49 protein-coding genes and 1 pseudogene (1 of these 50 running past the window's edge) are annotated in these 57,671 nt (G+C 36.9%); 28 read left to right on the top strand and 22 right to left on the bottom strand.

Annotated elements, in window-relative coordinates:
- Both A8B79_RS05585 and A8B79_RS05580 read right to left on the bottom strand, forming a co-directional pair.
- Positions 1 to 859: the 5' portion of a glucose-1-phosphate adenylyltransferase gene (locus A8B79_RS05585; protein WP_066219216.1), read on the bottom strand. 413 nt of this gene lie to the left of the window's left edge; the window shows 859 of its 1,272 coding nt (coding positions 1-859); the start codon lies at positions 857 to 859; its stop codon lies off the left edge, out of view.
- The gene (locus A8B79_RS05580; protein WP_066219211.1) at positions 859 to 2,304 is read right to left on the bottom strand and encodes a glycogen synthase; all 1,446 of its coding nucleotides are present in this window, start codon (positions 2,302 to 2,304) and stop codon (positions 859 to 861) included. The genes A8B79_RS05585 and A8B79_RS05580 overlap by 1 nt, the downstream gene beginning before the upstream one ends.
- A 129-nt stretch (positions 2,305 to 2,433) precedes the next feature.
- On the opposite strand from A8B79_RS05580, the gene A8B79_RS05575 reads away from it, so the two are divergent.
- The 5 genes from A8B79_RS05575 (at position 2,434) to A8B79_RS05555 (ending at position 8,234) form a co-directional block, all read left to right on the top strand.
- Positions 2,434 to 3,363, top strand: coding sequence for an ABC transporter ATP-binding protein (locus A8B79_RS05575; RefSeq protein WP_082894073.1), 930 nt, complete (start codon positions 2,434 to 2,436; stop codon positions 3,361 to 3,363).
- On the top strand, positions 3,363 to 4,673 hold the full coding sequence (locus A8B79_RS05570; protein WP_066219207.1) for an ABC transporter permease: 1,311 nt from the start codon (positions 3,363 to 3,365) through the stop codon (positions 4,671 to 4,673). Before A8B79_RS05575 ends, A8B79_RS05570 begins: the two co-directional genes overlap by 1 nt.
- 493 nt (positions 4,674 to 5,166) lie before the next feature.
- Positions 5,167 to 5,412, top strand: a complete 246-nt coding sequence (locus A8B79_RS05565) for a hypothetical protein (RefSeq protein ID WP_066219204.1) — start codon at positions 5,167 to 5,169, stop codon at positions 5,410 to 5,412.
- 23 nt (positions 5,413 to 5,435) lie between these two features.
- A complete protein-coding gene (locus A8B79_RS05560; protein ID WP_066219202.1) occupies positions 5,436 to 7,547 on the top strand; it encodes an amino acid permease in 2,112 nt (703 codons plus the stop codon).
- A 279-nt stretch (positions 7,548 to 7,826) separates the two neighbouring features.
- On the top strand, positions 7,827 to 8,234 hold the full coding sequence (locus A8B79_RS05555) for a hypothetical protein (RefSeq protein ID WP_066219199.1): 408 nt from the start codon (positions 7,827 to 7,829) through the stop codon (positions 8,232 to 8,234).
- Positions 8,235 to 8,543: 309 nt separating this feature from the next.
- On the opposite strand, the gene A8B79_RS05550 is transcribed toward A8B79_RS05555, so the two are convergent.
- On the bottom strand, positions 8,544 to 10,829 hold the full coding sequence (locus tag A8B79_RS05550; RefSeq protein WP_066219196.1) for a M1 family metallopeptidase: 2,286 nt from the start codon (positions 10,827 to 10,829) through the stop codon (positions 8,544 to 8,546).
- Between the two features lie 158 nt (positions 10,830 to 10,987).
- Positions 10,988 to 11,758: a histidinol-phosphatase gene (gene hisN, locus A8B79_RS05545; protein WP_066219194.1), complete on the bottom strand. Its 771-nt coding sequence runs from the start codon at positions 11,756 to 11,758 to the stop codon at positions 10,988 to 10,990.
- 41 nt (positions 11,759 to 11,799) lie between these two features.
- Here hisN and A8B79_RS05540 point away from each other — a divergent pair, with 41 nt between their 5' ends.
- Positions 11,800 to 12,435 (top strand): YceI family protein, encoded by a 636-nt coding sequence (locus A8B79_RS05540; protein WP_066219191.1) that lies wholly within the window; start codon positions 11,800 to 11,802, stop codon positions 12,433 to 12,435.
- Between the two features lie 54 nt (positions 12,436 to 12,489).
- Here A8B79_RS05540 and A8B79_RS05535 read toward each other — a convergent pair whose 3' ends face one another.
- Positions 12,490 to 13,731 (bottom strand): hypothetical protein, encoded by a 1,242-nt coding sequence (locus tag A8B79_RS05535; protein WP_066219188.1) that lies wholly within the window; start codon positions 13,729 to 13,731, stop codon positions 12,490 to 12,492.
- 31 nt (positions 13,732 to 13,762) lie between these two features.
- The gene (locus tag A8B79_RS05530) at positions 13,763 to 14,329 is read right to left on the bottom strand and encodes a YceI family protein (RefSeq protein ID WP_066219185.1); all 567 of its coding nucleotides are present in this window, start codon (positions 14,327 to 14,329) and stop codon (positions 13,763 to 13,765) included.
- A 265-nt stretch (positions 14,330 to 14,594) separates the two neighbouring features.
- Between A8B79_RS05530 and A8B79_RS05525 the strand changes: the two genes are divergently transcribed.
- From A8B79_RS05525 to A8B79_RS05500, 6 genes are all read left to right on the top strand, one after another.
- Positions 14,595 to 16,754 carry a Tex family protein gene (locus A8B79_RS05525; protein WP_066219181.1) on the top strand — a complete coding sequence of 720 codons (2,160 nt, stop codon included), beginning with the start codon at positions 14,595 to 14,597 and terminating at the stop codon, positions 16,752 to 16,754.
- A 316-nt stretch (positions 16,755 to 17,070) separates the two neighbouring features.
- Entirely contained in the window at positions 17,071 to 18,489 is a 1,419-nt protein-coding gene (locus A8B79_RS05520; protein ID WP_201118471.1) for an SDR family NAD(P)-dependent oxidoreductase, read from the top strand.
- A gap of 140 nt (positions 18,490 to 18,629) precedes the next feature.
- Positions 18,630 to 19,019 carry a YybH family protein gene (locus A8B79_RS05515; protein ID WP_153038360.1) on the top strand — a complete coding sequence of 130 codons (390 nt, stop codon included), beginning with the start codon at positions 18,630 to 18,632 and terminating at the stop codon, positions 19,017 to 19,019.
- Positions 19,020 to 19,034: 15 nt separating this feature from the next.
- Entirely contained in the window at positions 19,035 to 19,661 is a 627-nt protein-coding gene (locus tag A8B79_RS15935) for a hypothetical protein (RefSeq protein WP_082894072.1), read from the top strand.
- A gap of 20 nt (positions 19,662 to 19,681) precedes the next feature.
- A complete protein-coding gene (locus tag A8B79_RS05505) occupies positions 19,682 to 20,851 on the top strand; it encodes an aspartate aminotransferase family protein (protein ID WP_066219172.1) in 1,170 nt (389 codons plus the stop codon).
- A gap of 54 nt (positions 20,852 to 20,905) precedes the next feature.
- On the top strand, positions 20,906 to 22,189 hold the full coding sequence (locus A8B79_RS05500) for a TlpA family protein disulfide reductase (RefSeq protein ID WP_066219168.1): 1,284 nt from the start codon (positions 20,906 to 20,908) through the stop codon (positions 22,187 to 22,189).
- Positions 22,190 to 22,193: 4 nt separating this feature from the next.
- Here the strand turns inward: A8B79_RS05500 and A8B79_RS05495 are convergent, their stop codons facing one another.
- Positions 22,194 to 22,661 carry a nuclear transport factor 2 family protein gene (locus A8B79_RS05495; protein WP_066219166.1) on the bottom strand — a complete coding sequence of 156 codons (468 nt, stop codon included), beginning with the start codon at positions 22,659 to 22,661 and terminating at the stop codon, positions 22,194 to 22,196.
- 110 nt (positions 22,662 to 22,771) lie between these two features.
- On the bottom strand, positions 22,772 to 23,272 hold the full coding sequence (locus tag A8B79_RS05490) for a hypothetical protein (RefSeq protein ID WP_066219163.1): 501 nt from the start codon (positions 23,270 to 23,272) through the stop codon (positions 22,772 to 22,774).
- Between the two features lie 93 nt (positions 23,273 to 23,365).
- On the opposite strand from A8B79_RS05490, the gene A8B79_RS05485 reads away from it, so the two are divergent.
- The 3 genes from A8B79_RS05485 to dut are packed head-to-tail and all read left to right on the top strand — an operon-like array spanning position 23,366 to position 24,987.
- Positions 23,366 to 23,728, top strand: coding sequence for an arsenate reductase family protein (locus tag A8B79_RS05485; RefSeq protein ID WP_066219158.1), 363 nt, complete (start codon positions 23,366 to 23,368; stop codon positions 23,726 to 23,728).
- 15 nt (positions 23,729 to 23,743) lie between these two features.
- Positions 23,744 to 24,544 carry a DUF3108 domain-containing protein gene (locus A8B79_RS05480; RefSeq protein WP_066219155.1) on the top strand — a complete coding sequence of 267 codons (801 nt, stop codon included), beginning with the start codon at positions 23,744 to 23,746 and terminating at the stop codon, positions 24,542 to 24,544.
- Positions 24,541 to 24,987 (top strand): dUTP diphosphatase, encoded by a 447-nt coding sequence (gene dut, locus A8B79_RS05475; protein ID WP_066219150.1) that lies wholly within the window; start codon positions 24,541 to 24,543, stop codon positions 24,985 to 24,987. The genes A8B79_RS05480 and dut overlap by 4 nt, the downstream gene beginning before the upstream one ends.
- Before the next feature lie 45 nt (positions 24,988 to 25,032).
- On the opposite strand, the gene A8B79_RS16210 is transcribed toward dut, so the two are convergent.
- The 3 genes from A8B79_RS16210 to A8B79_RS05465 all read right to left on the bottom strand — a co-directional run bounded on the left by A8B79_RS16210 (position 25,033) and on the right by A8B79_RS05465 (position 26,322).
- Positions 25,033 to 25,206, bottom strand: a complete 174-nt coding sequence (locus A8B79_RS16210) for a hypothetical protein (RefSeq protein ID WP_201118469.1) — start codon at positions 25,204 to 25,206, stop codon at positions 25,033 to 25,035.
- A 155-nt stretch (positions 25,207 to 25,361) separates the two neighbouring features.
- A complete protein-coding gene (locus A8B79_RS05470) occupies positions 25,362 to 25,919 on the bottom strand; it encodes a hypothetical protein (RefSeq protein ID WP_066219144.1) in 558 nt (185 codons plus the stop codon).
- Entirely contained in the window at positions 25,906 to 26,322 is a 417-nt protein-coding gene (locus A8B79_RS05465; RefSeq protein ID WP_066219139.1) for an OsmC family protein, read from the bottom strand. Before A8B79_RS05465 ends, A8B79_RS05470 begins: the two co-directional genes overlap by 14 nt.
- A 105-nt stretch (positions 26,323 to 26,427) precedes the next feature.
- Between A8B79_RS05465 and A8B79_RS05460 the strand changes: the two genes are divergently transcribed.
- On the top strand, positions 26,428 to 27,420 hold the full coding sequence (locus A8B79_RS05460; RefSeq protein WP_082894071.1) for an acetamidase/formamidase family protein: 993 nt from the start codon (positions 26,428 to 26,430) through the stop codon (positions 27,418 to 27,420).
- 1 nt (position 27,421) lies between these two features.
- Here the strand turns inward: A8B79_RS05460 and A8B79_RS05455 are convergent, their stop codons facing one another.
- On the bottom strand, positions 27,422 to 27,901 hold the full coding sequence (locus A8B79_RS05455; RefSeq protein WP_066219136.1) for a DUF6265 family protein: 480 nt from the start codon (positions 27,899 to 27,901) through the stop codon (positions 27,422 to 27,424).
- Between the two features lie 59 nt (positions 27,902 to 27,960).
- Here A8B79_RS05455 and mscL point away from each other — a divergent pair, with 59 nt between their 5' ends.
- Both mscL and A8B79_RS05445 read left to right on the top strand, forming a co-directional pair.
- On the top strand, positions 27,961 to 28,374 hold the full coding sequence (gene mscL, locus A8B79_RS05450; RefSeq protein WP_066219131.1) for a large-conductance mechanosensitive channel protein MscL: 414 nt from the start codon (positions 27,961 to 27,963) through the stop codon (positions 28,372 to 28,374).
- A gap of 15 nt (positions 28,375 to 28,389) precedes the next feature.
- Positions 28,390 to 28,749 carry a VOC family protein gene (locus tag A8B79_RS05445; RefSeq protein WP_082894070.1) on the top strand — a complete coding sequence of 120 codons (360 nt, stop codon included), beginning with the start codon at positions 28,390 to 28,392 and terminating at the stop codon, positions 28,747 to 28,749.
- A gap of 154 nt (positions 28,750 to 28,903) precedes the next feature.
- Here A8B79_RS05445 and hisE read toward each other — a convergent pair whose 3' ends face one another.
- Entirely contained in the window at positions 28,904 to 29,242 is a 339-nt protein-coding gene (hisE, locus tag A8B79_RS05440; protein ID WP_066219124.1) for a phosphoribosyl-ATP diphosphatase, read from the bottom strand.
- Positions 29,243 to 29,420: 178 nt separating this feature from the next.
- Between hisE and A8B79_RS05435 the strand changes: the two genes are divergently transcribed.
- Both A8B79_RS05435 and A8B79_RS05430 read left to right on the top strand, forming a co-directional pair.
- The gene (locus A8B79_RS05435; protein WP_066219122.1) at positions 29,421 to 29,933 is read left to right on the top strand and encodes an RNA polymerase sigma factor; all 513 of its coding nucleotides are present in this window, start codon (positions 29,421 to 29,423) and stop codon (positions 29,931 to 29,933) included.
- Complete coding sequence (locus tag A8B79_RS05430) at positions 29,923 to 30,501, top strand: hypothetical protein (RefSeq protein WP_066219117.1); 579 nt, start codon at positions 29,923 to 29,925, stop codon at positions 30,499 to 30,501. The genes A8B79_RS05435 and A8B79_RS05430 overlap by 11 nt, the downstream gene beginning before the upstream one ends.
- Before the next feature lie 9 nt (positions 30,502 to 30,510).
- On the opposite strand, the gene gltB is transcribed toward A8B79_RS05430, so the two are convergent.
- Both gltB and hisF read right to left on the bottom strand, forming a co-directional pair.
- Entirely contained in the window at positions 30,511 to 34,935 is a 4,425-nt protein-coding gene (gltB, locus tag A8B79_RS05425; protein WP_066219115.1) for a glutamate synthase large subunit, read from the bottom strand.
- 268 nt (positions 34,936 to 35,203) lie between these two features.
- The gene (hisF, locus tag A8B79_RS05420) at positions 35,204 to 35,962 is read right to left on the bottom strand and encodes an imidazole glycerol phosphate synthase subunit HisF (RefSeq protein ID WP_066219112.1); all 759 of its coding nucleotides are present in this window, start codon (positions 35,960 to 35,962) and stop codon (positions 35,204 to 35,206) included.
- 81 nt (positions 35,963 to 36,043) lie between these two features.
- On the opposite strand from hisF, the gene A8B79_RS05415 reads away from it, so the two are divergent.
- Positions 36,044 to 36,775 carry an acyl-[acyl-carrier-protein] thioesterase gene (locus A8B79_RS05415; protein ID WP_066219109.1) on the top strand — a complete coding sequence of 244 codons (732 nt, stop codon included), beginning with the start codon at positions 36,044 to 36,046 and terminating at the stop codon, positions 36,773 to 36,775.
- 7 nt (positions 36,776 to 36,782) lie between these two features.
- On the opposite strand, the gene A8B79_RS05410 is transcribed toward A8B79_RS05415, so the two are convergent.
- From A8B79_RS05410 to A8B79_RS05390, 5 genes are all read right to left on the bottom strand, one after another.
- Positions 36,783 to 37,607, bottom strand: a complete 825-nt coding sequence (locus A8B79_RS05410) for an aldo/keto reductase (protein WP_066219106.1) — start codon at positions 37,605 to 37,607, stop codon at positions 36,783 to 36,785.
- Between the two features lie 39 nt (positions 37,608 to 37,646).
- Positions 37,647 to 40,379: a T9SS type A sorting domain-containing protein gene (locus A8B79_RS05405; protein ID WP_066219103.1), complete on the bottom strand. Its 2,733-nt coding sequence runs from the start codon at positions 40,377 to 40,379 to the stop codon at positions 37,647 to 37,649.
- A gap of 93 nt (positions 40,380 to 40,472) precedes the next feature.
- The gene (locus A8B79_RS05400) at positions 40,473 to 41,774 is read right to left on the bottom strand and encodes a dicarboxylate/amino acid:cation symporter (protein ID WP_066219100.1); all 1,302 of its coding nucleotides are present in this window, start codon (positions 41,772 to 41,774) and stop codon (positions 40,473 to 40,475) included.
- A gap of 1 nt (position 41,775) precedes the next feature.
- Entirely contained in the window at positions 41,776 to 42,594 is an 819-nt protein-coding gene (locus A8B79_RS05395; protein WP_066219095.1) for a DUF92 domain-containing protein, read from the bottom strand.
- Position 42,595: 1 nt separating this feature from the next.
- Entirely contained in the window at positions 42,596 to 42,847 is a 252-nt protein-coding gene (locus tag A8B79_RS05390; RefSeq protein WP_082894068.1) for a hypothetical protein, read from the bottom strand.
- A gap of 93 nt (positions 42,848 to 42,940) precedes the next feature.
- Here A8B79_RS05390 and A8B79_RS05385 point away from each other — a divergent pair, with 93 nt between their 5' ends.
- The 5 genes from A8B79_RS05385 (at position 42,941) to A8B79_RS05365 (ending at position 48,927) form a co-directional block, all read left to right on the top strand.
- The gene (locus tag A8B79_RS05385; protein WP_066219092.1) at positions 42,941 to 43,546 is read left to right on the top strand and encodes a Maf family protein; all 606 of its coding nucleotides are present in this window, start codon (positions 42,941 to 42,943) and stop codon (positions 43,544 to 43,546) included.
- A 44-nt stretch (positions 43,547 to 43,590) separates the two neighbouring features.
- Positions 43,591 to 45,420, top strand: coding sequence for a tetratricopeptide repeat protein (locus A8B79_RS05380; protein ID WP_153038359.1), 1,830 nt, complete (start codon positions 43,591 to 43,593; stop codon positions 45,418 to 45,420).
- Between the two features lies 1 nt (position 45,421).
- The gene (locus A8B79_RS05375; RefSeq protein ID WP_066219867.1) at positions 45,422 to 46,690 is read left to right on the top strand and encodes an asparagine synthetase B; all 1,269 of its coding nucleotides are present in this window, start codon (positions 45,422 to 45,424) and stop codon (positions 46,688 to 46,690) included.
- Between the two features lie 71 nt (positions 46,691 to 46,761).
- Positions 46,762 to 47,520 (top strand): nucleoside triphosphate pyrophosphohydrolase, encoded by a 759-nt coding sequence (gene mazG / locus A8B79_RS05370; RefSeq protein WP_066219084.1) that lies wholly within the window; start codon positions 46,762 to 46,764, stop codon positions 47,518 to 47,520.
- A gap of 237 nt (positions 47,521 to 47,757) precedes the next feature.
- On the top strand, positions 47,758 to 48,927 hold the full coding sequence (locus A8B79_RS05365) for a citrate/2-methylcitrate synthase (RefSeq protein WP_066219080.1): 1,170 nt from the start codon (positions 47,758 to 47,760) through the stop codon (positions 48,925 to 48,927).
- Positions 48,928 to 48,935: 8 nt separating this feature from the next.
- Here the strand turns inward: A8B79_RS05365 and A8B79_RS05360 are convergent, their stop codons facing one another.
- Entirely contained in the window at positions 48,936 to 51,890 is a 2,955-nt protein-coding gene (locus A8B79_RS05360) for a response regulator (RefSeq protein WP_066219077.1), read from the bottom strand.
- 98 nt (positions 51,891 to 51,988) lie between these two features.
- On the bottom strand, positions 51,989 to 54,526 hold the full coding sequence (leuS, locus tag A8B79_RS05355; protein ID WP_066219074.1) for a leucine--tRNA ligase: 2,538 nt from the start codon (positions 54,524 to 54,526) through the stop codon (positions 51,989 to 51,991).
- Between the two features lie 85 nt (positions 54,527 to 54,611).
- On the opposite strand from leuS, the gene A8B79_RS05350 reads away from it, so the two are divergent.
- Both A8B79_RS05350 and A8B79_RS05345 read left to right on the top strand, forming a co-directional pair.
- Positions 54,612 to 56,000 (top strand): DUF5683 domain-containing protein, encoded by a 1,389-nt coding sequence (locus A8B79_RS05350; protein WP_066219072.1) that lies wholly within the window; start codon positions 54,612 to 54,614, stop codon positions 55,998 to 56,000.
- Between the two features lie 76 nt (positions 56,001 to 56,076).
- Positions 56,077 to 57,671: pseudogene (locus tag A8B79_RS05345) on the top strand (fibronectin type III domain-containing protein); the annotation flags it as partial.

The following is a 57,671-nucleotide window of genomic DNA, read 5'->3' as shown; positions in this document are numbered from 1 at the left end:
AAATGAAATTTTCGTTGTCGTATAAATTAAATTCAGGAACCGTATCTGCTAGGGATAAATTGGCATCGAAAAAAGATTTAATTGTTCCGATATCTGTCCAATACCCTCCGAATTCATAACTACTTACTCGCAATCCTTCTTTGAGCGCTTTTGGTATAATTTCTTTTCCAAAATCGGTAGCATCCGGGTTCTCATCAAATAATCGCTTCAGCGTATCTTTGTTAAAGATATAGATCCCCATCGACGCTAAATACTCTTTGTTCTGCTTTTTGTATTGATCCGGTACATCCGATTTCCATTCTCCCAAAACATCCGCATCCGGCTTTTCTATAAAACTGTCTATCAATCCCTCTTTATTGGTTTTCATGATACCGAAACCTGTCGCGTCTTCAGCATTCACCGGAATTGTGGCGATTGTTAGATCAGAATTATTCTCTTTATGCCTTTGGAGCAGTTTACGATAATCCATTTGATATAACTGATCACCGGATAATATCAGAACATGCTCATGGTCATGATTGGTCATGTGGTGAAGAGATTGCCGGACCGCATCTGCGGTTCCCTGAAACCAATCAGGATTGGAAGCCGTTTGCTCTGCCGCAAGAATATCTACGAAACCACTACTGAATACATCAAAGTTGTATGTATTTTTGATGTGACGATTCAGTGAGGCTGAATTAAATTGTGTGAGCACATAAATTCTTCTGATATCAGAATTCAAACAATTTGAGATCGGAATATCAACCAATCGATATTTACCTCCAATTGGAACGGCCGGTTTAGAACGCTGATCCGTTAGTGGAAATAAACGCGTTCCCCGTCCACCACCTAAAATTACTGCCATTACTGAACTTTTCATCAACCTACCTTCTTGATTAGTTTTCTATAAACATCAATGTATTCTTTAGCAGATCTGTTCCATGAAAAATCCAGTTTCATGACCTTTGATCTTACCTGATTAAATAAGCTCTGATTTTCGAATAAATCAATAGCCCGATTAATTCCATACTCTGCATTTTCCAGATTAAACTCGTCAAAGCAAATTCCGTATCCGTCTTGCTCACTAATGTCCTTCACAGAATCTTTTAGCCCTCCGGTAGCTCTTACTATCGGAATAGTTCCGTAACGCATGGCAAACATCTGATTCAGTCCACAAGGCTCCACTCTGGACGGCATCAGAATAAAATCTGAACCTGCATATATTTGATGAGCCAGCTTCTCGTTGTATTCCAAAGTAGCATCAAAAAATCCAACATGGTCGCTCGACATCCTTTCGAAAATATCATGGAGTTGGGGATCGCCTGTTCCTAATAATACAAAATTTACTTCCTTCTTTTTTTCCATGAAATGAGCGATCAGATCGGGAAGAAGATCCGCTCCTTTTTCTCTTACCAACCTGCCGATAAATGCTATGGTCGGGAGATCCGGATTGATACCAAACTCATCACAAAGCACTTTCTTATTTTTTGCTTTACCGGATTTTCGGTTTCGGAAAGAAAAATTATGAGCAAGCAACTCATCCTTGGCCGGATCCCAAACTTCGGTGTCGATTCCATTTATAATACCTATGGATTTTGCGGCTTCATTTTTAAACAGATCTTCCAATCCTTTGCTTTCTGTTCTCAATTCAGTCATATAATTTTTGGAAACGGTCGTGATCTGCCAGGCTGTTTTTAGTCCTGCCGCCAATGAGTTCATGGCTCCGTCCCATTCCAGCAAGCCAACATTATCAAAACTAAAGGCTGGTAATAATTTATAGCTCTCCTTATCAAATCTACCCTGATACTCCGCATTATGAACGGTAATTACAGTTGGTATCTGGGATAGTTCTCTGTATCGATTACACTGAGAAGTCATAAATGGGATCAATCCGGTATGATGATCATGACAATGAATAATATCGGGTTTCTCTGATCTGTTTGATATCCACTCAAGTGCAGCGATCTGAAAACTTACGAACCGTTCTTTTTCATCCCAATAAGGTTTGCTGCTCCAGGGATCAATATAAATTCCCGGTCGATCGAATCTTCCCGGAATGCTGATCATATAGATCGGAACACCGAATTCATTATCCTTCAAACGCTCTATTGAAAATTCAGTTACTTCTCCCCAATAGTTAAAAGAGCCGGAATAAATTTCTTCAAACTCATGATCTGATACCCAATTATTTTCATATTTCGGCATGACCACTTCCGCACACTCCCCTTCCTCATTTAAATACTTTGGTAGTGAACCAACAACATCAGCCAGTCCTCCGACTTTTGCAATTGGGTAGCATTCTGCACTAATATGAATAATGTTCATTTTTCTGAAACTGATTTGTAATAAATGCGTACTTGCTTGCGACTAACAAAACAAGAATCTTTGAGCGCAAGGTAATCAAGAATTACCACACTAAGATTTACATAAGGTTAAAATTTAAATTTAGGGATAATGACGATAATTCATGTTGAAAACATCAGGAAATCGTTTGGCAAAAACAAAGCGGTTGATGATGTCAGTTTCGATGTAGAAAAAGGGCGTATTTTTGGGTTACTTGGACCAAACGGAGCCGGTAAAACAACTACCATTCGGATGATCAATAATATTCTTGGACCTGATGAAGGTTCCATTACTATTAATGGTCAGATAGCAAGTCCTCTTACTCAAAAGATGATCGGATATATGCCGGAAGAGCGCGGGTTGTACAAGAAAATGAAGGTTGGAGAACAGCTTTTGTATCTCACCCAGCTTAAAGGGATGAAAACCAAAGAGGCCAAAGAAGCCATTCATTATTGGTTGGATCGTTTTGATGCTTCTGACTGGACTAAAAAAGAAGTTGGTGAGTTATCCAAAGGGATGTCACAAAAAATTCAGTTCATCGCTACTATTGCTCATGATCCTGACATTTATATTTTTGATGAACCGTTCAGTGGCCTGGATCCCATCAACAGCGACATGTTGAAAGACATTATCATTGAACTCAAGAATAATGGTAAAACCATATTATTCTCAACGCACAGAATGGAACAAGTTGAACAAATGTGCGATGATATTTGCCTTTTTAATAAAGGAAAAGCCGTTCTTCAAGGGAAGCTTCGTGAAGTAAAAGCATCTTTCGGTAAAAACACTATCAATCTGGAATTTGATGGCGATGGATCTTTCTTAGACAAACTGGAAGGTGTTCGTCTGAATAACCGTTCTACTAATTTTGCTGAGATCAGAGTCTTAAACGGACAAAACATGCAGGACATTTTAAAACTGGCTATGGAACACGCTGAAATTCATAAATTTGAACGCATTGAACCCTCTCTTAATGAGATCTTCATCTCAACGGTAGGTGAAGATAATCTAAAAGCTCAACGATTAGAGGAGGCTCAATAATGGATTTTTCAAAAATATTTTTAGTACTCAAGCGAGAATACCTTACCCGAGCTAAATCAAAGTCATTTATTCTTTCCACTGTATTAACTCCGATTGTGCTTATCGCATTTTTTGGATTTTTAGCATGGATTATGACTAGTGAAACCGAAACTGATAAAAGTGTTGGTGTTTACGATCAGACAGGTGTATTAGTAGAAAATCTGATCGCTCTTGATAGTGTTCGATATTCAAATGTTTCTGATCTACCGATAGATACTGTAAAGGCGATGGTTCTTCGCCAAGATCTGGACGCTTATCTTCTTCTGGAAGAAAAGCATATCGAAACCAATGAAAATGCCCAATTAATATATAAAGAAAGCGGCGGGTTAGCTTTTACCGGAAGTGTAAGAAGTGACGTTCGAGAAGTAATTCAGGAAGAACGGCTTTCCAGAGCTAACGTTTCAGATGAAGTAAAAGAGCTCTTTGCTCGACGACCAAATATAGACTCTCAGAAGCTTACTGCTGAAGGAGAGTCTGAAGACGACAAAGCCGGATTTATGTCAGGCGTTGGGTTTGTACTCGGCTTGCTGATCTTTATTGGACTGTTTGGATATGGCGCCGTTTTAATGCGTAGCGTTATTGAAGAGAAAACCAATCGAATTGTGGAAGTTATAACTTCATCACTGAAGCCTATAGAACTGTTGATTGGAAAAGTTGCGGGTGTATGTCTACTTGGGTTTACTCAATTCACCATTTGGGCTGTGATGTATATCGGCATTTCGATGGCAGCAGTGCCTATCGCCGGTGCATTGATGCAGGATCAGATTTCTGAAATGGCAGACACTCAGGATATTGAGCAAGTGGCAGCTGAAGCCGGTTTTGATCCCGCTTCACTGGAAGTGTTGTCAATTGATCCAATGATCTTTGTGTACTTCTTTCTATTCTTTGTACTGGGCTTTTTCATGTATGCTTCTATTTTTGCAGCTGTAGGTTCTGCAGTGGATTCAGAACAGGATACTCAGCAATTTATGCCTATTTTGATGATCCCATTGATGGGAGCTTATATTCTAAATACCCGAATTATGGTTGACCCGGATTCAACATTAGCCGTTGTAGCTTCCATGTTTCCATTGACCTCACCAATAAATATGATTACCAGAATAGCTACAACAGACGTTCCTATTTGGCAGATAGGAGCAAGTTTGGCATTGCTGGTTGTAAGCTTCTTTGGAGTAATGTGGGTGAGTGCAAAAATATACCGTGTTGGTATTTTGATGTACGGGAAAAAAGCATCCTTTGGTGATTTTGCTAAATGGATTAAACAATCTTAGTAAAAACAGTCTAGGAGGATGGTCATCCGCCACTAAGACTTGATTAAATTAAAAGGCTCCGTTGTAAAACAATGGAGCCTTTTTTGTTGTACTTATAGATTTGGAATACTATTTAGATAAATCTGTTTTACACTTTTTAACAATTATAGATCTTAAAAAAACTATATTTCAAAGTACTAATTAAAGGGTGTTTCATGATAATTCTTTAAATGGTTAAGCGTCATTTTGAAACGTCCCCTTCTATTTAGCTAAACTGCAATTAACAATTAACAGCCTCTAGCTATGATACATAAAAACTCCTCCCCTTTATTCAACTTACGACGCTTTTTATTTTGGAATCATCACAAGTTTCCATCCACTCCAAAATAATTTCAACTACTTGATTAGACTATTTTTCCGTTAAAAATAGTAGCGCTTTAAGCCATACTTATTTCAAGGGCTAACTGTATTCGATCACTATTTAAAGTCTAACGCTTCATGGCAGAGGTTTATCATGAAACCATATATCAAAAATGTTATCACATTACTTTTAAAGCTTTTACTGGCAACTGTAATTGCATCCATTCTAGAATATTTGATCATCACCTTTTTGAGTTCAAAACCAATTTTAACTTTTAAAGCACAAATGATATTAGCGGTAGTATATATCGCTTTTGTTTTACATATCGGATATAAAGTATGGTGTCTCTTCGACTTAGAAAATCTTCTTTCCAATAATGGAAAAAATTCACAGAAATAATTTAACCCAGCAATAAACATCAAATGAAATATAAAAAATTAAAAAAAGAACTCGGACTTTGGGATGTATATGCTATCGCCACAGGTGCAATGTTTAGCTCCGGCTTCTTTCTTTTACCCGGCCTTGCAGCAGCTGAAACCGGCCCCTCTGTATTCCTGGCCTATTTTATTTCGGGACTTATCGTACTTCCCACTATGTTCAGCGTAGCAGAATTAGCTACAGCTATGCCCAAAGCCGGAGGTACATATTACATCATTGATCGAAGTTTGGGGCCTATTATTGGAACTATCGGAGGTTATGGTTCATGGCTTGCATTGGTATTAAAAAGTGCCTTCGCTTTAATTGGGATGGGTGCATACCTGGCCATTTATTTTGACATTTCAATTGTGCCCGTTGCTATAATTCTGACTCTAGTTTTTGGTGTACTAAATGTAGTTGGGGCAAAAGAAACAACAACACTCCAAAAAATCCTAGTTGCTACATTAATTTCAATTATGATTTTCTATATAACACAGGGTGTATTTGCTGTTCTTTCGCTTGATTTTTTTGAAGTTACTAATCAACAATTTACGCCCTTTTTTACAAATGGAGCTGAAGGTTTTTTTGCTACAGTGGGTATGGTTTTTGTTTCCTATGCAGGACTTACAAAAGTAGCCAGCATTGCTGAAGAGGTTAAAAACCCGGATAGAAATATTCCTTACGGTATGTTTTTGTCTATAATTACTGCAATTATTGTATATGTAGCCGGTGTATATATCATGGTAGCTTTGTTAGAGCCTTCAGCATTTCGCGAAGACTTAACCCCTGTGGCTTCAGCCGGTAAAGTATTTATGGACTGGCTACCAAATGACCTAGGTTTACTTTTGGTTGTTGTTGCAGCGGTTGCAGCTTTTGCATCAACAGGAAATGCAGGAATCATGTCTGCTTCCCGATATCCGCTTGCCATGGCCAGAGATCACTTGATCACCAAAAGGTTTTCGAAAATTGGTAAAACCGGCACTCCTTTTTGGGCTATTGTTGCTACTGTTTTTTTGATGATACTTTTCCTGGTCTCATTCAATGTAGCTGAAGTAGCAAAGCTTGCAAGTGCTTTCCAGTTATTACTTTTTGCATTACTTAATTTATGTGTGATTGTCATGAGAGAAAGTAGAATCGAAGGGTATGATCCGGGCTTTAATTCTCCTTGGTATCCCTGGGTTCAAATTTTAGGAATAATATTATCCATTGTTCTGATTCTCGAAATGGGTTTCCTGTCAATATTATTCACTCTGGCCGTTTCATTTTTTGCGTTAATCTGGTACTTCTTTTACGCTTCTGACAAGATAAAACGACATGGTGCTATTTTTCACATTCATGAACGGTTGGGTCGAAGAAAAGACTACGGATTAGAGCGCGAAATGAAAGGCATATTACGTGAAAAAGGATTGCGAAAAGAAGATCCTTATGAAAGAATAATAAGCAGATCCGTTGTGTTGGACATATCAGATTCTGAAATCAGCTACAGAGATATTATTAAAAAGGCTTCCGGAAATTTTGCGACTTCTTTTAATATGGATGAAAAACAAATATTCGACTTATTTTGGGAAAGTCAGGATATAGACACTATTCCGTTCGCTCCATCTATCGCTTTCAATCATATTAAACTAAAAGGAGATATTTCTTCTGAAATTATATTAGCACGCATTCCAGACTCAGTATTTTTAAAATCGGATGGCTTTGAATCATTGAGCAAGAATAAACAAAACGAAATTGGTAATCTTCGTGCTATAATCTTTCTGATTAGTTCATCTGAAAAACCCCGTCAACATTTACGGATTCTCGCACATTTAGCTGAAATATTTGACGATAATAGATTTATAAAAAGATGGAAAAAAGCCAAAAATGAAGATGAAATAAGGGAAATTCTATTACGAGACGACCGGTTCATCAAACTCACTATTACAGCTGATAACCCCATGGCAGGTAAGCAGATTAAGGAAATAGATCTACCGGGCGAATGCTTGATCGCAATTATCAATCGAAACGGAAAAACTAAAATACCTCATGGTGACACCATTATTCAGGTTAATGATGAACTCGCTTTTATTGGAGAAGAGGAAGACATTCTGTTTCTTAGAAATGAGTACAATGAATAGTGATCTACGATAAGGCTAGAGGATTAATAAAAAAGGCATATGTAAATCCTCCTTCAAAGGAGGTGTCTGCCGACTTGCGGACGGAGGATGTTGTGAAGTTTACCAGCTCAGAAACTACATAACATCCTTCTGATCTCACACAATTGCTCGATCGGTCTCCCTTAAAATGGAGATTTAGTTTTGTCATAACTATCCAATTCCTATACATTCAATTAATTTTTAAACCCATTTCTAATGTTCAAAAAATCTTGCATCCTATTTACATTAACACTTTTACCAATGTTGGGTTATTCGCAAGCTGATTGTATTGTTTTATATCAATTCACAGGTGTTTTAGAAAGAGTTGAAATTTCTGATTCTTCTAAAGTGATAATAAAAGTACCTCATACCTATAATTTAGCGGGTTATGAAGCTGAAGAAATAATTCATTCAAAAATTGAAATAGATGCCTATCAAAATAATTTTAAAAAAAAGTTCAAATCTCACCTGAGTTCAATATTTTGCTTAAGTGTAGAAAAAATAATAAATGATTTTTTTATTGGAGAAAATAAAAGCTATAAATTTGTTTTAATTTCGGAAGGTTCTACAAGAAAATTTAAACTTGCTGTAAATAAGGATAATTTTCAAGCGAAATCTGACTCGAATTTCGATTACATCGAAATTAATATTGGAACATTAGAATGGTAAATACCCAGTAAAATATATAGCTGACACCCCTAAAAACCGAATATCCTTCTAATCTGATTTAAAAGTTAATCCGTATTTTCTGATATTGAGAGTTTAAACGGATTGAATTCTACTTTGATAAACTTGTCAGGAATGTTGCCGGAACTCAGATTAGAATCAAGTACACTAGAAAGGGATTTATCCCGCGTTAAAACAGCCGCTCTTTTAGTCACACCCTTCAGATCTCACACATGTGTCCAAGGAATTAAAATTAAGAATAGGAAGTAAAGCAAACTACTTATTCCCATTCTTAATTTTGAATTCTTAACTCTATAATTCCTCACCGCTCATCAAAATCCTTAGATCAAATTCCGAAATCATCACAGCATCTACAATATTTTCAGCATCTGTTTCAGATAAAAACTCCAAACCTTCTAGTACTTTTAATCTTATTCTTGGATCGAAATCACTTGAAAGCTCTACGATCTTACTCCCCCAGTAATCGCCATCTTCAACATGTTCAAGCAATAAATTCAATGCTCCGATTCGCGTAGAGTATGGAAACTCAGTCGAAATCAGTTCTTCAGCAATTTGCTGTGACTGATTTGTTGTATCTGTAGAAATAATCTCCTTAAGCAATGACAACGAACGAGCACCGGTCGTATCAATTCGGATCATTCTCCTTGTTGCTGATATCTTTCTCGGATGATCCGCAACTTCCAAAAAGCTTGTTTTCGCCACTGTAAATACTTCATCAGATGATGTTCGCTCCATTTTTTGCTGAATCACTCCGGGTACATTTTCATCTTCTATATAGTTTGAAAGTGCTTCTAAAGCGGCTATCTGAATTTCTTCATGATCACTGTTTACTTCCTGCATAAACTGGATCTCGGTTCCCGTAGCACCGGCTGTGAACGCTCCTAAGGTGCTTAATAGATTCGCTTTAGTTTGCACATCAGTTTCTGCATTGAGTGCATCTTTCAAGGCTAATTGCAGATCGGGATTATCTGTATGATAGCTTAATAAACCAGCTGCTACTCTTCTGTCTTCAACATTGCTACTTCTCAATTGTGCCAACAAAAACATAACCGGAAATCTTCCGAATCCTATTTCCGCAATATCTGTACTTCCCGAGCCGAATCTGACATACTCAACCGTTGCAGGCACTGCTATTTTCACAGAATCTCTTTCTCCGGTGAAAGTAACTTCTGAAGTAGTGCTGTCATCAAAAGTAAGTACTGTCATATCCAGGCTTTGCAGATCTTCCCCACTTCCTGATAAATTTGTAAAGTAGGCAGTAACTGTGGAGTTGATCTCATCGAATTCTAAATCTAATCCATAAACCGGTTTTTGGTTGTCAGGTATTTCTGATTCTTTATAAGCTTCGAAATCGATCAGGTGAAATGGAATACCTGTTTGTTCATACCAATAGTCTTTATAGAACGATCCGGAAACAACACCTGACTCTTTCCTGATCAATCCGGCAAGTGACTGCTCTATATTATTCTTTAGAAAAGGATCTTCAATTTCACAGCATTTGATTAGTTCGTTCCATATTGATAAGCTAAACAAACTATCACTATTCCCAATTTCTTTAGATTCGAAACCGGAAATATTAAACGCTGACTTTCGGATGAGCTCAAAAACCTCATATTGAGAAGTTACATTCTCAGTGCGCTGATATTGACCAAACCATTGAGCAACGAGTCCTCGTTGAAGTTGAGTTTTTAAAGCTCCTCTGTTTTTAGCCAGATAGATCACTCCGGCTGCATCAGTTTTTTCATCCCAAAAATTATCTTCCAAAACAACGACGTTCAAAGCTTCCCAAGGGTATTCAAACGACAGCTCATTTTCCAGAACTCGTTTACTTCGAATCGCTTCAGATAATATTTCCTGAATTTCTTCAGCAGTAACAACTCCTGTTTCACCAAAAACTCTCACTTTATTGATCCCGGATTGTGCTTCAGAAGATTCGAACTTCCCAACTGCAAAATTAAGTCCTGTAGCCGGAATAGCAGTATCTACCTTCCAGCTTACTGTTTTGGTATCTGCAGATGTTACTTGATCGGAGACTAAGTTTCCATTAAAAACCACATCTAAATTTGCAGGAATGGTAATATCGGCATCCACAGAAAATGCGACTCTCGGATGATCGAATACCGGTAGCCAATGCCTTTGTGTTTTAGGATTCAAACTTGACCACATCGTACCAAAACGATCTTTATGCGTTCCGTAGATTGATCTTCCTTGCCAGGTAATTGCCAATTCAGACTCGTTTGTCATGCTTAAAGTGTCAGCCAGATCAATGATCAGCGAACCTCCTGAGACTAAAAACTCCTTCTCAGTACCATCAAATGTAACTGCATCTATTTCCAGGGCAGCAGCATGTAGTATCACTTCTGTTTGTGCAGGGATTTTAGCGCTGATGCTGTAAATTGCTACTCCTTTTACCGTTTCGTTCACAGGATCAATGGTCATATCCAGATCCAGATGATTGAAATCATAAGTGAGCTTCGGATTTTGTTCATAATCCCACACTTCAACTGTGCAATCCTGTGCACCTGTGATGAGGAGAATAACTAGGCTTAGATAAGAACTAAGTTTTATTGATTTCATTTAATAATGCTGTTTAAAAAATATTCTAAAATCTACGTCATCCCGAATTTATTTCGGGATCTTTGTAGAGGTATTTCTCTTAAAATTATTTCGATTTTTATCAAAGCTTCAAATCGAATCGTAAGATCCTGAAACAAGTTCAGGATGACCAATTGTATCTAACTACATCCTTCAAAAATTTCTTTTACTAACGGATATAAATGCTTGTTGGTAGAAAATCCGTTTCCGGTATGGATGGTTTCCTTGCCGTCAAAATCACTGAACATACCTCCTGCTTCTTTCATAACCGGAAGCAATGCCGCTGCATCCCAGATACTTAAAATTGGGTCGATCATAATTTCTGCTCGTCCGGTTGCCACCATCATATGCCCGTAAGCATCGCCCCAGGTACGATGTATCTTGGTTTTATCTAAAAGTTCCTGAAACTGTGTCTGCATTCCCATTCTGTTAAAGCGATTGATCTCGGTTACCAACACAGTTGCATCTTCCAGAGATCGTGTTTCTCTCATTTTGCACGGTTCACCATTAAAAAATACGCCTTCACCAATTCCTGCTGCACATAGTTCATTTAACGCCGGACAATTGATCACCCCAACAACAGGTTCGTTGTCGATCATCACTCCAACGAGTGTTGTGTAAAATGGGATTCCGTGAATGAAAGATTTGGTTCCGTCGATTGGATCTAAAACCCATTGAATATTGCTTTCTTCATTTGTTTTACCGAATTCCTCACCAATGATTCCGTGACCAGGAAACCGTTTTTGGATCTCAGCTCTCATAAGCTGTTCTGTTTCTCTGTCAGCAATGGTAACCGGAGAATCATCTTCTTTACTAATTACATCAAAATCCTTCTTAAAATATTTGAGCGTATGTTCACCGCCAAGCCTTGCAATTTCTATTGCCGCTTCTAGTAGAAAATTAATATTCATTTGAGTTGAAGTTCTGTTAATTGAGTGAGTACTTTTATCTTATGAATGAAGATTTTAAAAATGTGATCCAAAGATCTATTCCGACTAAACTTATAAAGTATATAATTCTGTTTTTTTACCTTGCTTGTTCATTTTCAGGGGAAATAAATGCTCAGGAAATTGTTGCGATCAAGTCAACAATTATGAATGAAAGTAAGTTAAGCATTCTTGGGACTTCTAATGTAACTGATTTTGAATGTTTATATGACAATGATTTTCGAATTGATACACTTTCACATTACCTGACTTTAGATCAAGGAATAATAAAAGTATCAGGTGATACACTTAAATTAAAAATAGAAAATTTTGACTGTGGCAAAAGAGGTATCAATAAAGACTTTCGTAGTTCTTTAAAAAGTGATGAATATCCATCCATAGATATAAGCCTGATTAGTTTTAAGCAGTCTAATAGGCTTTTAAAAGAAGTAAATGTACTCATCTCTTTAGCTGGCTCAGAAAAGATCTTCGAATTAGAATTCACATCTTCTTATTTAGAAAATGGGCTCATTAAAATTGAAGGAGAACAAAAGTTAACAATGTCAGACTTTAATATTACCCCACCAAGAGCACTACTAGGATTAATAAAAGTTCGGGATGAATTAACCATTAAATTCGAATTGCTTTTAAAAACCATATAAAAAAAGGTGAGTGTTTCACGACTCACCTTTTTTGATCTCTTTATCTGTCATTACTTAGAAGCTAATCACTGCTTCAACCATAATTCCGCTAAATTCAGCACCTTGATAGAGTGACCCGTTATAGCCATCACCATCATAACTTTGTTTCACATATTCTAATTTTGTAAGAACATTTTCGGTTAAAAACCAGCCGCCGCCAAAATTGATTCTTGATATTTCAATTTCTGAAGCTGCATCAGTTTGTTCTCCTGTAACCGTATTATATCTACCTCCCAAATAGACGTTCTCGTCAGCTCCGAATCGGTAAATTAACTCTCCACCCAGTTGAGTGAACCCACCACCTGCATCGGCACCATTATTAACTTGTTCTATTAAGCCAAAGAACTCAAGACCTTGATACTTAACAAATGGGTTAATTTGGAATGCGGTTTGGTAAGCATATCTGGGGTTGAATCTGCCTGAGAAGTCACTTCCTTCAGCAACGGCATAGTATCGGGAACCTGCTCGGTCTCCGCCGTAGATGTAATCTCTGGTTCCCTTATCTGAACTATTATAAAGTGAACCTGTTAATCGAAGTCTGAGATCTTCTTGTGGCTGAATATCAAATCCTAGTTTACCGAAGACTACAAAACCATCATCAGTTGAGGCTACACTTTGGTTCAATCTACCGTTAGTTGCACCTATTACTCCAATGAAGCCTGAATTTAGCACAGTGACTTCCATGAATGGTTCTGTGGTGAAAGAATCCATAATATAGTTTCCTACAAATGGATTATATAATGCTGATGCATTGTCGCTTCTTCTGAACTGAGCATCACCGTAATTGATCTGATCCATACCAACTTTAATACGAACACTTTCCATCAACTCTGATAGTAAGCCTTCTTGAATAAAATCAAGATTGTCTATCTGCATATAACCTCCTTTCACATACGCTTCGGTATGATGACGAGATGATAAGTAGGTTCTCAAATGCATTCTCAACCCTTTTTCAAGTTGTACATCTATATTTAGATTGGCAGTTGGCAAGTTAAAATTAGAACTGATATCTGCTAAAGAATCCCCTGAGTTGGTTTGGGTTAACCCTTGGAATTGAAGAGCGAAATCACCTCCAACCCAAACATAAAGACCATCAAACTCAGTGTTTGGAGTCTTCGGAGCTTCAAATACATTGATTCCAGATTTATCAACACTTCTAAAGTTTTGAAGGTTTTTCTTTGCTTGCCCCATTACGCTAACTCCTGCGAAAAGAGACATTACAATTACAAATGTTGTGTTTTTGGTTAAAGCTTTCATGGCTGTGAAATTAGATTTTGTTATGGTTTGATTAGTTTTTACTGAGGATTACATTGAATACTATTTCTACTTCATCTCCGGTTTTCAAGGTTCCAAGCATGGCTTTTGGAGGCTTGACGCCAAAGTCCGTCATTAGTAGTTTTTTAGTTCCGCTAATTATTAAACTCTGGTCGATAGCGATTGAGTAGCTTGCCTTTAAAACGATCTCTCGATCTTTTCCGGCAATATTTAATATTCCCTTTGCAGATATAGAGTCTTCAGACATAGTGGTAATTTCTGCTAAATTGAAAAGTATTTGTGGATGTTTATCTTCATCCAAAGCTGAATAAATTTTCTTATCCATCACTCCTTTTCCACTATTGATGGATTTTACATCTACTTTAAAAATGAGATCATTAATAGAAACGATCGGGTTTTCTTCATTTAACTGTGTAGTCAATTTAGCTTCAAAAGCTTCGGCGTTAGCCTCCCAATCATGCAAGGATGAAGTTCCTTTGATTAGAATAGTGCTACTCTCTGTATCAAGAGTGTACGCTGATTGAGCTTTTACAGAAAAGCTGGTTAAAAACCCGATTAGTATTATGGCTAAAATCTTCATGAGTAACTCCTTTTGGGTTAAAGGTTTTCATTATTGAAAAACGTCACATTGAAGATTGATCAATCTATCTAAGTGCTTACCTAAAATTAGATTTCGAATATGAAGATTATGTGAATAAAGTGATTAAAAACATTAATTCTAATATTCATATTCTAATATCTGTATTAGATTAATGATTATTTCAGAATTAAGCAATAAGAATTCGAATATTAGATGAAAAACTTCCTATTTTTGGAATTTAATCAACCAAAAAGTTTTCTAAAGAATGACCAATACCCAAATTTTTGCACGAATTTCTGAAGACCTCAAAATCTCAGCTAAACAAATTAGCACGGTAGCCGGTTTTATCGATGAAGGAGCAACTATTCCTTTTCTTGCGCGCTATCGTAAAGAAGCCACCGGAGGCTTGGATGAAGAACAACTCAGAGATGTACGTGATGCATTGGAATTTCAGAAAACACTGGCTTCAAGAAAAGAAACCATTCTTAAATCCATTAAAGAACAGGAAAAACTCACTCCTGAACTGGAAGCTCAAATAAAAGCTTGTACTGATCTTACGGTATTGGAAGACTTGTATCTACCGTACAAGCAAAAGCGTAAAACCCGTGGCGACAAAGCTAAAGAAAAAGGATTGGAGCCATTGGCTCAACTTATTTGGGATCAGGAAATCGAAGCCGGAAATCCTGATGATTATGCCAAAGAGTACATCAACAAAGAAAAAGAAGTAGAAACTCCGGAAGATGTGTGGCAGGGAGCAAACGATATTGTTGCAGAGTGGATCAACGAACACCTTGAAGTGAGAGAAAAACTGCGTGATATTTTTATGAAGCACGCTACTATCAAGACAAAGAAAAATCCTACGGTAAAAGAGCGTACCAACTTTGAAGATTATTATGAATTCGCTGCCAAAGTAGATCGTTTAAAACCCTATCAGATTCTGGCAATAAATCGTGGTGAAAGAGAAAATGTATTATTCGTGAGCACAGAGGTTTGGGAAGAACGCACACTCGAAACCATGGACGACATAGTGATCACCAATGATATGAGTATTTTTACGGAACGCATTCAGGATGCTGTTGAAGATGCTTTTAAAAGATTGCTCTCTCCTTCTTTAGAGCGGGAATTGAGAAACGCACTTACAGATCAAGCTGACGAACATGCTATTGAAACGTTTGCAACCAATCTTGGAAACCTGTTAATGCAACCGCCTTTGGAAAAGAAGATCGTTCTTGGATTAGATCCTGCTTACAGATCAGGGTGTAAATTGGCAGTAGTTGACGGAACCGGAAAATATCTGGACGGAACCACCATCTACCCTACTCCTCCACAAAATAAGATCGCTGAATCTGAGATTGTTCTGGGAAAGTTGATCGAAAAACATAATGTCGAACTCATTGCGATTGGCAATGGAACCGGAAGTCGTGAGGCTGAACAATTTGTAGCAGATTACATCCAAAAAAGTGGCGCTGATGTCAGTTATTTGATCGTGAATGAAGCCGGAGCTTCAGTGTACTCTGCTTCCAAAATCGCCAGAGATGAATTTCCTGATCTGGATGCCGCACAACGTGGAAATATTTCCATCGCCCGAAGGGTTCAGGATCCTTTGGCAGAATTGGTGAAGATCGACCCGAAATCAATTGGTGTAGGTTTATATCAGCATGATGTAAACCAGAATCAACTTTCAGGGAAACTGGACGATGTAGTTGAAAGTTGTGTGAATGAAGTGGGGGTAAATCTTAATACCGCTAGTGCTCCACTCCTAACTCATATTTCCGGTTTGGGAAAGCGAGTTGCTGAAGCAATAGTTAAACAGCGAGAAACTTCTGGAATCTTTACATCCAGAAACGAAATCAAAGAAATTGAAGGTGTGGGAGAATTTCGTTTTCAACAGGCAGCAGGATTTATGCGTATTCCGGAGTCAAAGAATCCGTTGGATAATACCGCCATTCACCCTGAAAGTTATGAAGCCGCTGAAAAGCTCTGTAATCTGTTTGGTATAGATCTGGAGAATTTGTCTTCACAAAAAGATAAGATCGCGTCAAAGCTTGGGAATTTGAACACCAAACAAGTTGCTGAACAACTGGGAATTGGCGAACCTACTCTGGAACTCATCATCGAGAATCTTCAGAAGCCGGGACGTGATCCAAGAGAATCCCTTCAAAAACCAATTTTACGAACCGATGTTGTAAAGATGGAAGACCTCAAAGAAGGACAGAAATTACAAGGAACCGTACGCAATGTAGTTGATTTCGGTGCTTTTGTGGATATCGGTGTAAAACAAGATGGATTGCTTCATATTTCAAGCATGAGCAAAACCAAGAAAGTCGAAGATCCTCATGATGTTGTTGGAGTCGGTGATATCATCAATGTAGAAATCACAAAACTGGATCTGGAACGCGGAAGAATTGGGTTGGAGTTGGTTTAAGAAGTGACAAAGTGTTTTTAGTGACAGAGCTTCAAAGTTGGTTTCTTGACTACTTTGCAACTCTGTCACTATGTAACTTTCACCACTTTGATACTTCAATAAATTTAGACAAGAATATTAGAATCAATTACTCCACTCTCTTAACTATTCCGTACCTTTGTTTTTAATATAAATTTGGAAGGAAGAAACCCACATCGAAGAAGAAAAAAAATTAAGTCAGGAAGAGATCGATCTGTGTATTTCCGTTCTGGAAACATTAACTGAGGATCCGAATCAAATCTTTGAAATTGAAAAGGATAAAAGGCTTGAACTTATCATGGCGGCTGGGAAATTATCCCGACCAAGTAGAGAGGAATTCAGAAAGAGGAAGAAAGATGCTAAGCGAGCAAATAAGAGAAAACTAAAAGAGAAAGATCGCCACGCTCGAAATTCCACAGGAATTAGAAGTGCCCGAGAAGCTGTAGTTTTTGAAGCTCCCAAAATGATTGGTCTAACTGGGAAGGAAACGGAGAAAGAAATTCCGTTAGAATCTCCGCGTAACTGCTATGTTTGTAAAGAAATCTTTCACAATCTGCATCATTTTTATGATACGATGTGTAAAGGCTGTGGCGATTTCAATTACGCCAAAAGGTTCCAATCTGCTGATCTAACTGATCAGGTTGCTCTTGTAACAGGCTCGCGACTCAAAATCGGCTACCACATTACTTTGATGATGCTACGCGCCGGAGCGACCGTAATTGCAACGACTCGCTTTCCAGTAGATTCAGCACTTCGGTATGCTAAAGAAGATGATTTTCAGAAATGGGGACATCGCCTCAAAATTCATGGGCTGGATCTTCGTCATATTCCAAGTGTGGTGATCTTCTGCAATTTCATCGAACAGGAATACGATCGGCTGGATGTGCTTATCAATAATGCTGCACAAACGGTTCGACGTCCGGCAGGTTTCTACCAACATTTAATGCCAAACGAAGAACGCTCGTTTTCCGAACTTCCTCCGCTTGCTCAGGAATTGCTCTCTGATCATGATGCATGTTTGAAAGAATTACAATCATTGAGCTCCAGATTTGAAGACGGACAGAATAAAAACCTCCCGGTAACCTGGCATGGAAAACAACTGGGAATTGGACTTCGGGCATCTGCTAAACTCTCTCAAATTCCGTACAGCATAGACAATTCTTTAACAGCTGAAGAGGTATTTCCTCAGGGAAAACTGGATGCAGATTTACAGCAAGTGGATCTTCGCAAAACCAACAGCTGGAGATTAAAACTGGGTGAAATTCATACTAACGAAATGTTAGAAGTTCAGCTGGTCAATTCAGTTGCGCCGTTTGTGTTGTGTAATCGTTTATCATCTTTGATGAAAAAAGAAGACACAGGTCAGAAACATATCATCAATGTTTCTGCAATGGAAGGAAAATTCCATCGCTGGCATAAAGAAGACCGCCATCCCCATACCAACATGGCAAAAGCGGCTCTAAATATGATGACCCATACTTCAGCTTCTGATTTCGCTAAATACGGCATTTACATGAATGCAGTTGATACCGGCTGGGTAACAGATGAGGATCCGGCTGAGTTAGCAAAACGAAAAGAAGAAGTCCATGACTTTCAGCCGCCACTTGATATCGTTGATGGTGCGGCCAGAGTGTTAGATCCTCTGTTTAATGGAATTAACACAGGCAAACATTGGTGTGGTAAATTCTTAAAAGATTACAGACCTATTGATTGGTAAATTTTTAATTACTTAAATAAATAATCAGTCAATTAAACCATTGTTGGACTAACGAATATTGATTAGATTCGGTTTTATAAAACGAATCTGATCATATGAAGTATCATCGAATTCTAACTTTGTGTTTAGCTTTAATCATTATGTCTGTTGCATCGGTTCAAGCTCAAACCATTCAGGAAATTGAACTCCCAGCCGAATTAAAAGTGGTTCTCACCAACTACGAAACGCATTGGAAAAACAGTGACGCAAAAGCATTGGCTTCTCTTTTTACTGAAGATGGATTTATTCTACGTCCGGGCTACGATCTTGTGAAAGGCAGAGAAAATATCCAAACTTCTTACGAAAATGCGGGTGGTGGAGATCTTGTCCTGAGGGCTTATGATTATTCTGTTCAGGGAAATTTAGCTTATATCATTGGTGGATATACTTATGGTTCCAGAGTTAAAGATATGGGCAAATACACACTGACTCTGAAAAATATTGATGGGAAATGGCTTATTCATTCGGATATGGATAATGGCAATAACTGATCTTTTAATAATCTTATGAAACAAATTACTCCTTTCAACTCTACCCAGGAGGCTCTTACTGTTTTAGATAATGGTGGCAGGTTTTATAACCTGATTACCAAAGCTAACGATGGAGAAATTAATTCTGCTGAACTTGGAAAAGTAGCCGGGATTATGTCTGACAAGCAAAAAATGGTTCTCTATTTAGAATTATCACTAGCAAATCTTACGGAGCTTTCAAGAAAAGAAATACTTAAAACCTTGTCTTCTGATTTAAAGTCTGCTATTAAGAAATACTCCGCTCAGTATTTGTTACCATCAGAAGCGACAAAAAAAGGAGTTCTTTCTCAAAATGCGATTTTAGAAGGAATTCCGAAGTTTTTAGAATCAAAGTCAGATTTCAATGGTTTTATTATGATCCCGATCATGACCGGAAAAGTTACCACCTTCACTATGATCCCCATTATTGACCATTATAACGTGTATGAATTAAGAGATGAAAATTCTTCGGAAACTTTTTTAATCGCTCACTCCAGAGATGCTGAAATACTTCCTGAAAAAAGAATAACCATTGGCGGAATTTTAAAAGAGTTAAAAAAGGACAAGAAAGATGTATCTCCTGCAACTAAATTCTTAGAAGCTCATTATTATACCGCATCTTAACTTCTATTTAAAAAATCTACATGAATCACGCTCAAGAACTCGAGAAGAAGCACCATTTTCAGGTATATAGCAGATATCCTATCACTATTGATCGTGGCTTGGGAACCAAAGTGTGGGATACAGAAGGGAATGCATATCTGGATATTTTAGGTGGAATTGCGGTAAATAATCTTGGGCATTGTCATCCTGCTATAGTCTCAGCTATTAAAGATCAAGCTGAAAAATTACTTCATGTTTCTAATTTCTATTATACAGAACCACAAAGTGAGTTTATAGAACGATTGGCTTATTTATCCGGATTGGATCGAGTATTCCTCTGTAATAGCGGAATGGAAGCGATGGAAGCTTGTATTAAACTTGCTCGTAAATGGGGTAAGAAAAATGGAAAATCAGGAAATATAATTTCGTTAAGTGATGGCTTTCACGGTCGGTCAGTAACTACCATCACCATGAGTAAGCCGGTTTATCAGGAAGATTTTGAGCCGTTACCTCCGGGATTTATTCAATCACCATACAACGATTTTGAAGCTCTTGAAAATGCAGTAGATGATCAAACCATTGCTATTGCTTTTGAATTGATTCAGGGAAATAGTGGCGTCCATGTAATTGATGGAGAGTTTCTGAAGAAAGTCCGACAACTTTGTGATGACAAGAACATCCTGCTCATTATCGATGAAGTTCAGACCGGCGTTGGTCGAACAGGGAAGTTCTTCTGTTATCAGCATTTTGATGTCAAACCGGATGTGGTTGCTTCTGCTAAGGCTCTGGCTGGTGGAATTCCAATTGGAGCGGTAATGGCGAAAGAAGGAGTTGCCTCTGCCCTTTCCTTTGGAAACCATGGAACTACTTTTGGTGGCAACCCTTTTGCTTGTGCCGTTGGCAATGCCTGCCTTAAAACCATAGAAATGGATAATATCTGTGAACATGCTGCTGAAAAAGGTGAATACATGATGAATCTCATCAGAAAGAAAACTGCTCATTTGAATTCTGTAGTAGATGTCCGCGGACTTGGATTGATGATCGGTGTAGAACTCAATCAACCTGCCAGACCGGTAGTAGAAAAAATGTTTGAACATCGGGTTCTTTCAAATGCAGCCGGTGGAAATGTGATACGAATTGTACCTCCTCTTGTGATCACAAAAGAGGAGATCGACCAGGTTGTGGATGTATTGGTCAAGAGCTTGAGCTGAAGTTTTTGCTTCTTTATTTATAAGTACTTATTTAGATATAAAATAAGCCAAGTGTTGAATAAATATATTCTCTTAATAGTTCTCCCTTTTTTCTTTTCATGTGCTGATGATATTGAAAAAGAATTTTATAAAGTTATTGAACTACCACTGGAAGCTAAGGAAGGCTATGGCGCATTTAATCCCTTATCAAGTGTAATTTCTTTAGAGCCAAGAAGTCAGAATAATCCATGGAGAAAAACCAAAAAAGAGCTTTCAGGAGTGCCTGAGGAATGGAATAAATCTATTGTAAAACAAATTTGGTTTGATGCTCGTCAGTTTGCTTATCAAAATTTTATAGCAGGCAACATCGATTCGTTAATGTTTGCCGGATTAAAAGAGAGCTGGGATTTTAATCCTGATGATAAATCGTTTTCGAGCAAGCCAATAAAATCATTTACTCATATTGCTTTATCAGAAACTCCGGATGGTAACATTTACTACCGCTTAGATACTGATAATGATCTTGACTTCAGTGATGAAGAAACCTTTCAAACGAAAAATGAAACCGGAATATTTGGATCCGGGAAAACACACTCTGTTAAATTAGAAGTATACCGGAATGGAAAAATTGAGCAGCAGGAAACAAAGCTTAAAATATCTCACCTCCCTTTTGGATTGATCTATAATTTCCCTGTTCATTATACTGCTTCAATGAATGATCACATCATTCAGATAAGCAATGGCTTTGAAAGTACTGATTTCAGAGATATAACTTCACTTATCATCGATCCTGATGATTCTGTTCTTGTATACACCCCAATTGAATTAAACGAATACTTAAGGGTTGATAACAGAGTTTTTCAGAATCTGGGCGTAGATGCTAATAAAATGGTATTACGGCTTAAGGAGTTTCCTGAAGATAGTGTGCTGTTTTCAACTCAAGTAGGTTTCCCGGCAAAGCCAATCACAGGAAATGAATTTACAACAGGACAAGAGATCAGCTTGAATGACTACAAAGGAAAGTTTGTATTTCTGGATTTTTGGGGAAGTTGGTGTGCTCCCTGTATTGATGAACTTCCCATGCATATTGAAACATATAATGCTATTGATAAATCAAAAATCGAGTTTTTAGGAATAGCAGGTAACGATAATAAGGAAAGGCTTTCAAAGACCATCAAAGAGTTTAATGTTCAGTGGAATCAAATTCTTTCTAATGAAATTCCTGATCAATATGGAATAACCGGATATCCGACTTCTTTCCTTATTGATCCGGATGGAATTATAGTTGCCAAAAATTTACGAGGTCCCGGCTTTCCGGATAGTTTAGATCATTATTTGAAATACTATTTTCAGGAATGAATGATCAGGGAGTTTCATGTTGATGATACACCTTAGCTACCACTTTCCAATCATCTTCGAATTTTAAAAGAGACAAATAATCAGTGTAAACAAGCTTGCCATTTCGATGAAGCTCTAATTCTACATGAGCTGCTTTTCCGGAAACATCTACTCTCTTAAATGTATGCTCCCACTTATTTTCTGCGGGATCGAAATTCGGATCAGCCTTTCTCTTCTTTGTTCCTTCTACCCAGTTTGCAATCGGATATCGATTTATTTTTCCTTCTCTTCCGGGCGAGAATATTGCAAAGTCTTCATGGAAAGTTTTGGTCATGGCTTCGGGGTTCAATTCATTAAAAGCTCCATGAACATACCCAGTTTCAAGAACTTCTTTAATTGCATCTTCATCATGATGTATTTTTACGGTTGTGTTGATAGCGAATACTGCTACCAAAACCAGCGCTAAACTGAGTGTAGTAATTCGAGATTTCATAGTAAAAAGAATTAGTTGATTGTGGGAACAGAAACTAAATACTAATACTATCTAAATAGTAAAAGCGCACTTAAATTATTTTACATTTGAAATAGCAGAATTTCTTCGCTTTAATCTACTCGAATATCCCCATAAGAAATCAATCGTTGATTGAAATCAAAAAAGAAAACTCGGTGTAAGCCTCGCGCTAATGCGTCCGAATTATCAGGACTTAAAGATTTTGAGTCTAATCGAAAACTATCTACCCCATTAGGTAAAGGATTGTTGGAACTCATATAAATTTGATTTGAAAGTTGCCCATTCACATCCCGGATAACTACTTGTAGACCATTAACCGGTTGTACACTTGAAACATAATATTCGAACTCTATAACTCCCCCCAGTTCAATGGGGTTAGGATAAGCTGGTTTCACTTCTATTACCCCTTGAAAAAAAGGTGACGTTCTCCAATCATCAGGATCTATACTTAAAACCTCACCTTGTGAAGATACTTGCGTTATTCCTGAAGGATCACGGAAAGCTTCCGATTCAAACTCACGCTGTGCGTCGTTACTTGTGCAACTCAGAAACAGAAAAATAGTTATTAGTAAAAAAGTTGGAATGATTTTCATTTTAAGCTTGTGTGAAAACAGGATTGGGGTTCATTATTGGCGATGCAAACCTTATCTTTAACTGAAAATACAAAACTTAATTGTTGAAATGCTATGTTGCATGTAATTGGTATAAAAAACTGTGATACCATAAAAAAAACCAGAAAATGGTTAACCGAAAATGAGATCGAATTTGAATTCATCGATCTTAAAAAAGAGCCGCTTACAATTGATGAGATAAAAGAACTGGAATATAAGGTTGGGTTGGATGTTCTTGTAAATAAAAGAGGCACCACATACAGAAATCTGGGTTTAAAAGACAAGAACCTTTCTGATCAGGACATGATCCAAACCCTTCAGGAAAATCAATCTATGATCAAACGACCTGTTTTGGTTTTCGATGAAGCAGTTCTTGTTGGATACGATGAAGAGGCTTTTAAAAATTTCGTCGGACTGGAAGACTCAACTGAAAGCTAGATCGTTTAATTCTACATGAAATATATCTCACTTCTCTTTCTAGGTTGGTTTTTCCTAAGTTCTAATGCGTCCGGTCAGCACTCTTACCCGAATAATTCTGCTGACCAACCTACAATGGAAGACCTGTTTTCTGTTAAGGAAACATTTAGGTATGAAGTAAAATACGGTTTCCTAAAGCTTGGATGGGTTGAAGTAGAGTTGCTTTCAGACACTCTTTATAACGGAACACTGAATAAGCATTTGGTCACTACAATAAGATCTAACTCCAGGATCCCTTTGGTTGGCAAAGAACTGGACTTATTTCATTCTTTATTTTTTGTTAATGAAAGTGGCATACCTGTTTCTTCCTACTACTGGAAAGACAATGTTGATGAAGAAAAATTCAAAGAGATCGTGTACGAGTTCGATCGTACTGAAAATGTAGTGCGTTACAAAGAGGAAGATGATACTCGTGATACTCTTGATTTGGTTGAACCCGCTACTTCAGGACAGGAAATTTTCTATTTTTCCAGATTATTTGCCGGGAGTGATCGAAATTCCCGCTTGCCTGTTTATGTAACAAAAAAACTCGGCTATATTAACATGACCAACTCATCTAATATTGAAATGAGGAACTACGCACCTTTTGATGGAGAAGTTGAAACTTACCTAAGTCAGGGTTCTACTGAAAATATTGACGGACCATTTGGATTTTCAGGTGATTTCAGAACTTGGTTTTTAGCCGATGACCTCAGAATACCTCTTGAAGCGAGAGTAAAAGTTCTTTTTGGCAATACTATTGTACGATTAATTGAATATTCACGTAAAGATTTATGAACTCGATCCTGTTTAAAAAACTTCCCCACGCTAAAGACCTTCCACTTCCTGAATACGAAAGTAAATCAGCAGCAGGCATGGATATCAGAGCCGCATTAGAGACCCCTGTTACTCTTAAACCCGGTGAAAGGACTTTGATACCAACAGGTCTCCAGATGTCTATTCCGGATGGTTTTGAAGCACAGATCCGCCCCAGAAGTGGTTTAGCTATCCGTAATGGAATTACTATGCTGAATTCCCCTGGAACTATTGACGCTGACTATAGAGGTGAAGTTAAAGTAATCGCAATTAACCACGGCAATGAGGATTTTACTGTTGAACACGGAGATCGCATAGCGCAAATGGTTATTGCACCGGTTACACAATTTCCGGTAAAAGAAGTTAATGATCTCAGCTCAACCGACCGAGGAGAAGGCGGATTCGGTAGCACAGGAGTTAAGTAATCCCCCTCCTGTTACTCAAATAATCAGACCCTGTTTTTTATAACTTTAGTAGAATTTTCTTAGGTAACTGGTACACTCTTTACAATCCTTACCGTCTTTTCTTGCTTCTTCTTCAGTTTCAAAACCCTGTGTAGAATGCGCTTCTATATCCCCGTTCTTTGCAACTCTTCTCCATCTCCATTCTTCTTTAACGTCTTGGTATAACTCGCATTTAGCCATATATAAGTATCTGTTTTATTGAACTTTATAATCCCCAATGTACTAAATATGACACCTAGTGGCAAAAACCATCCCATCACTTTCAAAAAATCTATACCCATTCAACTACTTCTGAATGACTCGTATCTCTAAGACAGACTTAACTGTTACGTTGGTTATTTAGATTTAGAATAGTTTAAAACGGCAACTCCATATTTTATTTCACAAGAACTACAGATCGATTCCTCACTTAGAGAAATTTCTAAATTAAACTCTTTATCTATATCATCGAGCATTAAAATATGGTAACTCCACCATCCATTATTTGAATTATCTGTTTCCTGTGGAAGGCTATGACTCGTGTATAAACCAGTAGTTCCTTTTCCAGAAACTGCAAGTAATACTACTCTATGTTTACTTTCAGGATATGACATCCTCCAATCAAATCTTCCATTAATAATATCATCCCAGACATCCCGACTATATGTGAGTATCTTTTTTTCATTTGGTCTTATCGTATCAAGAACTTCAGGGTTTGTGATCATAGTTAAATCAAAAGTACGATCATATTCCTCAGAATACTTCTTCTCTATATATTCAATGAGACTGTCGAATCTCTTATTTATATCTTGGGCAAATGTTTGTTGATACGGAATCAAATTTATTATCAGAATAACAATACATGCTGAAGCAACTTTTAAAAAAGTAGTATTTACAGTTCTAAACGATTTCATAATCATAACTAATTTCAGAGCCCTTTTCTAAAGCCTTGGATACAGAACAATATTTGGTGATTGATAACTCTAAAGCACGTTCTACTTTTTTTACATCCAGATCTCCGGAAAGCTTAAAATGAAGGTGGATTTCTTTGAACTCTGAATATCCTTCTTTCAATTTTACTTTTTCTGAATCTACCTCAACCGTTAGGCTTTTGAGATCTTGTTTTTGCTTTTCGAGTATAGAGATCACATCTATTGCGCTGCACCCACCCACTCCGGCAAGTAGTAATTGCATCGGACTCATTCCACCTTCCAAGCCTCCGATTTGAGTATTCCCGTCAATACGGATCTTTCCGCCCTCTTCATTTCCCGCTTCCATGTGAAAATCTGTTTGTAGCCAGTTTACTGTAATATTCATGTATAATTTTTTTTATTAACTGATTTCGATCTTACGACAAATATATAACTTAGAGGAACATATTGTTGAAATACCGAGATCTTTGTTATAATTAAAATAAACGCTATGAAAATTTACCTCGCAATTCTTGTTTTGGCAACATTGTTTTCCTGTACTAAAAACAATGAGACTTACTCTGATTATCCAACTCCTCAGTTTTATTTAAACCAGGACCAAACTCATAATCTTTGGAGTAATTCAATAGAACCCATTATCTCCGTGCCGTCCGGTTCAGTAATTGAAGTAGCAACAGAGGAAGCGTCCGATCAACAACTCAGCACCAACTCTGACGTTAATGATCTTAATAATCTCAGCTTTGACCCCATCCACCCTTTAACAGGACCTGTATATGTGCAAAACGCACAACCGGGCGATGTACTGAAAGTCACTCTTCATAAAATAGAAATGGGAGACTGGGGTTGGACAGCTATCGTACCGGGCTTTGGCTTTCTTGCAGATGAATTTACCGATCCGTACTTAAAAACCTTCGATTTTTCGAAGGATAAATCTGCAGCTAAGTTTAGTGACAATATCTCCATTCCTCTAAAACCATTTCCGGGAGTGATGGGAGTCGCTCCTGCCACTTCAGATTCTTTATCAACCATACCTCCCAGAGCAAATGGTGGGAACATGGACGATCCGAATATTGTGGAAGGAACCGTTGTGTATTTTCCTGTATTTGTAGAAGGTGCTTTATTTTCAATTGGAGATACTCATGCTGCTCAGGGTCTGGGTGAAGTTTGCGGAACAGCTATAGAAGCACCAATGAAAATTGTTTATGAAGTTGAGGTAATTAAAAACGGCAGGTCCATTGAGGAACCCCAGTATGAAACTGATGAGTATTATGCGGTAACCGGTTTTGGAGAAACCATTGATGAAGCAGCTAAAAAAGCAACCCGATATATGATAGATTATCTGGTGGATGAGCATGGATTATCCAGAGAAGACGCCTATGCACTTTGCTCACTAGCCGGCGACCTTAAAATAGCTGAAGTAGTGGACGTACCTCACATGCTCGTTACAATGCACATGCCTAAGAATATATTCATGGGGAATTAAGTTATTCTTGGCGTAACATTGTAAATACTTCTGTTTCTACTTTGCCGTTTCTGTTCAACTTTAATCTTATTTCCATCAGGTTATCGGTTTTCTTTTCAAAGATCAGACCCTTCATTTCTATTTTAGTGGGGGAGTAATCGATCATTTCAAAGAATGTAGTTTCATCTTTTTCTTCCCATCCTTTTAAATCGGGATGAAAATGTTTTAGTCTCAATCCTGTTTTATCCAGGATCAGAAACTCATAGAACACAAGTTTATCGTCTTTCAGATGTCTGTACATTCCCATCATAACTCCGTTTTCAGGCTTAGACCAAATTTCTTCAGAAATACCTCCGAACCCATCTCCCTTCCAAGAGCCAACAAGCCAGGAGTAATCATTGATATCAAATAGGCGAATCTGTTTTTCTGCCTGACTGGTTTCTAATCCCTGAAAGGAATTCAGTTTTAAAAAAAGGATTAATAAAAATAATGAATGTTTCATAACGGTATATCAGTTGTTTTGTATATAACAGTTATTATCAAATTAAAGGGACAGGCAAGATGAAAAACTTAATTCAGGAATTTAAAAAATTTGTATCCAAAGGAAACGTAATAGAATTAGCCGTAGGTTTAATACTTGCTACTTACTTTGGAGCTATCGTAAAATCATTTGTGAATGATATCATAATGCCGCCCGTCGGATATTTGATTGCCGGAGTTGATTTCAGTGAGCTTACAGTTACTGTTTCTGAAAAGATTTTAGCAGATGGCACGGTTGAAACTGTTACAATTAATTACGGTGCTTTTATTAATACCATTATTACATTCTTCATTGTAGCCGTAGCAATTTTTAGTCTGGTAAAAGTCTATAATAACTTCATGAAAAAAGAAGAGAAAAAGCCAGATCCCAAACCGGTTGAGCCTTCTAAAGAAGAAGTTTTATTAGCAGAAATAAGGGATTTGTTAAAGAAATAATTTAAAGCAACAATTATGAAATTGAATAAAACAAGACATGTTCTAGCTGTTCCTGACCTGAAAATTTCATCTGCTTTTTATAAAACCCAACTTGGCTTTTCAGTTGATTGGGAAGATGAAAACTGGTGCTTTTTGTACAGAGATAATTTTTATGTGATGCTGGGAGAATGTAAAGATGCTATCCCTCCCCATGAACTTGGAGATCACCAGTACTTTGCATACGTGGATGTAGAAGATATAGACGAGTTATATAATGAATTTTCATCCAAAGAAATAGAAATCACATCCCAACTTGCTGACAAACCATGGGGACAACGGGAGTTTGGTATCAAAACCATAGACGGACACCGAATCATGTTTGGGAAAGAAATCTGAATCGGCACATTAATACACGGAACTTATTGAGTCACACCATGTTCAAGACTAGAAATGAACTTGATGAAGATATTACACTAGAAGCGAATAGCTGATAAGCTATATGTGTGATAGAGAGAGAAAGCCCGATTCTTAATTGAATCGGGCTTTTATTTTATTCTCCAATATGTTTATGATCGCCTTTACTGTGACGTTTGCGAAGCAATTTTATCACTTTGTGCATAGGAATTTCTTTTTCTGCCAGTAATAACATTAAGTGAAACATCAGATCTGCAGCTTCGGCAATAGTTTCTCCATCGCCTTCATTTTTTGAAGCTATTACAGTTTCCACCGCTTCTTCTCCTACTTTTTGAGCGATCTTATCTAACCCTTTTTTATACATGGAAGTAGTATATGAGCCTTTTGGCATATCTTCCTTCCGTTCGTATAAAAGTTCTTCTAATTCGATCAAAAACTTATAATCTTTCTTTGTTAACTTTTTAGAAACGCCCATTTAGTTTTCTTATACATTTTAAATTTCTGAAACAAAGGTCTGCATTTTAGAAACGCTAATCAAAGTTTCGAAAAAATTTAATATTAGCATATTTAGAAAGTTCAGTTCCTCTGAAAAAGTTCAATATTGTTGTAAGAAATAAGTTAGCCCGGGGTACTAATTACCTGGATACCCTTTTATGAGAAATAAAACACAATTAGACATATTTGATCGTTGGATCACAGAATTTAAGCCTCTTCTTTTTAAAGTGGTTCGTGCCTATGCATTTACACATGAGGATCAAAATGATCTGTTTCAAGAGGTTTCAATTCAAATATGGCGGTCTATTCCAAATTTTAAAGAAAGATCAAAAGTAAGTACCTGGCTTTATCGTATTGCTCTAAATGTGGCATTGAACTGGACCAGAAACAACAGAAAGCATACAGATGGAAAGCAGAATATTGAAAGTGTGACACATATTCTGGAACAAGTAAATGAGCCTGTTGATGAACGACTAGATTGGTTGTACAAAGAGATAGAAAAACTGGATAAAGTTGATCGCTCTATTACCCTGCTTATGTTAGACGGCTTCAGTTATAAAGAAATGGCAGAAATACTTGGGATCTCAGAAAGTAATATCGGTGTAAAGATTCATAGGATCAAAAAACACCTGACTAATCAATCAGAAATAGAGGAGCACCATGAAATTTAATGACCTTCAAAAAATATGGGACTCTCAAAACAATAAACCTATGTATGTGATAAGGGAAGAAGTTCTTCATCAAAAAGTTCTCGCTAAAGCCCGAAAAGCAGGTCGAACTGCAAATACTACGGAATGGATATTAATTTTAACCGGATTAATAGCTGCCGGAATACTTGTTTATTTCGACTTTATAAAAGATGAAGGCAATACCTTTTCATTTATTTCTGTTGTGCTATTCTCGTTAATTACTGTATATGGATTGATCAACAGAATTCTTAGAAAGAATAAAACTGAAAATTTTGACCGGTCAGTTCTCGGTGATCTAGAACATGCCTTATCTATTTCTGAATACCAGGTTAGTTTATCTAAAGGTATGTTGTACGGATTTTGGCCGGCTGTTTTTTTTATATCACTTCTCAGCCTGATTATGAGCGATAAACCTATATGGTACTCAATAATTTTCGGACTTCTTTTTATAGGAGTAAGCTTTTTATCACGATGGGAACATAGGTGCTACGTTCGTAGAAGAAATGAGCTTGCTACTCTAAAAAAGAAATTAACTGAAGAGCCCATTTAAACAATCGATCTAATTAGCAGGTTCTGCTTTTGATATATTATTCTTTTCGACCATTGAATGAGGTATAAATTTGCTAAAATTACCAGATACTTTTTCCCAATCTGATAATATATATCCTGCTTTGGAAGAATTAGTCTCTTCGAAATAATCTTCTATTATTTTTCTAAGCTTCTCATTATCTGATTTAGATATTTCAGCTTTTACTATATAATCGGTATTGACCCGGGTTTTAGGATCTTCATAAAGAAATAGTTCACCTCCGGTCATCCCCGCTCCTACATTATCTGAAGTATGTCCAAGAATAACAACTTTACCATTTGTCATATATTCACAGGCATGCATCCCTGTGCCTTCTACAACAGCTGTAGCTCCACTATTTCGAACTGCAAACCTATCACCGGCCTGACCATATACATAGAATTTTCCATTAGTAGCTCCATACAATGCACAATTCCCGATTATTGCGTTGTCTTCAGGTTTATACTTTACATTTTCAGGAGGAACAATTACCGTTTTTCCACCACTCATTGACTTACAAACTGAATCGTTAGCTTCACCAATTAATCGAATGTTGACTCCATCGGTTTGAAAAACACCAAAACTCTGTCCTGCACTACCTCTGAAAACTAAATTGATCTTTTTACTATATGGTTGAACTGTAGTGTCGGCTTCTTTTATGGATGCCAATCTGCTTTTACTTTCTTTATCTGCCAGAAGCCCGATGAGTGTAGCTAAAGCAGAACGATCTGTGTTAAAAATCTTGTATTCTGCATCAATAGATTCATTCTTGCTTATTTTTTCTTCCAGTTGATGAATGATCTTAGAATTAAATGGACTTACTGCATCTGATAATGATCTCAGACTTTCTGTTTTTCTATATTTTGGAGCGGAGGTAAAGAAACTCAGATCTAATCCCAGCTCATTAATGAGTGGTTGGTGCTTATCATCAATTGACAATAAGCCGGTATCTCCCATAATCTCCTGAAGAGATTCTATTCCGATATTTGCCAGCTCTCTTCGTACATCTTCTGCTAAATAGGTTAGCGTATCTACAATATGATCTTTATTTCCTTTGTATTTGGCTTTGAATTTGGGATCATGGGTTGCAATACCTGTCGGACATGTGTTTTTTTCACAAATTCTCGCCATTACACAACCTTCAGCAATCAAAAGTAACTTACCGAAATCGAATTCTTCTGCTCCAAGAATAGAAGCTAAAATAATATCCTTTCCGCTTGAGAGCCCGCCATCAGTTCTTAAGATCACATGATCTCTTAAGTCATTCTCTATCAATGATTGATGCACTTCCAGCAAGCCTATTTCCCAAGGCAGACCTGCATGTTTCATCGAGCTTAGGGAAGCCGCTCCTGTCCCTCCTTCCCCACCGGAAACTTGTATAATGTCAGCACCTGCTTTTGCTACTCCAACTGCTATAGTTCCGATATTGACTCCTGAAACTAATTTAACACTCACTTTTCCCTCAGGATGCAGTTGCTTTAGATCGTGAATTAATTGCTTCAGGTCTTCTATGCTGTAAATATCATGCAAAGGAGGAGGAGAAATCAAATCAAAACCGGGATTTGCGTATCGGGCTCTGGCTATATCTTCATTTACTTTTAAGCCCATAAGTTGCCCCCCCTCACCGGGTTTAGCTCCCTGACATACTTTTATCTGGATCTCTTCTCCTGAAACCAGATACTCCGCTGTAACACCAAACCTTCCTGAAGCAATTTGTTTTACTGAAGCAGAAATCCCCTCAGTGAAGTAATATGGGTTTTCTCCTCCTTCACCACTGTTACAACGCCCACCTATTTCTTTCATCGCAAGGAATATATCTCTCTGAGCTTCAGCACTTATTGCTCCAAAAGACATCGCACCTGACCCAAACTTATTAAGGATGTGAGATACCGGACGTACTTTATCCAGCGGTAACTTTTGGGAAGAATATTTAGGTTTAAAAAGATGTCTTAATGCAACAGGTTCATCATTTAGTCCAAGTTTAAGATATTCATCAAATAATGACATATCTGTTAGATCGAGCTTCTTATCCCGAACTAATTCGTGAATAATTTTAGATCGTGAATTGGTCATTGAATGCTTCTCACCCATTTTACCACGCGCATGCTCTTTATATTGATAGCTCTTGATGGGTTTATATCTTTCCTGTTCTTTTGATGATCTATCCTCTGTTCTTGCCAACACTCTTTCAGCAATCTGATTGATTTCCAGTCCACCAATCGGGCTTTGAACCTGAGGGAAATACTCGTTCACAACTTTAGGCCCTAATCCTAATATCGAATACAGCTTCGCACTTTGATAACTTCTAACAACCGATATCCCGGACTTTGCCATTATTTTCAGTAATCCGGTATCAAACGCTTTAAGCAGATTTCTTTCCTTAGTATCTGAATCCAGATCTTTGAGAGAACGATGATCTACATTCCTTGCAACATCCAAAGCTAAATAAGGACATACTGCCTGGGCTCCGAAACCAATTAAAGCAGAAGCATGATGTGTACTTTTCACTTCTCCTGTGTCTATTACCACCGACGCATTCAATTTCAGACCTTCGTCATTAAGAGCATTAACAACTCTCCTTAAAGTTAATAGTGAAGGGATAGCCGGGTTATCATAATCTGATTTTCTGTCGCTCAAAATTATAATAGAATAGCCACTTCTTACTGCTCTTATTGCTTCTTTTCCAATGGCTTTAAGTCTGGATTTAAAACCAACCGATCCATGACTTCTTTTGAAGGTTGTTTCGATTTCGAATGGAACAACACGATCTGATGGAGCATATTTAATGATCAAATCTCTTAAAAATTCCATCTGTGCTAAACTCAAGAAAGGACTCTTTAATTCGTATGCAGGCGCTGCAGGAATAAGTTCTTTCGGCTCAAAAATATTAGGCTTTTTTCCTAAGTGAACTGTCAGATCGGTTACAATCTTTTCTCTTATATAATCCAAAGGAGGATTAGTTACCTGTGAAAAATTTTGGTAAAAAAAATCAAAAAAGGATCTTGGTTCAGTTGACAGAACCGCCAAACGAGCTGTATCTCCCATCGATCCGATTGGCTCTTTACCCGTTTCAGCCATTGGATATATTACTTTAGAAAGCTCTTCATCGGTATAGCTAAAAGTAGCTAATTTTTCGTCATACCGTGCCTCAATATCACTAATGGTTTTGGGAATAGGTTTTAATCGGGAATCAAAATTAGCATCATGGTTATCTTTCGAATGGCTTGGATCTCTGAATAACACTTCGCCGGAACTAAGATCCACTGTAACTCCTCTTCCTGCATAAAGAGTTCCCTTGCCTTCTATTTCATCTTCCTTGATATGAAAGGTTCCCGCTTCTGATGAAAGATAAAAATGATCTTTAGTACGAACCCATCTACATGGACGAAAACCATTTCTGTCAAGCCGTGCCCCAATAGTATAACCGTTCGCATATGTAATAAAAGCAGGACCATCCCATGGTTCCATAGCTCTGCTCCAAAATGTATAAAACTGATTCGCTTCTGTAGCAGGAGGCATCATTATTGCCAAAATATCTTCTACATTAGGAATGCTGCTACGATATCGCAAAGCCTCCACCATTTCGTTTAAGCTACCTGAATCACTAATATTGGATCTTGTAAGTATTTCATTTCGCTCTGCGCCAATCATTTTTTCTCTTGATTTAGCCCATGATCGGTTACCGGCTATTGTATTGATCTCTCCATTATGCCCTATAAGTCTTAGTGGCTGAATTTTGTCCCAAGATGTTTTCGTATTTGTACTAAACCGCCTGTGGAAAAGACAAAAACGTGTTGTAAATTTTTCGTTTTTCAGATCTGGATAGAACTCGTCTAATGCTTCCGCCTTTGTTAATGCTTTATAAACGATCGTTTGAGCTGATAGCGACGCAAAATGTAAACTTTGAATTAACGAATCAGCTGAAAGTTTTGACCTGGTTAATTGTTTTGCATTGTACAACCTCTTATCAAACGAAAAATTGGTTTTACTTCTTTCAGGTCGCTTTATAATTGCCTGCTTAATTACCGGAACATTAACTGAAGCATCTTTACCCAATACAGAATGATTTACAGGAACATCTCTATAGTTCAAAATATCCAACCCAAAAAAGCTGAATGTATTTTCAAAAATATGTAACGCTTTTCTCTGCTTATCCTGATCGTTTGTCAAAAATAATGTTGCAACGGCTACAGTATCTTTTTCATAACCAAGCATATCAAAAGGAATATCGGTCATTATTCCGGCTCCGTCACCGGTAATTCCATCCGCTGAACAAGCTCCCCGGTGTTCCACGCATCTTAATGCATGCAAACCTTCTGTTAAATGTAGATGTGAATACTCTTTCTTTCTACTTGTGATAAAACCTACGCCACAAGCCGAATGCTCTTCAGAACAGTAATTAAATTTATTAGACATTTTACAGATAGCACTAATTGTTTTTAAGAATGGACAAGCACAAAAAAGACGATTTTTTTGCACTATTTCAAATATTCCGAAAATGAAGAGACAGAGCACTTACTTAAAAAATTAGGCTAATAGAGCATTAGGAAGCTTTTTTGTCATGAATTAACAGCGGTCTATTTTGCTCAGTATTTTAGAAAAGCGCTTCCGTTGATTTATCGGAATTTAATTTATTTAGGCAAATAAATAATTATGCGTAATAAAATAAATTTTAATTAATTTTTTAACTTGGTCTGATTGGGATTCCTTCAGCCCCTAAAACTCGCTTGAGTTCTGAAATTTCAATTTCTTTAAAGTGAAAGATGCTTGCTGCGAGAACTGCATCTACATTTGCCACTTTGATTGCATCAATACAGTGCTGAATAGTTCCTGCTCCACCGCTTGCTATTACCGGGATGCTTACACATTTATTAACTTGCGATAACAGCTCCAGATCGAACCCGTTTTTAGTGCCGTCCCTGTCCATACTTGTAAGCATAATTTCGCCTGCATCTCTTTCTTCCACTTCTGTCATCCACTTCAAGGCATCTTTACCGGTATTCTCTGTTCCACCTTTTATAAATACATCCCAATGATCATCTACCTTCTTTGCATCAACCGCAGCTACTATCGCTTGAGCTCCAAAAGCTTCTGAAGCTCTGTTTATCAATTCAGGATCTTTTACTATACTGCTGTTCAGAGATACTTTATCAGCTCCCGCTTTTAGTAGCTCTTCAATTTCTTCTACTGATCTTATTCCGCCACCAACCGTAAATGGAATATTGATCTCAGTCGAAATTCTCTTTACTAGCTCTATCAGAGTTTTTCTTTTTTCCAAGGTCGCAGTAATATCCAGAAAAACCAGCTCATCAGCTCCTTCGTCAGAATATCTTCGGGCCAGTTCAACAGGATCACCTGCATCCCTCAACCCTTCGAAGTTTACTCCTTTAACTGTTCTGCCTTCTTTTATATCCAGACAAGGGATAATCCTTTTTGTTAACATGCTTTAAGTTAAGGTTTCTTTTTTTATGAGGGAACTTGTATTCACTTTTTTTAAGTTATCTGATGAAATTAAATAATATCTATGGACAGCACCTCTATTTATTCGGAACACTTTGAAGTAAGAGCAAGCGAAGTTGATACAAATGGCAAGATCACTCTTTCCTCAATTTGTAGCCTATTCCAGGAAGTAGCCGGAAATCACGCTCTGTTGCTTAATTTTGATATCACTGATCTTCATAAACAGGACCTAACCTGGGTACTTCACAGAATGGACATCAAGATAAAACGCTTTCCAAAATGGAGAGAATCCATCACAATTGAAACCTGGCCTGCTGCCGGTGATGCATTGAGAGCATACAGAAACTATAGAATTTTGGATGAGGAAAATAACGAGCTTGTCGTTTGTTTGAGCTATTGGATGATGATCAGTATGAAAACTAGACGTCCAGTTCGGATGACAGAAGATATTTTAAATACCAGATTATCTGACAGAGATAATGTATTGGCTGTTCGTTCAGATAAGATCCCGAGAATTGAAGAACCTGCTTCTCAAAAAGAAATTCCAGTACGTCGTTCTGATCTGGATATGAATCAGCATGTAAATAATACCCGTTATTTAGAATGGATGAGTGAGCCCTTAAATGAAGGGCAAATTTCCAGAGTAAATGCTGTTGACATTCTATTCTTACGTGAAGCTGTGTACGGAGACGTTATACTATCTCAAGTAAAAGCCTCTGAACATGAATCAACATTACATCAGTTAAGAAACCAGAATGATGAGATCATAGCTCAAGCCAGATTTTCTCACTCGTAGAAAGATCTTAAACAGCGTCCCAATCCGGGGCAAAATCCGGGGTCACAATTCGTTGATCTTTTGGTAATTCGTCAATAGCATAGAAATCATCATCTTCCAGAACAAAATCATAGATGTCCATATTTTCTTCTAAATGTGCTTTGTTTGAAGCTTTTGGAATAACAACAACTTGCTCTTGTTCAATTAACCAGCGCAATGCAATTTGAGCAGGGGTTTTATCATATTTTAGAGCCAATTCTTTTATCAATGGTTCTTCCAACACTTTTCCCTGACCTAACGGGCTATATGCAGTTACCATCAGGTCATTTTCAGCAGCATAATCTAACAGATCAAATTGCCCTAAATTAGCATGATATTCTACCTGATTACAGAAAATAGGAGCGGCTAATTCATCGTTTACTTCTTTCAGGTGCTTCATTGGGAAATTACTCACACCGATATTTAACGCTTTTCCCTGATCTCTAATGGAAAGCATTGCTTCAATAGTTTGTTCAATATCCACATCCGGATTTGGCCAATGAATCAGCAGTAGGTCCAAATATGGTACATCCAGGTCCTGAAGAGATCGCTCTGTAGATTTAATAACATCATCAGCTTCCATGTTCAGCAAAGAAATTTTTGTAGTCAGGAAGAGCTCTTCTCTTGGTATGTGAGCATGCTTTATAGCTTCTCCTATCTCTCTTTCATTTTTATATTCCTGAGCTGTATCAATATGTCTGTAGCCAAGATTAAGAGCTAGCTTTACGATTTGTTCACATTCTTTCCCGATCAATTTAAAAGTGCCAAGTCCGATTTCGGGAACATCGATACCTTGAATATTCTTAGTTACCATTTTATGATGGAAGTATTCGTTTTAGTTTTTTGATTATTGTTATTTGACAAGAGTCATTTTTCTTGTCATTATTTTTGTACCTACTTCTAATTGATAAATATAAATTCCACTTGGCATATCAGATGCATCCCATTCAAAGGAATGTTCTCCTTGGGCTTTATTTTCCTGAAGTAATACTGCAACAGGTTGCCCAACAATATTGAAAACTGAAAGCTTAGCTAATCCCTCTTCAGGCATATAAAAAGAAATTGTAGTGGTTGGATTAAATGGATTCGGGTAATTTTGATGTAATTCAACTGTGATTGGTAATTCATCGCCTGTATCTACCAATTCTTTCGGAATCATTTTTAGCACAAATCTATCTTCAACAGAAGGAAAGAATACATTATCACTTTCCGTAGCGCTCATGTTTGAGTAGTTAAATTTTAAAGACCAATTGTCATGTATTTCATAAATTTTCTCCTCTTTCAGGTCTTCTATTTGTATAACCCATCCATCAGGAATATCAGTCCATTCTTTAACTTTAAATTCAAACTCCCCACTTTTATCGCTGGAAATATCTAATGGCAGAGTAGTTATATGCTTACTGTCCTTCTCTATATCTAATTGATCATAATGATTACCTTCTAAATTAGCTGTAAGAACAAGTTCATTAAAGTCCGAAAGGTATAATTCTTCATTTAACTTAAGATTCAACTTATTAAGTGATGCTTCTTCTTCGACAAAAGAAACCTGAAGATTTGACGATTTGGAACTACCATTCAATTCAAGCTCAAATATCCCTCTTTCTCTTTCTTCAATAATTGGATCTATGTTCAACTCCTGAAGCTCTAATGAAATTTTTCTTTCGGGAACTTGTACATTGAATTTGAGCCAAAAAATATCTCCTGGAAAAATTAATTCATCTTCTTTAAGTGCTGAAATTTTTCCGAATTCAGGTGAACTTTTAAAAACACTTATTTCTTCTGTTAATTCTAATCTGCTTTTTAATACCGTTGTCAATTGTACTGAAGAAAAAGTTCCGCTTGTATTATTACTGACTAGATTTAATCCCTCTGTTGATTGAATAATTCCGTTTTCATCTGCATCAGTTGCCTCTATATTTAAATCCAGCGTATTACCGGAAATAGATTCTAAACTTTTCTTCTTTATTTCAGCAAATTTTTTTGCTGAAGCTTCATCAAAATAACCTACCAAAATATTATTCTCGATTTCTTCTGATGAAGACTCACTAACGTTCTTAAAACTTCTTTCATTCTTATTCCAATAAAAAAAGTCTGTGGAAGGAAACTCACTTACATTTAATGCAGTATTTGATATTGTTTTCCACCCGGGATTTACTGTTTCAGAGATTGCGCTAACTACATTAGGATTTTCGCCTTTTGTGCCTTCCGGGGAATTTGTGTTTACCTGACCTGAAGAAACAAGGCTATTAGAGTTTTCTTCTTTTTTAGAGATGCTTACCTCTGCAACTTTAGTTCCTTCATAATTTTTTAAATGAATAGTGCCGTTAGAATTAAGCAACTCAGCTTTTTCATTGTCTAATAGCAAAGAGTTTGAAAATAATCCTTGGTCTTCTCCGGCTAGAATTACTATGGATTCTCCAACTTTTAAGCTCGTATTTCTTGGGAATACAACCTTTACATCTCCTTTTACTAATTCCCAATCTCTAAGATCTAACTCTCTGCTTTCGAGATTATGCAGTACCAAAACCTTTTTATTCAAGTTTTCTATAATCTCAAATTTGATCTCAGGAAGTTCATTATCACTTACCATTACAGTATGAGATATAAAATCGCCAAACCTTCCGGTGCTTAGATTCTGGAGACTAAATATTCCGGTTTCAAAACCTTCATAATCTTTATCATCTTCTAAGGGTACTTCTACTTCGTAAACAGCGTCACCAATTAATCCGGTGAAATTAATTTTTTTAGATCTGAACCCATTTATTTCATTTCGAGACAGAGAACTGTATAAAGAATCAAAAACAACATCTACTGTCAATTTTGAACCGTCATGCTCATAAATAGCGACGTTCAGAATTGTCTTCTTTTCATTCTCCTTAACACTTGAAAGGCTTTCATCAAAAAGTATAACCGGTGCCTTCAAAAGATTAAAAGAAGTTCCGAAATCTGAATAATCTGCTTCATTGTTTCCTCTCCAATAGGCAGCGTTAGAGACAAATGAAAGTAGCATTTTCTGAGTACCACTAGCTCCGTTTCTGATGTAGTATTGATAATTATTCTCTGTGCCGAGTCTCAGAACAGTATTTTTATTATCCTTCAAAACCTCTGGTATATCAGAACCGAAGAACGAACGATCTCTCCTTCCCTTTTTTTCACCCCATCCCAATGCATATACAAAACGAGTCTGTTCATTATCTTTTTGATAAATGAAAAGTTGTTCTCTCTCTTCAGATAATATTATTGAACCATCCTTCTTTAAATATTCGGTTTCTTTAGAAGTGAATTTAAATGGAGTCCCTGCTTCTATCTTTTTCTTAACAGTAAATTTTACTTCCTGTCCTTGAGAGAACACTAAATCAGAGTTATCCCATAAACCATTACTGACATTGAATTCTGTACCAATCTCCAGATCGATCAATGGCACCAGCTCAAACTGATTGGTAGTAGAGTTAACTGAAACAAATACAATATCTCCCGGCAACAATAGGGATTGAGCATAAGAAGATTTTGTGATGAGAATCACAAAAAAGAAAAGGGCGATATGTAGTGTTCTAAAAAGTGCTTTGTTTTGTAGCGGTTCCGCCATAGGCTTTACCTTTTATCTGAATACTGATAATACATTACAATTAAACTATTTCTGGACTAAAAGGCATATTAAAATTCAACTTTTTTGAATTTTCTAGTCATCTAAATTTGGCTCTCCAAGTTTTCCTTCTGATGAAGCCACGGTAAGCGCAACAGCTGCATCTCCGGTAATATTGACTGTAGTTCTACACATGTCTAGAATCCTGTCTACACCGAGTATTAAAGCGATACCCTCTACTGGAACTTCAATTGCCTGGAGCACAACAACTAACATCACAATTCCTGCGCCGGGTACTCCGGCTGCACCAACGGACGCTAATGTAGCTGTAAGAACAATGGTCAACTGCTGAATTATAGTCAAATCCATCCCTAATGCCTGAGCGATAAAAACAGCCGCAACAGCCTGATACAAGCTAGTTCCATCCATGTTGATAGTTGCGCCTATCGGCAGAACAAAACTTGAGACCTCTTCTTCTACCCCAAGATTCTTTTCTACTCTCTCCATAGTTACCGGAAGCGTCGCCGAACTGGAACTTGTACTAAAACCAAGAAGCATAGCCGGGCGAATGGCTTTAAAAAATGTACCTAGTTTTACTTTCGTAAAGATCTTAAACATCGCGGTATAAACCAGCAATACATGTAAAATAAGAGCCGAAACAACTACTAAACAATAAGCTCCAAGAGCGTAGAGCAGGTCTCCTGCCTTTCCCAGATCATCTCCTGCCAGATCAACAATTAGTGCCGCCATTAGCGCAAAAACACCATATGGTGCCGTTTTCATTATAAGATCCACGATCTTGATAATTACATCATTAAATGAATCGAAAACATTAACCAGCAGTTTTCCTTTTTCTCCCCCAACTTTAATTATCCCAATACCAAGAAGTATAGCAACAAACACAACCTGAAGCATGTTTGAGTTTTCACTCGCAGATTTAAAAAAGTTATCCGGCACAATTCCGACAATGAAATCCAGCGGTCGTCGCTCTTTAACAAGCATAGCCCCTTCTTCTTTCTCTCCAACATTATCCCGATATGTTTCCTGAAGCTCTATTTTGGTTTCTTCAGGAAGTGCTTTTCCTGGCTCCCATAAGTTTACCGAAACTAAGCCAATGGTGATTGCAAAAATTGTAGTACAAAGATAGATAAGAACTGTCTTCCCCCCCATTCTCGACAAAGAAGCGGTGTCATTCAGGCTTGTGACTCCTGCAACCAATGAAGCTAAAACCAGTGGAACAGCAATGAGTTTAAGAAGTGTTATAAATATGGTTCCGAATGGCTTTATGAAATCTAAGGTAAATTCATTAAATCCGGCTACTGCTGAAACCAGTCCCCATATCAACCCCAGTACCAAACCAAGAATTATCTGCCAATGTAATTTTTTATACCACTTCATATTATATAATTAATGTTATTAAAAGTACTAAGATTGATGCTGAACCAGTAGAAAGCCAATTTACAATATTATTGCTAACTGTTATGGTTCCATTTTCGTTATTTGATAGAAAAGGAATATTAAGAGAATTACCCTGAAGTTTAACTCCAAGAAAAGAATCTACAAAACATCCCAAAAAACCTGTTATTGAAATTATAACAGCTGTTATTAGATTGATCTCGTTTAGTAACAACCAACATAAAGACCCTACAATAGCTGAACCAAACATAGCTCCAAGAGTTCCTTTTATACTAACACCTCCATCAGTTCCGGCTGACACCTGATTTAAGTTAGTGATCAGGTAAGTTCTGTTGTTCCTACCGCTTCCCAGCTCTGTAGCCCATGTGTCAGAAGTAGCTGCTGCTATACTGGCAATAGATGCAGCTAAAAAAATTGTATTGCCTGTGATAAACCAAATTAATATCCACAAACACAACCAAAAACCATTTGCCCAAACTTGCCGACCATCTCTTCTAAATTTTATTGAAAACGATTCATCGGTAGCTGCAATATCTTTGGAAAGTAATGATGCCGATATAAAAAAGAATAAAGCAATGAGCGCCAGCGGCCAACCTCCAAACCCAAAGGAAATCACCCCAAAAATACCGGCTGCCAGAGCTCCATCGTAAGTTAACCAGTTCAACAAAAAAGCTGTTATTCCAAAAATAATCGCAAGAAGTAGTGCGAGTAATATCCTGAGATGATCATCGAGTTCTCCAAAAATGAAAAAAATGAAGATCAGCGAGAATAAAAAAAAGATATTTACGTGACGATGAGTCACTTTAAGAAGATTGTCCGGATTCTTCTTGTTTGCCTCTGTTGTGTTTAAGAATGGCAAAAATAACAATCACATAGCCGGCCATTATCATTATAGGTGAAATAAATAAAGAAATAAATCCATGAATTTCGTTTTCGATATACATAGCTGTGAAACCTGTGATAATCAAAAATATCGCTATTCCTATAAGCTTATAGTTAAACGATGAGAAAAACATTGGATGATTGTCGGTATTCTTTCGATTCTTTTTTGCCATTTATTTTTTTATAAACCTTAACGTTTTCTAAGTTTGAAACGGAACCAGAAGTTATTTAATTATCTTTTAACTGCAAAGGCGATATCCTACAGAATGAGAATAATCCTGGCTTCACAAAGCCCCAGAAGAAAAAAATTATTAAAACAGCTTGGCCTAACGTTTGAAGTAATCCCAAGTGCCATTGAAGAACACTCTCTTGAAACTGATCCTGTTAAGATCGTTGAAGATTTAGCAGACCAAAAAGCGTTAAGTGTCGGGACGTCTTGTTCTAATAGTTTTGTAATTGGATCAGATACTATAGTTGTATTCGAAGACAAAATCCTTGGGAAACCAAAAGATCATGATGAAGCTTCAAAAATGTTAAATAAACTAAGCGGTGAACAACATACCGTTTATACCGGAGTTTCTTTGTTAGTAACTGATGAGCAATCCACAGTTAAAAAATCAGTCAAATTTTCAGTAGCTACAAAAGTGCATTTTTCAACTCTTGAACAAGCAGAAATAGATGCCTATATAAAAACCGGAAGCCCAATGGATAAAGCAGGAAGCTACGGTATACAAGACGACTGGGGAGCTACTTTTGTAGAGAAAATTGATGGAGACTTTTATAATGTAGTAGGTTTACCTATTAACAAGTTATATTCAGAACTAAAGAATAATTTTCCTGAAATCGTTAAAACATTGCCCATTAACTGTTGAGTAAGATCATATACATATTTTCTTTTATATCCTTATTGCTGATTTTGCCTGTAAATACGCAAGCTCAGGTTGGTAATGAATTCCAATTGGGTAATCGTTTTATGCAGCAACAGAATTACGAAGCTGCTCTACCTGTTTTTAAAAAGCTTGTCCAAAATAATCCATCTGAGTTCTATTTTGCAGATCGATATATAGAATGTTTTATACAGTTAAAACAATATGATGAAGGGTTAAATGCCATTTCTGAAACTCCGTTCTCCTCTAATATTTCTGCACAAGTAAATATTCTAAAAGCCAAACTTTATCATTTTAAAGGTGACACAGCGAAAGCTTATTCTATATGGAATGATAATATAGCCGGCAATCCACGCAATCTTCAGCTCTATATATCAACTTCAAATATCATGACTGATGTAAATGAGTTTGAAAAAGCTGTAAATGTTTTAAAACAAGCCAGAGTAGCTTTTAATAATCCTCAACTCTTTCATAATGATATTTCTAAAACACTACTCCAGGCAGGGAATTACGAAGGTGCCGTGCAGGAATGGATCGATTGGCTAATTGCTCAACCGGATCAAATTTCAAATATACAGAGAGTTCTTCTACGATTTGACGATCCATTACTTAATGATATTACCATTCTTGAAATTGAAGATAAATTGAATGAAATACCGATCAACAAACCTGAATACAATACGCTATTTCGATTTCAAATATGGTTGCTACAGGAAAATAAATTGTATCGCAGAGCCTTAGCTTCCGCCACCGCATTTGAAAGTTCAACGTCTAATTTTAATTATTCTCTTTTCCAACTTGGCAGAAGTCTGAGGAGAAATAAAGAATTTGAATTGGCAACAAGTGCTTTTGAATATTATATAAATAAAGCCGAAGGGAATGTTAAATGGCAAAGTCAGGAAGAATTAGCAAAAGTATATTCTGAATGGGCTAAACAAATCGAAGATTTTAATCTGGACTTCACCAATCATAAAGACACTTTATTTACCAAAGCATTAGCGCAAACAAATTCAATAATCGAAAGCGCCCCAAACTATAGGTATATATCAAGAGTACTTTTGATGAAGTCCGAGATCGTACTTGATCATATTCACGATATAGATGCTGCTGAAAATATCCTCAACCATCTTAGAAAGATAAATCAGGAAAAAGAAACTGCCGAAGAATTTTATATACAAGGCAGAATTGATATCGCAACAAAGGAGTATTCACAAGCACGAATCTCTTTAACAAAAAGCAATAAACTAGCCGGAATTGGTGAACTGGCAGAGAAAACCAGATATTTCCTCGCTCTTACTGATTTCTTTTCATCAGACTATGAATTTTCAACTATCCAGTTAAAGACACTAGGCCGACAAAATACTTCCTACTATGCGAATGATGCCCTCCAACTAAGATTGTGGATTCAGGAAGGCTTAAGTGCTGATTCTTCCGGTAAATCAATTCAACCATTTGCTGAAGCCTACTTTAATACGGTGACCGGAAATTATGAAGATGCAAAAAATATGCTTTTAACTTATCTGGAAGAATCACCGGAAGCTCCGTTATATGATGATGCGGTTTTACTTCTATCTAAAAATCCTTCGCATAATGCACAATCAACCTATAATTTGACCAATCAAGTTCTGGTTCAGAATAAAGTAGTTTCTAATCGGGAACGATTGATGTGGGAACGAGCTAAATTTGCTGACCAAGCTTTTATACAATCAGAGACGGACCAAAGCTTTGATCCGGAGGTTCAAATTTCTATCAGCGAAGTGATCTCATTTTATGAAGAACTAATTCTTGAATATCCACAAGGATTTTACGCTCCTTATGCACGAAAAAGACTTACAAAATTATCAGAAAAAAATACCTGACATGATCAAGCAGATAACATCTTCCATTCTATTTGTATTTGTACTTGGATTCAGTTTGAATGCACAGCAACAGGTACTGATCCCAATGGATGCTTCACAAACCAATCACCTTAAAGCATATGGAGTTATCTTTAATCATGTCACAGACGGGTATCCGGTAAAGTGGCTGCTTAATTACCGCGGTGGAAGTTTTTTGGTAACAGTTGATAATGATATTGTTCGAAAAAGCAGATTAAGAAACGTAAGTTTAGAAAATGTCAGTGCAGCAAAAGCCGCTTCCATTGTTCAGGAAGTAGAGCGTCCCGGTTCTAACACCTCGGTTGTTAACTTGGAAAAAGCGCCTAAGATTGCCGTCTACACGCCTGATCAAGCTTTGCCTTGGGATGATGCCGTGACCCTAGCCCTAACATACGCTGAAGTAGAATATGATAAGATATGGGATGTTGAAGTACTGGAAGGAAAGTTGAATGAATATGATTGGCTTCACCTCCATCATGAGGATTTTACCGGACAGTATGGAAAGTTTTGGGCTTCATACAATGGCGTTCCCTGGTATATTGCACAGGTCAGGCAAATGGAAGCTATGGCAAAAGAGTTGGGTTTTTCTAAAGTTAGTGAGCAAAAGAAAGCTGTAGCAAGAACCATCAAAGAATATGTCGGCAATGGTGGATTCCTATTTGCGATGTGTTCCGGAACAGATACTTTTGACATCGCACTGGCAGCAGAGGGTATTGACATCGCTCCTAATCAATTTGATGGCGACGCTGTTGACCCAAATGCTCAAAACGATCTGGACTATTCTAAAACTCTGGCATTCGAAGATTTCAATATCATTATAGATCCTTACCAATATGAACACGCAGATATAGATGTTCCTGTGCAGATCAGAGAGGTGGATCAATCATTAGACTTCTTTACACTTTTTGAATTTTCAGCCAAGTGGGATCCGGTGCCAACCATGCTCACTCAAAATCATGTAAGTTCCGTAAAAGGCTTTTATGGACAAACAACTGCTTTCAGAAAGGAAAAAGTTAAATCATCAGTAGTAATACTGGCAGAATCACCGGGTAGAAATCAGGTGAAATATATTCACAGCAACTATGGACAGGGAACGTGGACATTCTATGCCGGTCATGATCCTGAAGATTATACTCATCGGGTAAATGATCCTCCTACAGATCTGGATCTTCATCCCAACAGCCCTGGATATCGCTTAATACTAAATAACATACTCTTCCCTGCGGCCAAGAAGAAAAAGAAAAAAACTTAGTTAAATTCAAAATTAAGAATTAAAGATTGGTACATTATTCTTAATCTTGAATTCTTAATTCTTAATTTTTTATGCAGCCTAGCAAAAAGTTTGAAGATCTGATTGAACTGGTTTCAATACTTAGAAAAGAATGTCCCTGGGACAGAAAACAAACACACCATTCCATTAAAGACAACCTGGTAGAAGAGGCTTATGAAGCAATAGATGCTTTAGACAATAACGACTTCGATGAATTCAAAAAAGAAATCGGAGACCTCTTATTGCATGTAGTTTTTCATAGTAATATGGCCAGCGAAACTGATACTTTTGATATTGGTGATGTAATCTACACGCTGATGGAAAAACTGATCAGAAGACATCCACACGTTTTTGGTGAAGAAGCAGTTTCCGGCGAAACACAAGTGGCAGAGAACTGGGAAAATATTAAGTTGAAAGAAGGTAAAAAATCTACTCTTGATGGATTGCCCAATCATCTCCCGGCTTTAATACGAGCTCAAAGGATGCAGGAAAAAGCAGCCAATGTTGGCTTCGATTGGCCTGAATGGAAACTCGCATGGGAAAAACTTGATGAAGAACTAAATGAGTTTAAAGAAGCGCTTCAGGAAAACGATGTAAATGCTTCATCTGAGGAATTTGGAGATGTTTTATTCTCTATGGTAAATGTAGCCCGATACTTCAATTTAGTAGCAGAGGATAGTTTAAGACAAACCAATAAAAAATTTGAAAAGCGTTTTAAATTTATAGAGTCGGAACTGAAGAAATCAGACAAAACACTGAAAGAAGCCACTCTTGAAGAAATGGATGAATTGTGGAATCAAGCAAAAAAGTAATTAACATTTCTTCACGCACAAATCTGCTTGATCACTAAATGCAGAAAAGCGCTTACAGATGTTAAAAGAATAAATTAATTCGACAATTTTCTCCAGATAATCTTATTTTATTATTCTTCCCAAAAAAGGATAGAGTTTAATCCAAACTAAACGATTGAGATTTAAAAAAGGTTTAGTGCTTGGATACCTGACTGAAGGACGCACAAGAAATTATTAAACACTAAATTTTGAGATCGAATGTCTTCTGATTTACATACTGGTTTTGACGAACAAGAATATCCACACATTAACAAGGGACTTGATGGTATTGTAGCTTTTTCTACTACCAAAAGTTTTATAGATGGTAAAGTGGGAGATCTTATTTACTCTGGCTATCATATTGACACATTAGCGGAAAATGCTACTTTTGAAGAAGTTTGTTTTTTGCTTTGGAATGATCGGCTGCCAAACAGTTCAGAGTTAGAAAACCTGAAAAAAGAATTGGTTGATCACAGAGAATTACCTGAAGCTGTTCTTAATTATATTAAATCTACCAGTAAAGATGCTGAGCCAATGGCAGTATTGAGAACTTCGGTTTCTATGTTGGCAGACAGCGACTCAACCTTTGGTAAGTTCGACGAAAGCCTGTTCATGGATCAGGCTATTTCAATCACTGCCCGTATTCCTTCTATAATTGCAGCATTTGACAGATCCAGAAAAGGAAAAGAGATCATCGCTCCGTTGAAAGAAGGCAGTACAGCTTTTAACTTCCTTTATATGTTAAATGGAGAAAAGCCGGGTAAGCAAGCTGAAAAAACAATGGATCTTTGCTTGATCCTTCATGCCGAACACGGGATGAACGCTTCTACTTTTACGGCAAGAACTATCACTGCTACTATGGCTGATATGTACTCTTCTGTTACCGGAGCGATTGGCGCTTTAAAAGGCCCTTTACATGGTGGTGCTAACACTGCTGTAATGAATACTCTTCTTGAACTTTCAGAACAAGGTAAAGATGCCGATGCAGTTGCTTTCACAAAGAAAAAACTGGACAGCAAAGAAAAAATGATGGGCTTTGGTCATCGAGTATATAAAGTTTTTGATCCACGCGGATATCACCTTCAAAAAATGGCGAAAGCTCTTTCTGAAGAAACAGGACATGAAGAATTGTACCGTTGGAGTATGGATATGCTCAACACCATGAAAGAAGAAAAAAACATTGACCCAAATGTAGATTTCTTCTCAGCTACCGTTTATTATTCTATTGGTATTGAGCCGGATCTATATACTTGTATTTTTACAATGAGTAGAGTTTCGGGCTGGACCGGCCATGTTATGGAACAAGCTGCTAACAACAGATTAATTCGTCCACGCGCGCTGTATGTAGGTGAAAAGAATCTGGACTGGACTCCTTTAGAAAACAGATAAGATCTGTATCATCTCTTTTTATTAAGCCTGGAAATTATTTTGTTTTCAGGCTTTTTTTTTATCCAAGTGGATTTAATAAGTGTATCAGGAACAAAACTAACTTTAAAATTAACTCCCTCTCCTGTTTTAGTGTCCCAATCAAATGTCGCATTTAATTGCTCTGCCAAAGTTCTTATCAATGTCATTCCAAGTGAGTTCAACTCATTGATATCAAAACCTTCTGCCAAGCCAATACCATTGTCAGCAACACAAAAGATCAATTCTTTCCCAACTACATTTAAACTTACATTGATTTTTCCAAGGTCCTTTCCATCAAAAGCATACTTATAAGCATTTACAATTAGTTCGTTTGCCAAAATACCGAATGGAACAGCTTGATTTACGTTTAAAGAAACTTCATCTCCCAACACTTCAATTTCTATATTCTTATCATTTCTTTCATAAGTCTCAGCTATTTCTGAAACAACATCGGTTAAATAACTTTTGATCTCTATGCTACTAAAAACATGATTCTGGTAGAGCTTTTCATGAATTGCAGCTATAGATTTAATTCTGGATTGGCTCTCCTGTAAAATTGTTAGGGTCTCATTGTCATCTTTGTCCACATGCATAGCCTGCAAAGCAAATAATCCTGATATAACCGCTAAATTATTTTTCACCCTATGGTGAATCTCTTTAATAAGAATTTCTTTTTCAGCTAAGGATTCTTCTAACTGAGATTGGTAGTTCTTTAAATATGTAATATCAGTTGCTGTGCCTGAGCAACCAACTATCATTCCATTATCATCCACTATTGGATAAGCAGTTGCAGAGAGGTGTCTGAGTTCTCCTTCCGATGTTACCATTTCAAGTGGAAAACTTTCAAAAACATCGCCTTTAATGACACTTTCATGTACACTTACTGTTTCTTCTACTTTTGACGGATTTATATATGGAGCAAATGAATTTCCGATCATTTCGGCAGGCCTGTAACCCAGAATTGATGAACTGGCATTATTGATAAAACTAAAATTTCCTTCAATATCAATTCTCCAAACAAGATCGTGAGAGGCTTCTACCAGATTCCTGTACTTTTGCTCGCTATCTACTAAGGCTCTTTCCACTTTGATAGTATTGGTGATGTCCTCGATCAAGAGCATTACCTTTTCAACCTTACCATCTTTGCCTATTATTGGTGTTAAATACTCCCTTAAAACGATTTCTTTTCCTTTTTTTGTTTCTCTCTCGATAGTTATTAATTCCGTCCTGCCGGTTTCTGCCACCTTCTTTAAGTTATTTTGTGCTTCTCTTTTCTTGTCTCTTAGTGCATAGGGCAGGAAATTACCGTCAGCTTCTTCATTTGTCCACCCGAAAATATTTTCAGCCTCTGCATTCCAAACCTTGTCCACAATTCCTTCCGTATTTACTGTAACCACACCAATTGGGGCTAAATCAATCAGTGTTTTTAGCAATGAGTTTGTTTTAATCAGTTCCTGTTCAAACATTGCCTTTTCTGTATTATCAATTAAAAGTATCAGCCTGCTTCTTTCCCCTCCCAAGCTAATTTTCTTCCAATGAGCATCTACAATGATCAATTCACCATTCTTCTTTAAATGATTAGTTCTTATTGTTTTAATCCCCTCTTTTTCTTTCTCACTCAGACCATTAACTATATTCTGAAACATCTCATGATCTTCTGGTGGCCTAAGATCGAATGTGGTCATACTAACAAACTCTTCCTTGGTATATCCATAAAGCTCCGTTGCCGCATGGTTTACATCAATAATAGTTTCTGATCCTGAATCATCAACAATCATTAAAGGATTGGGATTGTTGTGGAATAAAAACCTGTATCTTTGTTCTCTTTGTTCGATTTCCAATTCAAGTAATTTCTCTTCTGTCACATCCTTTAAGGAACCATATAATTTTATGGTTACATCATTCACTACAAAAGGATCAAAAGTAAGCCTTACATACTTTTCCGTCCCTTTTAATCCATTTATTCGAAGTGGCAAACTTTTGGTTACTTTATTTGCAATACAATCTACTAATGCGTCTCTGATAATTTGGCGGTCGTCTTCATGATAGATGGAAATAAGTTGTTCAGCGTTTTTATCAGTCATATCATCCATCTCGAATATTTCAAATATTTTAGGACTCATTTTTACAACATCCGTTTCAATATGATATTCCCATCCCCCTACACCGGCACTTTTACTTGTTTGTTCAAGAAAGGATTTATTCATCAACAGATCTGATACATCCTGTATTGTTGAAATGACTAAAACTTCATCTTCTGTTTTCTCAACACTGTAGTTAACTAGTATATCTACAAAAGCCCCGTCTTTCTTGACTTCTTTTATTTGAGAAAGCGTTGATTCATCACCATCAATAAGTGTGTTATAAGCTTCTTCTGCTTCCTCTTTACTTTCAATAGGAGTTACTAACGAAAGATTTTTGCCTACTAATTCTCCTTCAGCGTATCCTAAAATATCACAGTATGCATTATTTACTTTTATGATGGTACCATCTTTATCAGAAATTCTAACTCCAATGGGTCCATCGACTATTGCATTTAAAAGTCTATCGCTTTTTCTTTTTTCTCTCCTTTGGGTAAGAGCATCCAATTCTCTTTCAATTGCAGGCAATAGTCTTTGAAGATTATCTTTGAGAACATAATCTTTAGCTCCGGATAATAAGGCATCGATCGCCTGTTCACCCGGAATGGTACCAGAAACAAGGATAACCGGAATATCTTTATCCATTTCGTGGATTTGCTTTACAGCATCAATACCGGAAAAGCCGGGAAGCTTATAATCACAAATACAAATATCATATCTGTATTTATCAGTGAGATCGCCTATCTCCTCGAGGGAAGTTGCGATATCATATTCAATCTCAAAATTAGCTTTTTTGATATGCCGAAATAATAATTCAACATCATTGGGATTGTCCTCAACAAAAAGCACTCTTAAATACTTCATAAATATAACTGCTACTGTATCCGGTAAAATATATTACCGGTAAAAGTATAACATTATTAAATGAAGCTTTTTAATTAAATGTGCTTAATTAAATGAAGTTATCGTGGCTTTACAACTAGATTAATTATCCTCTTTGGAACGAAAATTTCCTTTATTATTTCTGAACTTTTTAAATACTCTTTTATCTTCTCATCCTGTTTTGCCTGAGCTAATACAAATTCTTTATCAACAGCTTTATCTGAAGGGATATTTATCTCACTTCTTACTTTTCCATTGATCTGTATCGGATATAGAATTGAATCTTCTTTCAGATAATCTTCTACAAATTCAGGCCATTCAGCATATGCGATAGAATCATTTTTACCCAATAATTTCCACAATTCCTCACAAACATGAGGTGCAAATGGTGATAATAGGATCACAAAATCCTGCGCTATTGACTTAGGAATAGTGTTCCATTGGTTGGCTTCGTTTGTGAAGATCATTAATGAAGAAATCGCCGTATTAAACCTGAGTGATTCAATATCTTCCGTTACTTTTTTGATAGCTTCATGTAATACTTTCAGCTGATCTTTAGTTGGCTCATCATCATTTATTTTTGAATTTAATTCTCCTGAATCTTCATTGATCAGCAATCTCCAGGCTCGGTTTAAGAACCGGTTTACCCCTTCCACCCCTTTCGTACTCCAAGGTTTAACTTGTTCAAGAGGTCCCATAAACATCTCATACAATCGTAAAGAATCTGCTCCGTATTGAGCAATGATATTGTCCGGGTTAATTACATTCCCCCGACTTTTACTCATCTTATGAGCTCTGGCTTCTACTTTTGCGCCCGTAGATTTCTCAACAAATCCATCGCCTTTTTTCTCAACTTCATCGTCAGAAAGCTTATTTCCATCTTTGGATGTGTATTCCATTTCCCCAAGAATCATTCCCTGATTCACAAGTTTTTGAAACGGCTCTTTTGTAGATAATATCCCACAATCATAAAGCACTTTATGCCAGAAGCGGGCATACAATAAATGAAGAACCGCATGTTCAGCGCCACCTATATAAAGATCCACAGGCATCCAGTATTTCTCGTATTCAGGATCAACCGGTCCTCCATCAAAATCTGGTGAAATATATCGTAAATAATACCAGCAAGAACCTGCCCACTGCGGCATGGTATTGGTTTCGCGAATGGCTTCCTTACCTGTTTCAGGATCGGTAGTTTTTACCCACTCAGTAGCATTTGCCAAAGGAGGCTCGCCATTACCCGTTGGCTCATATTTTTCAACTTCCGGAAGTTGCAGTGGTAATTCATCTTTAGAAATAGCTTTTGCTTCCCCGTCCACATGAATAATTGGAAACGGTTCGCCCCAGTATCGCTGTCTTGAAAACAACCAATCACGAAGTTTATAATTAACCGCTTTCTTGCCTGCTCCTTTTTCTTCCAGAAATCTGATGATCTTTTGCTTGGCTTCTTTGATCTTTAAGCCATTCAGAAAGTCACTGTTTATCGCAGGTCCGTTACCGGTATACGCCTTCCCTTCAAAGCCTTCTTCCGGCTGAACTGTTCTAACTATTTCAAGATCGTATTTCTCAGCGAATTCCCAGTCTCTTTCGTCCTGAGCAGGAACCGCCATTATGGCTCCGGTTCCGTAACTCACCAATACATAATCGGCTATCCAGATGGGAACTTCTTTACCATTTGCCGGATTGATCGCATACGCACCTGTAAAAACTCCGGTCTTTTCTTTGGTTAATTCCTGTCGTTCAAGATCAGACTTTAACTCAACTTCAGCTCTGTATTTTGCAACTGCATCTTTCTGATCATCTGTTGTGATCTCATTTACAAGTCGATGTTCTGGAGCAATAACCATATACGTTGCACCGAAAATTGTATCCGGACGGGTTGTAAATACTCTTAGTTTTTCGTTATGATCTTTGATCTGAAAATCTACTTCTGCCCCGATCGATTTCCCGATCCAGTTTCGCTGCATGTCTTTCAGCGATTCCGGCCAGTCCAGATCTTCAAGATCATTTAAAAGTCGTTCTGCATATTCTGTAATTTTCAGAACCCACTGTCTCATTGGCTTTCTTACAACCGGATAACCACCAACTTCGCTCTTTCCGTCAATTACTTCTTCGTTAGCCAATACGGTTCCCAACTCAGGACACCAATTCACAGCTACTTCATCTTCGTACGCTAAACCCCGTTCAAATAACTTAAGGAAGATCCACTGAGTCCATTTAAAATAATCAGGATCTGTCGTATTGATTTCCCTGTCCCAGTCATAACTGAAGCCAATAGCCTGCAACTGCTCCCGAAATTTATTTACGTTTTTCTCTGTAGTGATTTTTGGATGAGTTCCTGTCTTTACTGCGTACTGTTCTGCAGGTAAACCAAATGCATCCCAACCCATTGGATGAAGCACGTTAAAGCCATTCATTCTTTTATATCTTGCAACGATATCGGTTGCCGTATATCCTTCCGGGTGACCTACATGAAGTCCCGACCCACTAGGATATGGAAACATGTCCAGCACATAAAACTTGGGCTTAGAAGTGTCAGTCGGTGTTTTAAAGGTCTTATTTTCTAGCCAGTACTTTTGCCATTTGGTTTCTATGGCAGATGGGTTGTATGAATGCATTTAGGAATTCAGTAGTAAGTTTCTATTATTACTTAATGTATTTAACTATATTATTTCATCTTAAAATAATGCTTTTTTTATCTAAATGAACGCTAATTATCTACGCAAGGTAGCCTTTCTAAGCTTTGCTTTTCTGGCTTACTCAGTTACTCTATCTGCTCAATCCAATCCTGATTCAGTAGCAACTATTCAGATCAATTCTAACTATGAATTTTTCTATGTTTTAATTGATGATAACCTGGAATCTGCCAAACAGGCACGCTCAGGTGAGTTTTTTGAAATCGAACCCGGTGACAGAGCAATCAGGGTTATACCGGAATTTTCTCCTGAAATTGAAATCAGAGAAAACTTTATTTCAGACTCGGTACATATCTTAAGTATCAACTTTAGAGAAATACTAAAATCTCCCAGCGATCTGTTTTCGAAACTCCTAAGGAATGAAGCTCTTCCATCAGTTAAAAAGAACCTACCCGGTTCAAACAATTTTTACAGATTCGATATACTTAGTGATTCATTATTCAAAGCAAGAGAAAACAGTGTAACAGATAAACACTCTTCTTACTTAAAAGTAAATACGAATGTCGATTCGCTTTATATAAGTATGCTGAATAAGACAAGAACCACTTATAAAATTGCAAACGGCGACTCTGTAAAAATTCAACCCGGTGCTCGCATGATAACGCTTGCTCATATAAAAGCAGGAGAAATACAATACAGGAGACACTTCAAGGACTCAACTACCATTGTAATAGATCATGATTTTGAGCTTTCAGATCCAACTGTGTATACATTAACTGATAATATTGCGACACAACCGGAGTACAAATCGAATTTGATCGTAGTTTCGGATGAAGACTCTGAGATCATAATTAATGGTGAGTATTATGGATTCGGAGCCGCTAAAGTAAATATGAGAACAGGTCCCTACGAAATAAATATACGTAATCAATACACCGGAGAGCATACTCAGACAGGCGTTATCCTTAATAACGAAAATGATAATGCTCTAGTAGTAGATGGATATGCCAAGCCTATGCAAAGTGCTGCAAGATTTCTGAGTGTAATCCCCGGTACAAGTCAGATCTATAAAAGACAGAAAATGAAAGGCTATCTTTTGTCAAGCAGTTTTTTATTATCCGGATATTTTGCTATTCAAAAAAAGCGACAATACAACTCAGAGTTAAATACGTTTAATGATCTCAAAGAGCAGTACAACAATACTAACAATGAACAAGTTGCTCTTGAATTAGGTGATCAGATAGAGCGTCAACAAAGTGTTGTTAAAAAACAAGACAATCAGAGAATTGCTTTATTTAGTTTAACAGCAATTATTTATGCATTTAATATCTATGATGCTTTGTCTTCCAAGCCCGAAGGTGGTTACCGTTCAAATACAGATATTGATTTTTATTTAAATAATGAAGTTGTAGACAACAATCGTTACACCACACTCTCTTTGCGATATGACTTTTAGAATAAGCCTTTTACTAATATTGATAACCGGATTTGTACTTAGTTGCAGTACCGGACCTGAGTTTGAAAGGGATAACTTGAATGATCCAGAGAATGGACAATTTACACCTGATGTCGGAAACCTGGCTTTGTCAATTGACTCCTCGAAGAACGTTACCCTTATCTGGAATGATATATCAGATTTTGAGGATGGCTTTATTATTCAAAAGTCTTATGGAAATAAGGAAAGTTTTTTTGATTTAGATACTCTACCAGCTAACTCATCCAAATATATTGACAGCACAAAAAAATTAGCTGTAGATACCTTTTACAGAGTTCGTTCTTTTTCTGAAAGCTCTGATTCTCTAGGAAGTACTGAAATTGACGAATTAGTCTTAGATCCCTTAGAATCGGTCAGTGCCCCTAACACTCCTGGTAATCAGGTTTCTATCGCTTGGGAAACTAATTCTAGGGGATATGCTGATGCTTTTATGATAGAAAAAAGATTGGGTAGTGGAGATTGGGCAGTTTTAGACACAATTAACAATGAAACACAAAATTACACTTTCAAGGAAAACAGTATCCTTTACAAAGTTGATCTAAGAATCTCAGCATTGTTACTTGATTACCAAGACTCATTTAACAGCATTAAAACTATTGAAACAGGAAACATCAATATAAACTATCCTACAAATCTGACCATTTCATTTATTGATGAAGCAACAGTTTCTTTTTCATGGAAAGATAATTCCAACTTTAATGACACCTTTATTATTTATCAACGAACTGGAGATGATAGAAACATGCACTTAAGTGAATGGGTCGAAATCGATACTCTATTTGCTTCACAGGTAATAAAGATCGACTCGTCTTTTAATGAGTTCCATCAATTTGGAGTTAGAGGCACTACTAATGACCAAATAAGTAGATTTTCCAATCTTCTGACTGAAAACAATCTTAGCTATGCTCCAGAAATTACAAACCTTGAACAGTTATCTGAAACTCAAGTTAGAATCGATTGGAAAGATATTAATGCTCAATATCCTAACGATACCTACTCAACACATTCTTTTCAAGTAGAAGTAAGCATAAATGAAGGACAATTTATTCAAATAGCTAATCTACCCCCTACACAAAAAAGCTATATAGTAAATAATTTAGTTTCTCAAAATAATTACAAATTTAGAATTAAAACTTACAATAGTTCTACTGTTAAAATTATGAACGTTGCTAATCTACTTTCTTTTTCACAGTCCGAAACTTATAATTTCTCTTTTAATGATGTTAAGTATTCTTCTATTAGCAATGATAAAAGATTGATTTTCACAAAAAAATTACATGATTCTAATTTCGAAGTGTATAATATTGGTGAGAGAACTTTAACAAAATATGATACAAAAATTGACAACTCAGATATCGGCTCAGATTTTATTTCTACAAATTTTTTTAGCCCATCACCTGAAAATAATTTAATCGGATTCTCTGATATCTATGGAAATGAAATAACAGGAAGTCGAGAATTAATTTTTTGCGTCATTAATTATGTAACAGAAGAATTGGTACAGAAAACCATTAATTATAATTATTCAGAAAAAGAAATTAACATATTGGATTTTTTATCCGAATCGAAAATTATTTACTATGAAAAAAATTCGATTGCTGATAGCACATATATTTATGAATGGGATTTTAA

Source organism: Balneola sp. EhC07, assembly GCF_001650905.1.
In the GTDB taxonomy this organism is placed as follows: domain Bacteria; phylum Bacteroidota; class Rhodothermia; order Balneolales; family Balneolaceae; genus Balneola.
This window is presented reverse-complemented; position numbering and strand designations above follow the sequence as displayed.

Excerpts from the sequence above, each read along its gene's own strand:
- A8B79_RS05525 (WP_066219181.1), top strand. The coding sequence starts at position 14,595 with ATGACCAATACCCAAATTTTTGCACGAATTTCTGAAGACCTCAAAATC.
- mazG (WP_066219084.1), top strand. The coding sequence starts at position 46,762 with ATGCAGCCTAGCAAAAAGTTTGAAGATCTGATTGAACTGGTTTCAATA.
- A8B79_RS05505 (WP_066219172.1), top strand. The coding sequence starts at position 19,682 with ATGAATCACGCTCAAGAACTCGAGAAGAAGCACCATTTTCAGGTATAT.
- A8B79_RS05405 (WP_066219103.1), bottom strand. The coding sequence starts at position 40,379 with ATGGCGGAACCGCTACAAAACAAAGCACTTTTTAGAACACTACATATC.
- A8B79_RS05470 (WP_066219144.1), bottom strand. The coding sequence starts at position 25,919 with ATGAAATCGTTTAGAACTGTAAATACTACTTTTTTAAAAGTTGCTTCA.
- hisN (WP_066219194.1), bottom strand. The coding sequence starts at position 11,758 with ATGAATATTAATTTTCTACTAGAAGCGGCAATAGAAATTGCAAGGCTT.
- A8B79_RS05385 (WP_066219092.1), top strand. The coding sequence starts at position 42,941 with ATGAGAATAATCCTGGCTTCACAAAGCCCCAGAAGAAAAAAATTATTA.
- A8B79_RS05560 (WP_066219202.1), top strand. The coding sequence starts at position 5,436 with ATGAAATATAAAAAATTAAAAAAAGAACTCGGACTTTGGGATGTATAT.
- A8B79_RS05410 (WP_066219106.1), bottom strand. The coding sequence starts at position 37,607 with ATGGTAACTAAGAATATTCAAGGTATCGATGTTCCCGAAATCGGACTT.
- A8B79_RS05430 (WP_066219117.1), top strand. The coding sequence starts at position 29,923 with ATGAAATTTAATGACCTTCAAAAAATATGGGACTCTCAAAACAATAAA.
- hisF (WP_066219112.1), bottom strand. The coding sequence starts at position 35,962 with ATGTTAACAAAAAGGATTATCCCTTGTCTGGATATAAAAGAAGGCAGA.
- A8B79_RS05565 (WP_066219204.1), top strand. The coding sequence starts at position 5,167 with ATGAAACCATATATCAAAAATGTTATCACATTACTTTTAAAGCTTTTA.
- A8B79_RS05360 (WP_066219077.1), bottom strand. The coding sequence starts at position 51,890 with ATGAAGTATTTAAGAGTGCTTTTTGTTGAGGACAATCCCAATGATGTT.
- A8B79_RS05415 (WP_066219109.1), top strand. The coding sequence starts at position 36,044 with ATGGACAGCACCTCTATTTATTCGGAACACTTTGAAGTAAGAGCAAGC.
- A8B79_RS05550 (WP_066219196.1), bottom strand. The coding sequence starts at position 10,829 with ATGAAATCAATAAAACTTAGTTCTTATCTAAGCCTAGTTATTCTCCTC.
- dut (WP_066219150.1), top strand. The coding sequence starts at position 24,541 with ATGAACTCGATCCTGTTTAAAAAACTTCCCCACGCTAAAGACCTTCCA.
- A8B79_RS05435 (WP_066219122.1), top strand. The coding sequence starts at position 29,421 with ATGAGAAATAAAACACAATTAGACATATTTGATCGTTGGATCACAGAA.
- A8B79_RS05390 (WP_082894068.1), bottom strand. The coding sequence starts at position 42,847 with ATGGCAAAAAAGAATCGAAAGAATACCGACAATCATCCAATGTTTTTC.
- A8B79_RS05575 (WP_082894073.1), top strand. The coding sequence starts at position 2,434 with ATGACGATAATTCATGTTGAAAACATCAGGAAATCGTTTGGCAAAAAC.
- A8B79_RS05455 (WP_066219136.1), bottom strand. The coding sequence starts at position 27,901 with ATGAAACATTCATTATTTTTATTAATCCTTTTTTTAAAACTGAATTCC.
- A8B79_RS05350 (WP_066219072.1), top strand. The coding sequence starts at position 54,612 with ATGAACGCTAATTATCTACGCAAGGTAGCCTTTCTAAGCTTTGCTTTT.
- A8B79_RS05520 (WP_201118471.1), top strand. The coding sequence starts at position 17,071 with ATGGCGGCTGGGAAATTATCCCGACCAAGTAGAGAGGAATTCAGAAAG.
- A8B79_RS05490 (WP_066219163.1), bottom strand. The coding sequence starts at position 23,272 with ATGAAAATCATTCCAACTTTTTTACTAATAACTATTTTTCTGTTTCTG.
- A8B79_RS16210 (WP_201118469.1), bottom strand. The coding sequence starts at position 25,206 with ATGGCTAAATGCGAGTTATACCAAGACGTTAAAGAAGAATGGAGATGG.
- A8B79_RS05445 (WP_082894070.1), top strand. The coding sequence starts at position 28,390 with ATGAAATTGAATAAAACAAGACATGTTCTAGCTGTTCCTGACCTGAAA.
- A8B79_RS05530 (WP_066219185.1), bottom strand. The coding sequence starts at position 14,329 with ATGAAGATTTTAGCCATAATACTAATCGGGTTTTTAACCAGCTTTTCT.
- A8B79_RS05580 (WP_066219211.1), bottom strand. The coding sequence starts at position 2,304 with ATGAACATTATTCATATTAGTGCAGAATGCTACCCAATTGCAAAAGTC.
- A8B79_RS05465 (WP_066219139.1), bottom strand. The coding sequence starts at position 26,322 with ATGAATATTACAGTAAACTGGCTACAAACAGATTTTCACATGGAAGCG.
- A8B79_RS05365 (WP_066219080.1), top strand. The coding sequence starts at position 47,758 with ATGTCTTCTGATTTACATACTGGTTTTGACGAACAAGAATATCCACAC.
- gltB (WP_066219115.1), bottom strand. The coding sequence starts at position 34,935 with ATGTCTAATAAATTTAATTACTGTTCTGAAGAGCATTCGGCTTGTGGC.
- mscL (WP_066219131.1), top strand. The coding sequence starts at position 27,961 with ATGAAAAACTTAATTCAGGAATTTAAAAAATTTGTATCCAAAGGAAAC.
- A8B79_RS05540 (WP_066219191.1), top strand. The coding sequence starts at position 11,800 with ATGAATGAAGATTTTAAAAATGTGATCCAAAGATCTATTCCGACTAAA.
- A8B79_RS05480 (WP_066219155.1), top strand. The coding sequence starts at position 23,744 with ATGAAATATATCTCACTTCTCTTTCTAGGTTGGTTTTTCCTAAGTTCT.
- A8B79_RS05555 (WP_066219199.1), top strand. The coding sequence starts at position 7,827 with ATGTTGGGTTATTCGCAAGCTGATTGTATTGTTTTATATCAATTCACA.
- A8B79_RS05485 (WP_066219158.1), top strand. The coding sequence starts at position 23,366 with ATGTTGCATGTAATTGGTATAAAAAACTGTGATACCATAAAAAAAACC.
- A8B79_RS05400 (WP_066219100.1), bottom strand. The coding sequence starts at position 41,774 with ATGAAGTGGTATAAAAAATTACATTGGCAGATAATTCTTGGTTTGGTA.
- A8B79_RS15935 (WP_082894072.1), top strand. The coding sequence starts at position 19,035 with ATGAAACAAATTACTCCTTTCAACTCTACCCAGGAGGCTCTTACTGTT.
- leuS (WP_066219074.1), bottom strand. The coding sequence starts at position 54,526 with ATGCATTCATACAACCCATCTGCCATAGAAACCAAATGGCAAAAGTAC.
- A8B79_RS05570 (WP_066219207.1), top strand. The coding sequence starts at position 3,363 with ATGGATTTTTCAAAAATATTTTTAGTACTCAAGCGAGAATACCTTACC.
- A8B79_RS05495 (WP_066219166.1), bottom strand. The coding sequence starts at position 22,661 with ATGAAATCTCGAATTACTACACTCAGTTTAGCGCTGGTTTTGGTAGCA.
- A8B79_RS05375 (WP_066219867.1), top strand. The coding sequence starts at position 45,422 with ATGATCAAGCAGATAACATCTTCCATTCTATTTGTATTTGTACTTGGA.
- hisE (WP_066219124.1), bottom strand. The coding sequence starts at position 29,242 with ATGGGCGTTTCTAAAAAGTTAACAAAGAAAGATTATAAGTTTTTGATC.
- A8B79_RS05460 (WP_082894071.1), top strand. The coding sequence starts at position 26,428 with ATGAAAATTTACCTCGCAATTCTTGTTTTGGCAACATTGTTTTCCTGT.
- A8B79_RS05535 (WP_066219188.1), bottom strand. The coding sequence starts at position 13,731 with ATGAAAGCTTTAACCAAAAACACAACATTTGTAATTGTAATGTCTCTT.
- A8B79_RS05515 (WP_153038360.1), top strand. The coding sequence starts at position 18,630 with ATGTCTGTTGCATCGGTTCAAGCTCAAACCATTCAGGAAATTGAACTC.